Here is a 57671-nt window from a genome sequence, read left to right as displayed (position 1 = left end):
CTGCCGCGAGCACCGGGTCAGCAACGCCTTCCTGGTGCCGACCATGCTGCAGCGCATCGTCGATCATCTCGATGCGCAGGGCGGCGATGCGCAATTGCCGGCGCTGCGCGCGCTGGCCTACGGCGGCGGCAAGATGCCGCTGGCGACGATCCGGCGTGCGATGTGCCTGCTGCCACAGGTCGACTTCACCAATGCCTACGGCCTGACCGAAACCAGTTCGACGATCGCGGTACTCGGCCCCGACGATCATCGCGCTGCCGCGGCGAGTGATGATCCGCGAGTGCGCCGGCGGCTCGCCTCGGTCGGCAGGCCCGGCGCGGTCGAGATCGAAATCCGCGACGAGGCCGGCAAGGCGCTCGGCAGTGAGGAGGCGGGCCTGGTGTTCGTGCGCGGGCCGCAGGTGTCGGGAGAGTATCTGGCGCTCGGCAGCCAGCTCGATGCGGGCGGCTGGTTTCCGACCAAGGATCGCGGTTATCTCGACGCCGAGGGTTATCTGTTTCTCGACGGCCGCGCCGACGACGTGATCGTGCGCGGCGGCGAGAATATCTCGCCCGGTGAAATCGAAGACGTGCTGTTGAATCACGAAGCAGTTGCCGACGTCGCCGTGGTCGCGTTGCCGGACGATCAATGGGGTGAGGCGGTGGCCGCCGCGGTGGTGCTGAAGGACGGCGCGTCCGCCAGCGTGCTCGAGCTGCAGGAGCTGGTGAGGTCCAGGCTGCGCTCCTCGCGGGTGCCGCAGCACATCGTGTTCAAGGACCAGTTGCCGTACAACGAACTTGGCAAGATATTGCGCCGCGTAATCCGACAGGAGTTTGCCGATGCGGTGTAGCCCCGAGAAAAGCGCCGGGTGGCTCATGACCCGCGGTCGTGCCCCATGAGCTTCATCATCGACAAAACCATCGAGATCAAGGCGCCGGCCAGCATCGTCTGGGAAGTGATCACCGACCTCGCCGCGTATCCGCAGTGGAATCCGTTCTGCGTGGCCTGCAGCTCGACGCTGAAGCCGGGTGATCCGATCGACCTGACGGTCAAGCTGTTCGCAAGGCCGCAGAAGCAGCGCGAATGGATCAAGCAGCATGTGCCCGGCAAGCGGCTCGGGTACAGCATGAAACCGGTTCCGCTAGGCGCCTTGTCCAGCCACCGCTCGCACGAAGTGAAATCGATCGGCAACGATCGCACACGCTATGCTTCGCGCTTCGAACTGCGCGGCTGGATGGTGCCGCTGGTGCGCGGCCTGATGGGTGCCAAGCTGGAGGCGGGTTTTGCCGGGATGACGGACGGGATTCGACTACGCGCGGAGAGCCTGTGGGCGCGGCGCAGCAGCCGGGCGGCCTGATCGCCGCCGCGGAGGAAACCGCCCGGCGCTACGCCGAGCAGTGCTTGCGCGCACACGGCCTGCCGCGCGCGCCGCGGCCGATCGACCTGGCTGCCGAACATCCGGCCGCGGCGGCCGCGCGCTGCGGTCTGATGATGCTGACCGGAGATGCCGGCGGCGAACCCGAACTCTGCCCGGCGCCGATCGCCGCCTGCGCTGACGGTGTGCTCGCAGCCCTTGAGGCCATCGCGCCTGCCGGTGTCCTGAATGGCCTGCGCGGATCGCAGCTGCTGACCGAGCGCGCCGCGATCACCGGTGCGTTACGCAACGGCGCGATCTCTCCGAATGGCAGCTGCCGCCTGCTTCAAACCTGCGACGGCATGATCGCGCTGAACCTGCCGCGTGAGGACGACTGGAGCCTGCTGCCGGCCTGGCTCGAGGATCGGGTCGAGCCGGTCTGGGACGCGGTCTCCATCCGCGTCGCGGCGCGGCGAGTCGAGACGCTGGTGGAGCGGGGCAGGTTGCTAGGGCTGGCGGTGGCGGATGCGTCTTTGAGATCCGGGACCGGCCCGCTCCTTCCCCAGCTCTCGCCCGCAAGCGGAGGGGGGAGAGGTTCCTGGCTAGGGCAAGCACAGAAAAGGCCACTCGTCGTCGACCTGTCGTCGCTGTGGGCCGGCCCGCTGTGCACGCATCTGCTGCAGCTTTGCGGTGCCGAGGTGATCAAGGTCGAGAGCCTGCACCGGCCCGACGGCGCGCGCGACGGGTCGGCCGTGTTGTTCGACCTGATGCATGCCGGCAAGCGCAGCGTGGCACTTGATTTCAAGACCGACGCAGGCCGCGCGCAGTTGCGGGCGCTGCTGCAGCGCGCCGACATCGTCGTCGAGGCTTCGCGGCCGCGCGCGCTACGGCAACTCGGCATCGATGCCCCGGCGTTGCTCGCCGCCCGTCCGCAGCAAACCTGGATCAGCCTGACCGGATACGGCCGCACTGAGCCGCAGGCGCAGTGGATCGCCTACGGCGACGACGCGGGGGCCGCTGCCGGCCTGTCTTCGATGCTGCACGCCGCAACCGGCCGCTGGCTGATCTGCGGCGACGCGATCGCCGATCCGCTGGCGGGCCTGCACGCCGCGCTGGCCGCGTGGGCGGGCTGGCTGGGCGGCGGCGGCGGGCTGGTCGAGTTGCCGCTGGCGGACGTGGTGCACCACTGCGCCGGCTTTGAGCTGCGGCACACGCCGCACGAGCGCTGGCGTGCATGGATGCAGCACTTGAGCGCATCGCATCAGCCGGTGCTCGCGCCGAGGTCGCGTATACCGCAGGCGCACGCTGCTGCGCTGGGTGCCGACACCGCTGCGGTTTTGAGCGCACTGCAGATCGAGCCGGCCCCGGCATGCTGATCCGCAACGCCGAGATCGGCATCGCGCGCGCGCGGCTCGTCGATCTGCGGATTGCGGACGGGCGCATTGCCGCGATCGCCGCGCATCTGCAGCCACGGCCCGGCGAGACCGTGATCGATGCAGGCGGCGCTGCGCTGCTGCCGTCGCTGCACGATCATCATCTGCATCTTCAGTCGTTCGCAGCGGCGCAGGACTCACTGGCCTGCGGTCCGCCGCAGCTGCGCGACGCAGAGTCCCTGCAGCAGGCGCTGCATCGGCGCCACGCCGAGCTTGGAGCCGGCGAGTGGCTGCGCGGCGTCGGCTATCACGAGTCGGTGGCCGGCGATATCGACCGCGACTGGCTGGATCGCTGCGGCCCGGCGCGGCCGCTGCGCATTCAGCATCGCAGCGGCCGCCTGTGGATCATGAACTCTCCGGCATTGACCGCGCTGGGCGTGGATAACGGCGGCGATGTTCCGCTGGAGCGCGATGCGCGCGGCCGCTATACCGGGCGCCTGTACGACGCCGACGACTGGCTGCGCGCGCGCCGTCCGCGCACCCAGCCGAGCCTGTGGGCGATCAGCCGCCGGCTTGCGGCGCATGGCGTCACCGGGGTCACCGACACGACGCCCGACAACGGGCCGGAGACGCTGCAGCGATTCGAGTCGGCAATCGCGGAAGGCGGGCTGCTGCAGGACGTGCTGATGATGGGCGATGCACGCTTGGATCAACACATCGGCGGATCGGGCGCGGTGCGCCGCGGTGCACACAAGTTCCACCTGCACGACGCCGATCTGCCCGATTTCGACGCGCTCTGCGCGGCCATCCGCCGCAGCCATGTCGCCGGCCGCGGCACCGCCTTCCATTGCGTCTCGCGTACCGATCTGACTTTTGCTCTTGCTGCGCTCACCGAGGCGGGCGTTACGCCCAGTGATCGCATCGAACACGCCGGCGTGACGCCGCCGGACCTGCTCGGATGGATGCGCGAGCTGGGCGTCGCGGTGGTCAGCCAGCCGGGCTTCATCGCGGAACGCGGCGATGCCTACCTTACGGATGTCGATGTCGACGAGCGGATCTGGCTGTATCGCCTGCGCGCGTTTCTCGATGCCGGCGTGACACTCGCCGGCAGTACCGATGCGCCTTTCGGCGATGCCAATCCCTGGAAGGCCATGCAGGCCGCGGTGACGCGCCGCACCGAGCGCGGCGTCGTGCTCGGTGCGGAAGAATGCCTGTCGCCCGAGCAGGCCCTAGATCTGTTTCTGATGCCGGCGGATTTGTCGGAGCGCGTTGTCAGGCGCGTGCAAGCCGGTGCGGCGGCGGACCTATGCTTGCTGGACCGGCCCTGGCGCCAGGCGCGTGAATCGCTGCATACGGTGATGCCGCGGATGACGTTCAAGCGCGGCCTGCTGATCGCCGGCCTGGGATAGCAGATCCTTCGATCGCCTCACCACCGGTGCGCAATATTCCCAATATTCCTGTAGGAGCGGACCTTGTCCGCAATTGCGAGCCTGCAGCAACGATCGCCGCCCGAACCTCAGGCGCAGCCTACGCGCATCGGACGAAGCCGCAGCCAGCCGCATCGGAAAAACTCGTCGCATGAACAAAACCGCCTTCCTCACCGGCGCCAACATCGGCCAGTCCAACCTGCTGACCAAGCAACTCGCCGCCCGCGGCTGGCAGGTGTTCGCCGGCGTTTTGCCGGGCGCGCCGACCGACCTGGTCAGCGGGCCGAACATCACCGTCGTCGACCAGGACGTCTCCAGCACCGAGTCGGTGAACGCCAGCGCCGAGATCGTGCGCGAGGCGCTAGCCGGCCGCGGGCTGGACCTGCTGATGAACATCGCCGGCGTCGCCAATATCGCGGTGGGCGTGATCGAAGGCGCAGATCTCAAGCAGATGGAGCGGCTGTTCCAGATCAACCTGTTTGGCCAGGTGCGGGTGGTGCAGGCGTTCCTGCCGATGCTGCGCCAGCACGCGCCGGGCTCGCGCATCGCCAACTACAGCTCGGGCGCGATCCTGTCCAACCCGGTGTCGGCGGGTGCGTACAACATGACCAAGTACGCGATCCACGGGCTGACGATGACGCTGCGCCACGAGCTGGCGCCTTTCGGCATGCAGGTGACGTCGATCGTCCCGGGCGGTGTCTTGACCGCGATGTCCGCCAACGCGCATGCGAACACCCATGTGACCTGGAACCAGCAGCCGGAGGCGATCCGCAAGGTCTATGACCCGGTGCTGTCGCGCACCGTGCTCAAGGTGCTGCCAGACTTCCTGGAAGCCAAGGGCAGCACGCCGGAGGCCGCGGTGGAGCAGACGCTGAAGATCCTGGATCTGAAGCGTTGGCAGCCGATGCACTACGTTGGCAATGACGTCAAGCCGATGGGCCTGATGAAACGGCTGCTGTCCGAGGGGCAGCTCGAAAAGATCATGCGCAGGACTTTTCAGATCCCGCAGTACAAGGCCTGATTCCGGGCCCTGATTCTGGAAGGCGGGGCCGGTACTGGCCGCATCGGCATGTCTGCAGAAGTCCGATGCTGATAACCGTTTGCGCAGATTCCGGTGTCAGTAGTGCAGGTTTCTCGTATAAACCAGGCCTTTTCTGCCGCGACAGCTGCTCCGCAGGCCTGCGGCCGCCGGTAATAAATAGTTCTCGATTGCCCTTATAAGATAAGGGCTTGCGCCGCTTTGCCGGTTACGCAATGGGTCAGGGACTTTGACTAAGTTGTGTATCGGTTCGTGTTGAAAAAAATTCCAGCGGCAGAGCGATTTCCGGTGATTTCCGGAATAACGGCGGCGTATACTCGACCGAAGGTAGATCGAACCCGCCTAATGAAAGAATTTAAGGGTCTGAATGGCGCAGTCAATGCCATCGGGTCGATTCGGGGGAGAAAGCTCGGCAAGTCCGGAGGGTCCGGTCAGCCGATCCGCCGGGGATAAGCGCAGGGTCTGAAGGCTGTTGCAGGGTTACGGTCACCGAGTCGGTGGCCACAGGGAGCAGGGCGATGGGGCTGATCGGGATCGCGATTGTGGCGCTGCTGAGTAGTGCGTCGATCGGCTACCTGACGATCCGTCTGGCGCTCCGCTATAAGCTCGGCATCGACCAGTGCGAGGCCTCGCACAAAACCCATTTGCACATCGTGCCGCGGCTCGGCGCGATCCCGGTGGCCGGCGGGCTGGTCATCGCGCTGCGGGCCTTCACGCTGGACGGCGACGAATTCGATCTCGATGCGCTGTTCCTCGCGGTGACCCTGTTGCCGGCCCTGTGCATCGGCCTGCTGGAAGACTTCTTCCAGAATCTGGGCACCCTGGTTCGCCTGTTCACCACGATGCTGTCCGCCGCCCTCGGCTGGTGGCTGCTCGGTGCCAAGCTGACGTTCCTGGACATCGGCTTCCTCGATCCGATCCTGGCGACCTATGCGCTGGCCGGCTTCGGCGTGACCCTGTTCGCAGCCTCGGGCGTATCCCATGCGATCAACATCGTCGACGGCTGCAACGGCCTGAGCAGCTTCGTCAGCATGGTGATCCTGGCGGCGATCGCGGCTGTCGCGAACGTGGTCGGCGACACCTTCATCTTCTCGGTGTCGATTTTGAGCGCGGCGGCGGTGCTCGGATTCTTCGTCTGGAACTTCCCCTTCGGCCGGCTGTTTCTCGGCGATGGCGGCGCGTATTTCACCGGCCTGCTGGTGGCCGAGCTGTCGATCATGCTGGTGTGCCGCAACCCCGGTGTATCGCCCTGGTTCCCGATGCTGCTCGCGGTCTATCCGATCTGGGAGACGCTGTACTCGGCATTCCGGCGCATGTTCGTCAGAGGGCGTTCGCCCGGTTCGCCGGACCGGTTGCACATGCACAGCTTGGTGTATCACCGGCTGATCAAGAGCGCGGCCAATCGAAACAACCCAAGGCTTCAGTCGCTGCAGAGTTCCGTCGCGGCGATGTACATGTGGGCGTTTGCGCTGGTTGCAGCGGTACCGGCTTTGTTGTTCTGGGATCGCCCCGACTTGCTCAAGTTGATGTGCGGCGTGTTCGCGGTGGTCTATCTGGTGTTGTACCGGAACCTGGTGCACTTCCGGTCGCGCAGGTTGCTGCTGCTGCGTGGCCGTATCGCGCCCGTGCTGGCGAATACTCCCGGCTGAGCGTTTTCCGGTTTGCGTTGCCTACACGGCCGGCACTCCCTACTCTGCTTGCACGGAGCTCAATCGGAACTGAGCCAACTCCGGTAGAGCGCTGATCGCGATGATCGACAGCGAGTTGACGCCAGCCTTGAGTTCTACCGTACGCGGCAATGTCCAGGAAAACTTTTCTGCGGGCAGGTCTTCGGTTGCCGCCCTCTGGGTGAACCATTCGCTGCCACCGACGATCTTGCCGTTGAACAGTACGAGCGCGTCGACCTCCGCCTGCGCGCGGTAGAGCAGTTTCAGCGAGCGTAGAGCGTCCAAATCGGCATCGATCCGGTATCGCGCGAAGCATCGGCTGTTGACCTTCCTGTGATGAATCCAGGTGGCGGTCAATGTGCTCTTGGTGCGTGTCCCGTAGTGATCGTAGTAGTGCTTTGCCTTGATCTTGGTTTCGCCGGATTTGACGACATGAATCCGTAGTTTTCCCCCGCCGACAGCGGCGCCGACCGGACGCGGTCTCAAATCTTCCGCAAAGTGTGGCTCACCGACTTCGTAGCCCTGACCGGCTTGCGCGATTCGCTCCAGCCCTCCTTGATCGGCGCTGATCGCGGCATAGCTCAGCCAGCGGCTTGGCAGCGTATGCCAGAACTCGGGGCATATGACCCAGGCGTTGCCGACCAGGCCGGCTACATGACTGAAAGCTGATTTGGTGCAGATCAGCACGTCGGAACGTGCGAGTTGCAGAAAAGTCCATTGGGCGTCGTGATCCAGATAAAGTCCGGCCCCGCGCTTCAACTCCTCCGCAAAATCGGCTTCCTTGCCCTCCGAGTACAAGGACACCCGATATCGACGGCCAGCGGCGTCCAGGACCTGCTTGACCGTGCTGAGCATGGCCAGGACTTCGGCATCCGTGACGATGCGGTATTCGATGTTGCGCGTGACCAGGTCGCCGCGCCTGATGTGCACCGCGATATCGACGATGCCGGCCGGTCCTGCGGCCGCGGGTTTGTTCAGATATAGATGAAGCGGCTGGGTGAGGTAGTAGTAGTGATCGGCGAGCAGATCAGCGAAAAAATGCGCGGAATGCAGCTTGAACAGGATGGGTCTGGTCGATACCGGGTCGAGTTCCGGCATCAGCACAGCTTTCTTGTGCAGCTTTACGACTTCGCACTGCGCTTCGATCGCTGCCGCCTCGATGTGGCCCTTGCCTAGTTCAAACAACTGCTCCCAACGCTGCTCCCATTTTCCGCCGCCGCCGCCCGCATCCTGATGATCCAGCTTCTTGAAAGGCGAATGGGCGTAGGTAACGCCCAAGGCTCTGCTCAACAATTGCACGCTGAGATGCGCCAGAATCTGAGCTCCGGCGCCGTCCTTGCGATCTGCGCAGGTAAAAAACACCGTCCTTCGTCTGGATAGCCGGTAGATCTCGTTGACCAGCTGCATCGTTTGCGCGTTGTATCGCATTCCACGGTCCTTCAGTTTGGTTGCGCGCGTTCGTCTCGTGCATCCTTGATCGCGGGAGCGACGGGTCCGCGCAAGACCGACAACCGAGCGCTCAACCCGACATCACATCCCGGATCAGGGACAGGGTCGCCGGGATATCGAGAACGATATCGGCATTGTTCGCGTTCTTGACGGACTGTTTGTTCATCACGGCTTCGCCGACGACGAAAAAGTACTTGAAGTCGCGGTGGCTGCAGATTCGCAGGAACGCCGAACCGTGGACACCGCCCTCGGGGAATATCTCGACCAGGCGGGTGCCCGGCTCGGAAAACAGCAGATTGGTCAGCCCAGCGCCGTGCGCCGACACAATGATGCGGGCACTTCTGAACAATGATATCTGTGCCGACAGCGGTAGCTTGGCCGGCATCACGATATTGAAGCCCAGCTTCCGGAGTCCCGGCAATAACTCCTCTTCGTTGAGGATGCGGCGCATGCCCGAATCGTTACGGGAAATGTAGAGCAGTCCGCTGTTCCCGACGCTATCCGGAGTTCCGAGATCCGGCAGCAGGTCTTTTAAGAATTGCGCATAGTCGTTGACCAGCGCGCCAAGATGCTGGCCGCCGCCAAACGTAATGCCCGGTGAATTCGCCGACGACGACGCCAGCAGCGGCGTTGCGCTGTCGATGCTCTGCCAGGGGCAATTGAGGCGCGGCAGCAACAGGTCCAGGGTCTGCTTGTGGAATTGCGAACTGGGTATCGGGGTCAATAGTTTGACCTTGCCCCGGGCATAGTCCTCGCCCAGCAGGCTCGACCTGGAAGCAATGAAGATTTTCGAGACGCTATCCAGCCACCATCGGCAGTAGTTTTCTTTGCGCTGGGTTGCGAGCGGCAGCACGATGGCGTCGCTCGAATCGTCCCCGCCATAAAGGGTCTGGCCTTCCCGCTCACTGGAATAGGTTTCTATCAAGCGCTCGATGACGACCGATTCCCTGACGGGATTTCCCTGTCGGGTGAGGGTCACACCGGCCTGTGAATCGGTGAGTCCATCGAGCAGCTTGATGGCAAGAACCGGACCCGTAACGAATTCAGTTTCGATCGGATAATGACTGGGGAAAGAGCCGAGAATATGCTGGTGTCGCTTGACGCCCCGCTCCTCGAGCACTTCACAGGCCATGCCATCTTCGATCTGATGGATGCCCTTGCTCATATGCGGAGCGCGGTACAGGGAGATGGGCTTGGCCATCGTCGCGTATGCGATCAAAGCGGGCGGATCGGGCTGAGTGCTGAGCTGCAGTGGCGCTTCAGTGTTGTCGGTCGTGCTGGGTTCGGCCGGCTGTTTCAAGGCCTCCTTGGCTGCGAGTTGCTGCGCGTCGCGGTATCGGACCAGCAGCTCGATCGAAGCTGCATTGACCAGCTCCTCGGGACGGAACGGCTCGTAGCTCTGCGGCGGGCCGGAGCCAAACAGAGCTTCGGTGCTGGTGGGCGACAGCAGACGCGCCAACGCCCTGTTCGCTTCTTGATAAAGCGCCGCCACGCCATCGAGTACCGAAGCTTTTGCCAGGCGATACAGCTTGCGGTCGCTGGCGATACCGTATTCGGCCGCCACTTTCAGCAACAGCTCGCCGTCGAGTGCCGCGGTATCGGCCTGACTGTTCAAGATTCTCGCCAGCTCCAGATCGATAACACCCGGCGAGGAATTGATGCGGGTTCCCGGAGACTGCCAGCCATCCAGAGGCAGATTCAATGCGGCAAGAAAATCCGGGCAGATGTCTTCATTGGGGAATCGAGCGGGTTCATACGGGCGCAGGACCAAGCGTTCGCTACCGACAGCCTGCGCGAGCATGCTATAGATCGCCAGATAATCGAGAGCCGCCGCGCTCCTCGATTTTTGTATGAAGCGTGCCGCGGCGGCCGACATATTGTGATGCAGTACACGCTGCGCATACGCAGACAACAGCCAACTGCGCTGTTCGCGGATGTAGCCGATCAGTATCAGGCGGCGACCTGCGGTAGCCGTGGCTTGCTGGAGTGCCTGCCAACGGGGCGCTTCGGTCAAGGTCGGCCAAGCGTTCCATATAAGGAAGTTTTTCGCAGGCGGAGCCGACAGCAGCTCACTGACGGCATCCAAATGGGCGCTGGTCTTGGCGGGGCTACCGCGCAGGGCCCGGTCGATATGAGTCGCAATCTGTCGAGTGTCTTCGCTCGCAGGCAGCGAAGGATCGTCGACGAACCATCTCAGCTCACGCAGCGCGCTGCGGTTGTCCAGGCAGAATCGCCGCAATGCACCGGTGCCGGTTCTAGGCATGCCCAGATGCACGACCAAGCATTTATCGGTTGTATTGGTGATCAATTGCATCTCTGTCGACTGCCGGCGCATTCCGCTGAGCGGGCACTATTCTGTATCGGCCGGATCAATCTCTGAAGTGGCATCGAGCTTCATCGGCGGCATTGCGCGCTGTGAGTGTGCCCAGAGCTTCGCACTGATCTCGATGGCCTGGTCGAGGCTCAGGCTGGGAGCGCTCTCGGCTTCGTCCTCCGGCTTGTCGCGGAACAGCACGCCGTCTTCGCGGCCCAGGTAGTCCCTGGCAATCTCCGCATTGCTTTTTTCGAAGCGCGACAGGAACTGGATTGCGCTGGTGCTCGCCATGCGCAGGCGCGGACCGGTGGATAGGGTTTCGATCGCCGCGACCAATTGGCGGCGCACCGGGTTGACCGCATCGTCGATATAGCGTGGAAACCAGGGATTCATCTTGCGCAGGAATTCGGAGGTCTGGGCGTCCAGGCTCTGATTCTGGGTTTCCGGAATCTCCAAGCCGCCGAGGTCGGTGAGTCCGAGTATCGACACGAAATCGAACATCAGATCCTGTTTGATCATCTGCCCGCGTTCGAAAGGCCTGACGAGAATATTCTCCTTGCCGAACTCAGTGGCCCAGGGCAGCAGGAAGCGCCGATAGTCGTACAGCCGCATCTTGGCGTCGCCAGACAAATCCGACCAGTGGGTCAGCCGCCCGGCCTTGATCTGCTGCGAATAGCTGCTGAGGTAGAACAGATCCTGGCGTCGAAAGTAGATGATGATCTTGATCGCGTCAGTGCAGAACGGGCGCAACAGATGGTGCAGCCGGGCGACTTCCTCGGGCTGGCGAAGCTGCGACATGTTCTCGCCGCTCATCACCACGGTGCTGCCTGCGGGCCAGCTCCTGGCTTCGCTGGCAAATTTCTTTTCGAACTTCGCCCGGAACCGGAGGATACGCTCCGGTGACAGCAGCCCCATCATCCGCCGGGTGTGGTCGGTCTCGGATTCGTCCAGTGCGTAGGCGGTCAGCTTGCGGTGATTCTGGCCACCCGCAGCTTTCGGCACGATGACACCGCGCTCCGCGAGCTTTTCACGGTTCCGATCGAGAAATGCCTGGATCGTCGTCGTTCCGGTCTTGGGCATTCCGATGTGGAGAAACAAGGTCATCGTGTTGTCCGGATCAACTGCGTGGTTAGTGTGGGCCAGGGAGATCGCCGGCGCCCGACTGCAGCTGCTCCGTCATGCCCGCGATCACTCGAGTTTTTCAGCTGCCGGGCGAGGCCAGCTTCACGGTTGCATGCCAGGACGCGGGGACGGACTTGCCGAACTTCTCGAAGACGAAATCGTAGATGTGCCGGAAAGTGCCATATGCAGCGGTTAGCTTGTCAGCAGCCAGCGGAATCTTGGCGCCCGGATTGACGATCTGGTCGAACTTGGCTGGCAAGGGAGTCACGCCGATGAACGAAGTGATCTGGGCCGCCGTTTCGTCGGTGAACAGATTCTCGTAGAACACGTACTTGATCTGCTCGGGCTTGGCGACTTTTTCGAGTTCTTCGATGGTCCGCTTATAGTCCGAGCGGAAGAAGTAATCCTTGTCTTCGAGCAGATCCATAAAACGGCGATCGGGATCGAAGTTTTTCATCTTGCGCACCCCCATTCTGAGCGCCGACCAGTAGCGCTCGATCGGGTCGCGCATCAGGAAGATGAAGCGAACGCGCGGATGCATTTTCAGTATGGATTGATAACCCGATGCATCCAGCAGGGAATAGCCCGGCGTGATGTCGCAAAACACCGACTCCTCTTTCACCCGGTCATGGAAGAACCTCATGTAGGGGTACTTGGGATCGGCCTGCATCTGCAAGCGGTCGATCACCGCCAGCAATTTATCCATTGCCTTGACATTCACCCGGCTACCGTTCAGCTCCAGGCCGGCGCTGACCTCCTTGGCCAGGCGGATCATCCGTTTGCCGACATCGACTCGGGACGGAGTCGGACATACCGCGTCGAAGTAGTGCAACTCTTTCAGCCTGGAGACATAGACGTCGGGATGTTCCCCCAGGTATCGCGCCAGCCAGGTCGTGCCGGCCTTCTGCGCGCCGACTCCAACCAGGAAAAGTTTGCTGTCGAAGTCGCTCATCGGTTTGGCTCAGCCGCCCTTGCCGGCATCCGTCTGCGCGCTGCGCTTGGCTTTTCTGCGCTGGCGCTGCGCCTTGCGCTCCTCTCGCTGCGCATCTGCGGCCTGCTTGCTGACGGTCGCGAGTCCTTCGGTGGCTTCGATCTCTTCCTCGATCTTCGCAGAGGCTTTGTCTTGCTTGCCTCCAGCGTTGCCCGCCGTTTTGCGCGTACGGTGCTTGTCGCCTACGCGAGTAAACTGAGCCATCGCGTATTCGCTGCCGATTTTCGGATCGAGATGCTTGTTGGCATTCGGCTGCTGCTCCGCATCGAAGCCCAGCAGGTTATAGTCCTCTGCCACTTCCTTGACGAAGTAGTCGATGTCCTCGGCAAGGAACCAGTCTTTCCAGCTACCCGAGGATTTGGTCCGGACGATGTGAGTGTGCCGGTCGCCGACCTCGAAATCCGGATCGACTTCAAAGCCGAGGTAGCCGTTCAATTGATCGAAACGCCCCTCGACGAAATCTTCGTAGGACAGCATGAAATACTGGTCGCCGGACTGCCGCTTCATCTTGGCGGGCAGCAGCGCGTTGTTGCGAACGCTGGCCAGCAAGTTTTCGCGATTGGTGATCACGCCCACTTCGCGGATGATCTGGGCGACGCTCAGCGATTCCGGCTCCCGTTCCTTGCGCTGCAACAGGGCGATCACCTGGTCGATCTTGTCGCGCTCCGACGGCTCGATCAGCCGCGTCAGCATGAACACCAGGCGGCTGATCACGTTGTCGCGCGGGTCACGATAGATGATGATCTTCTTATCGAAAGCCTGCGACAGATCCATGCCCTTGCGGATGAACAGACCGAGCAGCACTTTGATCAATGGAACCCGGTCACTGCCAGATGCCAGATATTCTTCTATCCTTTGCGTCGTGGTCGGCTCGAACAACCCCTTGACGGCCGTGCCGTGCCGTTTGTTCAGCGTGTTCTGGATGGCATAGAACAGCGCCGTGGTGCCGCTTTTGGCGGCGCCGAGAATCATGATGCCCTTGGGCAGAGGCGCCGAAGGGGTGCCGGTCGCCGTTTGATTCACAGTCACTCTGATCTCTTTGGTGGGAATCGATGCATCGCAGCGGTATCAGCCAGACGGCCGGACCAGGCGAAACCGCTTGCGCAGTGGGGTGAACGGCGAGGAGATCTTAAACCTGAGCGGCCTTTTTCTCTTTCTTGACTTTGCCGGTTTTTTTGTTGGCCTCGCTCTTGAACGGCTTGAAGGCGATGAAGCTGCCAGCTTCGATTTCCCGCTTCTCCCCGGTCTTGGCGATGATTTTTTCGCCGGCACTCCGTGATTTCAGTATGAACGTGCCCATGCTTGGAATTTGTACCTTTGCGCCCTGCTCGACTGCCGTTTTGATCTCGCTAAATATACTGCCAAGGGCTTTCTTGAGTTCATCCGGCTTCGCGCCTGAAGAGGCGGCGGCCTTATTGATGATGTCATCGAGTTTCATGCGAATCTCCTAGAGTCCGAAGACGGATAAGTAAGCAATGGCACCACAGTCATCGGCCGGTCGGTAACGACGAGCCGGAAAATTGGGTGGCCCTTCTGATAAAAGCGTTGATCGCTGCCGCTAGGGCGCCGATCGCCTGAGCCCATGCCTAAGAGCATTGATAAGGGGCCAACGGATATTGTCACGCGGCCCGTTAACGGGCAAGGATCGGGGACTAACCAGCTTGTGCGGCGGCAGTCGATACCCTGCTGATCTGGACCGCTGGCGCGTTCGCGTCACCATCGGGCCGATCGCTTCCGAGGATGTCTGAGCCGGATTGCCAGCACGGCAAGAAGTAGGAGCCTAGTTGCAATGCAGGGATCTAGCTCCGGCGGAGACGGCGGCGGGCCTCTCGGCTTGTAGAAACACGATGATCTGATGCAATTGTGCGGCCGGAAAGTAGGTTTGACATCCAGAATGCCGCTCAACTAGAGTCCCGCATCATGGGCCACGGCTTGGTCGCAGCCGTTTTGGTCCTCTATAAGTCAGGAGCTTGAGTGCAGACCGCAATGACGAGACCGCGCCCAGATTTTATTGGTATTGGGCTACAGAAGGCAGGTACTCGCTGGCTTTACAACCAACTACAGGAGCACCCGGATTTTTGGATGCCGCCTATCAAGGAGCTGCATTTTTTTGACCGGGCGTTTCCGCATTCGTCCATGGTGGCCAAGATCCGGAAGGACGCCAAGAAGGCACGGGGAATGGTCAACAACGCCGGGACGATCGTCAAATCGACGAGGGCTGCCAAGATCAGCAGCTGGTCCCAGGAGTCCAAGCGCTTTGGCCGACTGTTGCAAAGTTTGACGATCTCCAGGGAACCCGATTTCGCGGTCTACTCGTCGCTTTTTTCGTTCGCCGGGCAAAAAATTACGGGTGACATCACCCCGGCATATAGCGAACTCGAGCCTTCTGTCGTCAACGCGATTGCAGCGCATCTGCCCGATGTCAAGATCATATTAATGCTCAGGGATCCGATCAGCCGGCTATGGTCGAACCTCAATGACGCTGTTGGCAATGGTCGGCTTGCCGTCACCGTAGTTAGTGAGCTTGCCGAACTCAAGCAGACTTTGAGATCTGGCTTTGCCGGCAGTTTGCTGTATCCCTCGGAAATCCATCGGCGATGGGCCGAACATATTCCAGCGCATCGGTTTCGATGGTTTTTCCTCGATGACGTCATCGCTGATCCACAGGCGACACGCGCCGCCATCCTGCGTTACCTGGGAGGAAATCCAGACGAGAGTAGTGGTGCACTTGCGTTGTCGCACAATTCCAAAGACGGGCGTCCGCGGGCCAAGCTCGAAGGGGACCTCCTGAAGTGTCTGATCGCGGAGTTCGAAGCCGAGCTACGCGCATGCGCCGAAATCTTCGGAGGCGCGGCTCTGGGATGGCTTCAGAAGTATGGTTTGAAATAAGTCGTTCCATGACTGACGAATTGCGCCGGAAGGAGCAAAAACGCAGACGCCGCGCCATGCGTGAGGCGCGAGCCCTGAACGGTGCGGCCGACCCAAGCGAGGTGCGAGATTCCGCCACCGGTACAGCCGACAGTGTCGGTCCGCCTGTCGCAGAGCTTGCCCGGGTCCAGGCGACGGCGGCGGCACCGACTCAGAGTCCGGTCTTCGCAGAGAAGCGAGCTGCGAGCACTGACGCGGCGGATCCTGTCGTGCTGACGATCGCTTATGGGCAATCAAACGCCGAGGCGGGCGGTTTGCGCAGGCATCTGCGGCGTCAAGCGGTGGAGATTGGGGGCGGAGCGAAGGAGCGCCGTCAAACAAGACGCAATGCCGGCTCACCCGACACGCAAAAGCAGGTGTTGGACGACCAGGTGTTGATCGATACCATCGCCGACCGGGACGACGCCGCGACGGGCAAACTCGGGCTGGGACGGGCTCTGATGGTGGGACGATCGGACGTCGTGGATGAGTGCCGCGCGTTGATGCTCAACACGGGATTGCTCGGTGTGCAGGGCCGGGAGCTCGATGGCGCTACTCTGACCGATTTCGTGCCGGCGCAAGAGAATGCCGACGTGGGCGAGTCGGGAGGCTGCGCTTACCTGCGGCACTCACTGATCGCCGCTGACCCGATCGGAGATTCGAGCGCTGCGCATCTATATCGTAGCTCCGGCCAAGCCGGCCAACTGCTCTGCAATATTGCCGAGGGGACGCAGGCGTTCCGCAATTTTCTAACAACGGTCGATCGGTCAATCGCCATCTGCAAGCGCTACGGCAAGCGGTTGTACCTGCCACATTTTCTGTGGGATCACGGAGAGGAGGATCGCAAGCGCGGCACCGATCCGATGCTGTACAGGGCGCAGATGATCGAGCTGCGTAATCGACTGGATGTGCTGATACGTGAACGTACCCAGCAAGCTGAGCCGGTGTGGATGCTTGCCACGATCCTGGTCGCGCCCGCCGTCAAGCGTAAGGCCAAGAGCAACGCACAGATCCCGCTTGCGCAAGTCGCTGCGTTGTCCGAGCCGGGTATCGCCCCGGTTTGTTCACCCTATTGGTTCCATGGCGACTACGGCTTTTTCGAAGGCCAGGCAGTGCATTGGGCGCCGTTGGCAAAAGCGCTTCTTCGGGAATTCGGTGCCAGAGCCGCACGTATCGTGCGTGAGGCGATGTTGCATGATCCCGCCGCGAAACTCGGCGACCCAATCCGGCGCCGGATGTACGACCCGGAGATAAGCGGCGGCGGTGGCGGCTGGTCGCTCCGAGAGCTACCTTTCGAAACCTGCCCACGCACCGACGAGCGTTCGGTCAAGCGGGTGGGCGACGAAGTTTCAGGAACGGTGGTGTTTGCGGAGCGTGGCCTGCAGATCGTTGTTGATGAACGCGGCGCGGCCCGGAATTTCGGCTTTGAATGGAGCGGCACCGGCGAGATTGTTTCGGTGGAAGTGGAAACCAGGGGGCAGCTGTCGCGCTGGAAGCTCAGGCTCTCCGCCGGATCACCTGGACGACTGACTTATGCGGTAGAGCCGCAGAAAGTCGTTGCGGCAAAAAACTGTCCCCAAACCTGGGGTAATGTTTTCGACGCATGCGCGGAGCCATCCCTCGCCGTCCCTGGCCTGACTTTGAGACAGGGCCTGCTGCCATTTTCGGTAGACGTTGACTGAAAATCTGCGTCCGTCGCGCATCACCGCAGTCGGCTTGGTCCGGGTAGATTCTTTGGCCGTTCCTGCCGACACTTCAGTGCCACGGTACTAGCTTCGTTGGGTGGCGAGGTAGTTCAGGAACTCTTCCAGATTAGTATAGCCGTCGCCGTTGCGGTCCTCCAGGTTCCGATCGGAAGGGTTTTTCGGGCTGAGATGGTGCGCGGTCTCCCAGGCGTCATCCATGCCGTCCTGATCAGCGTCGGGATACGCGGTTCCCGAGGCCAGGTTTGGATAGCCGCCCGCATCTTCAGGCACGGTCGATTTGCGGCCTCGTCCTTGGCGAACATCATCGACGACGCGCATATCGACGGCGTCTCTCTTCGGAATGGTTCTTCCGACCGAACGCAGAATTTTCTCCCCGAGTCCCTGGGTATTCTCGACACTAAGCTCGAAGGTTTTGTTGTTGACTGGGGACCTCGCCAATACCTGAGCCCTCTCTTCGGCGGGCATTATTCTCAGGAGGCCCTCTCCATCGGTCACTGTGTCGGCAGGTCGTCCAGAATCGTCGACATTCCCGTGAACATAGACGCGGAAGTCTCTTATCGCAGCGGCGGTTTTGGCCCTCTTCTGGCCCACCACAATTCTTCCGTCAAGCGGGCTGGGACTATTGATGCCCGGACCTGCCTTGTAGAGATTGTTCACGATATTGACGAACGAAGGACCATAAAACTTGTGGTTCCCGACGCTGGATCCTGAGGTCACGGCGGTAGCCAGAGAGGCCCAATTGAACGTGTAGTTGTTGACAAAATCGACGGTCTCGCCGCTGAGAATGCTGGGGCACTTGACGTGGCACTGCGAGAAAAGGTTGTGGTGGAGCGAGATATTGGTAACGCCGCCGCCGCCACCGCCGACAACCAGGGGGCCACCTAGCGGATGGGCTCCCTGAAAAAGGGGCTCGGTGAGAATCGACCACTGGATCGTGATGTTTTTTGTGTCCAGGGGGTCTTTTAAATCAATCACGCCGACGACGTCGTCCAGCGACCAGCTAAACGATGAGTGATCGACGATGACATTCTGTGCGTCCCTGATATCAAGGGATCGTCTCTTGCTCGGAACGGTAGCGCCCCCGCTTTTTCCTATGCGAGAACAAAACTGCCGGATGATGACGTCGTGTGTGTTGACCACCACTTTGTCGCCTCGAATGCAGACACCACCCCCGGGAGCGGTCTGACCCGCAATGGTCAGGAACGGGCTTTTGATCTCAATGGGAGACTCGAGCGCGATATATCCACTGACGCGGAACACGATCGTGCGCGGCCCCGCGCTTGTTGCCGCTGCCCGAAAAGAGCCCGATCCGCTGTCGTCCAGATTGGTGACGAACAAAACCGCACCACCGCGACCGCCTTTTGCATAGGCGCCATATCCTTCGGCACCGGGAAAAGATTTCTGCGTACCTTGCGGAGCGGGTGCGATGGCCGTGTAGGGCTCCGGCCCGGTTCTTTTTGCGGCGTGCGCAATTTGCGCAGAGCCTAGGAAGCCAATACAGACGAGATGTGCCCACGCTTTCATGAAGCATTCTCCTTGCCGCTCGATATTCCGGGTCGCGATGATTTCGCTCGCGCGGTCCGGGCATTTCTGCATTCCTTGTGGGCTTGCGCCCGGCGCCAACTGCCGAGCCGGTCGGAATTCAAGCTACGCTGACAGCTTGGTAGGTGGCAAGTCGCTTCTGAGCATGGTTTGGTTTGCCCGGTGTTGTGTTCGCCCGAAGAATTAACAGGAAAAGACAATGCCGAATGATCCCATCGTCGAAGAAACGCGCAAGAACGGGCAGGTATTTACCGCCCGTTACAACCATGACCTTGCAGCCGCTGCAATTGCTGGATCAGCTTGTCCCGGGTACCAGCCTGCGCGGTATCCGGCCCAAGGCCACCATCGAAGACGCACAGTCCCTGTGGCCGCCCGGTCAAGGCACGCATTACAGCACCTGAAGGTAGCGTTCGCGTTCCGTAGTGGTTGCGAATAGCTGTGCGATTCCCGAATCGAAAGTGATCAGCTTGACGCTGTTGCGCACGGCCAAGGTCAGCAACCAGGCATCCGTGATCTGACGGTGCCCGAGCAAGCCGCCCGTGCAGCAGCCCAGAACTTGCTCGAAACCAAAGTCCAGAGGCAGCAAGCGGTGCTGAGCGTGCGCGGTATTGCGCAGCAATAGTTCGGCGATTTCACCGACATTGATACTGAGCCCCGAAAAGCTCGGCTGCGAAATAATCCGAACGAATGCGCCCTGGGTCAAGGCACACGTCGCCCAGCCCTGGCGCGCATGCCGCTTGAACCAGTCGAGCGCCCGCCGGTGATGCTCATGCGCCGGCCAGCCAAGCGCGATGAGCATGTTGGCGTCCAGCAACGAACTCAAAAGGATGCATCCAACATTTCTTTGACCTCAAGGGCGGTTACTTTCGGGGCATCCGCCGGCAAATCGAATATCCATGCGCCGGCCTCCTTACGGATCGGCAAGCGCTCGGCGCTGCCGCGACGAATCAGTTCCGAAACCGCTTGCCCGAGCTTCAGTGCGCGGGCCCTGGCATACGTCTGGGCCGTGGCGAAGGCATCGTCTTCAAGCGTGATCGTCGTTCTTGCCATGTGATGCGCCATTTCGATTTTGATGCAATTTATGGCAAACTGCATCAGCGGTCAAGGGCGATTCTTCAATCCCTGTCTGACGCTTGGCTCGTCAATGGAGTTACGGTTACGGTGACACTGTACGGTTACGCGGGTGGTTACGGTGACACTGGGGTGGTTACGGTGACACTGTATGAAATCAGAACAACCGCGGCCAGGTGTCCTAGGTCTACGACGCCCCGGAGTCGCATCATCAAGGAGTTGCGTCCACGAAACTGCGAAGGGAGTTGCTCTTGCCTGGAGACCGCTACTCGTTATAGTGATGTTGATCTAGACCGTTGTCAGGGGGCGTGAAGATGCAGAAGTTGGACGAGGTAGTGGCGCGGTGCGTGGCGTCGGCGTATGCGATGAATATTTCGCTGGAGCAGCTGGCTCCACCTGAATTTTTGAGCGCCGAAAGGACGGCAGTCAAAGGCTTCAAGCACAAGTACATGAAGTTCGAGATCCCGTTTCAGCGGAAGGCGGCCGAGGTGGGGCTGCTGTCGCTGGATACCAGCGAGCCGCTCAACGTGCTGGACCTCGGTGCCGGTGGAGGCCACTTCTGCAGAATTCTGAACGAGCTGGGCCACAGCGCAACCGCGCTGACGCAGGCGCAGCCACCCATGTTCGTCAAGCTTTGCGATCTGCTGGGTGTAGACGTGATCGCCGCCAAGCTCGGTGCCAAATCACCTATACCGATCACCAAGCGCTATCAGCTGGTGACAGCCAGCCGAATCACGTTCAATCGCACTGCCAATCGCGTGTGGTCGAAGGCGGAGTGGACGGCTTTTCTGGACCATCTTGAGCAGGATATCTTGGTGCCCGGTGGGGGCTTGTTCCTCAGCTTCAACATCATCGGCAAGCAGATCGACGAAGCGGAAGAGCCCAGTGCGACGGCGCACCGTGAAATCGATGTGATCATGAAGGAGCGCGGGCTACGTGCGCTGACGTTCGGCATCTACGTCAGCAAAAACTGGCCGATCGATCTGAGCTACCTGCCCAGAGTGGATCGCTGATGGGCTTGAGCATGTGCTCCGCTCCCGCTGATTGCCGAAACATCCAGCTCCGCTCAAGGCGGAACAAGTGAGCCCCGCGCACGATAGCGAGGCACGTACCTCGAAGAACAGGCGCCGCAATATGCGCCTGTTCGAAAAGAGTGCTCATCCGGCGGCGGCGGCATTTCAGGAGCTTGGGCAGCTCCTGAACCGCGAGCAGTTTGCCGAGGCGAAGGATCTTGCAGGGCTGTTGATCCGACGTTTCGAGGCTGATGGCACCGTCATTCAGCACGTCGTCGACTATTTCGGTCAGGCCGGTCAAGACGAACAGCTGGTTCAAGCGCTGTCGGCGGAAAGAGCCTTGGTCCTGAGTAGTGTCTCTCTCACCGCCCAGCTCATGAGGCTCAGCGGACTGGCCCGGTGGCGCACCGAGTTTGCGCCAGAACTGGATGAGCGCTTGCAGGGTCGGCAGAGTACGGTGCACTTCTCGAATGCCGAGTATCTGAAGTTTTATCGCGACCTGCATCCGGAGCTGCGTTTCAGCCTGCTGAGGATGAAGTACGGGGCATGGCCAGAATGTCAAACCGCCGTCGATCTGTTTCGCATTGCGGAGCAACGCAATGAGGCCTGCCGTGTGGATGCCCGAACGATGGATTTTCTGTTCGAGCGGAATCGACATCAGCACCTCGGGAAAGACGAGTGGCAGAAACAGCTGCGAACAGCGCAGTTGATCGACCATTTCATCAGTGACCAAAGCGATCTCGCTGTGTTATCGACCCTGCAGGAAATGGAATCGGGACAAAGTGAGCTTTCCCGTCTGGTGCTTGAGGATCTACTCTCGCTCATGGATCATGACGAATCCCGCCGGATCTTCGACGAGGTGCTGGCGCTCGCGCCCGCACTGTTGTGCAGCTTTCATGGCTCTTTCCTGCGGCTGATGCAGGGGGCTTACAAGACGCTGATGGTCGATCAATACACGGTGGCCAAGAACAAGAGGTCGATGAAGTCAGAAGGTGGCGGCGGCATCATCGATACGGCATCCAATCGTCAGACCGTCGCCTTCGTCGCAATCAAGGCGCTGCTGCAGAAAAAGACGGTACTCATCGTAGCGGATGGCCCCAACAGTGCCGATATCGACGTGTCGGTACTGGGCGCCCCGAACAAGATTTCGGCAGGTCCAGCGTTTATTGCGTACGAGTCACGGTGCAAGACCATCTGGTACACCGTAGTCCGCAGCGAAACCGGCTTTCGTCCTGTTTTTGAGCTAGGCCCGATCAAGGAGCCCGGTGAGCCCGACAAGCAGTTCACCGCACGCTGGAAGGCGTTCTACGAGGGGCGGCTGGAGGCTCATTTCACCGGCCATCCAAGTGGTATAGTGCTTCGGCATCCATGGTCGGATGTCTGGAAGCTTGCGGCTATGGCCTGAGCTTGCCCATGCGGCGCAATTGCGGGAACCTCAGGGTTCTCCCGAAACATCCCCAAAATATCATTTATCACTCGAACCTGGAAAGTATACGGACAATGAACAGCTCAGTGTTGGTGCCTCAAGACGTGCAGAGCGTTCTGGAAGACGTGGTCGACCATCCGATCGCCGACTTCTCGGCCACGACCAACGCTACTGTCGTAGAAGGTTGGGATAGCCTGAATAACGTGAGATTCCTGCTGCGTCTGGAGCAGGAATTCAATGTCAGTTTCCCGGTCGACAGGATCGGCAAACTGAAAAACATCGGCGATCTGGTCGATTTGATCAACGAGTTGCGGACCAAATAGCCTGAGCGCTAGGCGGCGTCACCGCGGCCGTTTCCGAGCTGGCAGAATGACATCGGGTGCACAGTATCTATGAATACAGAAAAGGGTCTGACGGCCTTGGTGGCTGCAGTTTCCGAAAGACGGCCGCCTCATGCGCAGTTCATCCAGGACGCTTTCCGCTTTCTGGAGCCCGGCGAGCGGGCGGAGGCCGACGCATACATCAGCCACATTGCTGCTGACCGCTCGCTCGAATTTCTTGCCGAGTCCTACGAGACGATTCTGGACGATACGGTCAAGGCGCAGTTTTTCTTCATGCGAGAGGGCCGCTATCAGTTCTCCCGGTTCGAAGAAGTCGCGGATTCGGTCTATTTCAACAACGAGTACATGCAGCGGTACATGGTGGGTCTCGCGGTCACGAATTATCTTTGGCCCAACCATGTCCAGATCCACCGCTTTTTCACTGAGACTTTCCCATACGACAAGCAAGGCTCCTATCTGGAAGTCGGGCCGGGCCATGGGCTGTTTCTGCTGCAGGCCATGAGAAAAAGTCGGCTGAGCGAGTTCGTCGGGCTGGACATCAGCGCAGCGAGCCTGGCGCTCACGGACGAGGCCGTTCGCGCCATTCTGCCGCAAGCCCGCGACCGCCTTCGGCTGATTCAGGCCGACTTCCTGGCTGAGAGCGCGGACGACAGCAAGCATGACGTAGTGGTGATGGGCGAGGTTCTGGAACACGTTGAGCAGCCGAAAGCGTTTCTGACCCGTCTTCGATCGCGAGCCGCTGATGGCGCACATGTATTCGTGACCACCTGCATCAATGCGCCCGCGATCGACCATATCACGCTGTTTTCCAATGAAGCAGAAGTGGAAAAACTGATCACCCAGTCTGGGTTTTCGATCCAGCGCCAATTGGCTGTGCCCTATTTCGGCAAGACCTTGCAGCAAAGTGTGGCGGCGCGTCTGCCGATCAATGTGGCCTATGTGCTGACGCCGTGAATCCGTCGCGTTACGGTTTGGTGTTCCACCACTTTGGACTTGCTGCTCGGGATGAGCGACCGGCGCGGGTGTTTCTGCAGGGGCTAGGCTACGAAGTCGGCGAGCTCATCGTGGATCCCGAGCAGAACGTGCGGCTCGCCATGTGCCGGGGCAGTGGCCTGCCCAGCCTGGAGCTGATCGTGCCGGCCGACGACGGCCTGGGGCCGCTCAGTTCGGTACTGCGCAGGCAGGACGCCTGCATCTATCACTCCTGCTTCACGACGCACGACGCCGACGCGTCCCTGGCCGCCATGGCAGCAGACTCGCTGAAGCACATGACGGTCAGCCCCCCAAAGCCAGCGGTGCTGTTCGGCGGGCGGGCTGTCTCGTTTCACCTGGTGGGCGGGTTTGGGCTTATTGAACTGATTCACTTGCCGGCTCCGGTCCCGGCAAATCGTTCGTAGGCCAGGCTCGTAGGGCGGGTCATGACCCGCCGTTTTGATTTTGTGTACCGGTGGAGCGAAAGCGGCGGGTCATGACCCGCCCTACGAGGGCTTGATGCTTACTGCCCGCGCGGCAAACTCAGTTCGAACGGCAGTTGCTTTGTCTGGTATCCACTGTTTTCGAGCCACCAGATTTCTTCCGTTTCAGTGGAGGCGGGATCTTTCTGGAAGCCGAGACGCTGGTAGTGCAGCGCCACGATCTGATTGCGGGAGGTCGGGCGGAACACCCCCTTTAGCCGCGTGATTCCGCTGGCAAGGGCCTGCTCGACCATATGCTGTAGCACCTGTTCTTCGACTCGCCGATTGAGCACGCGGCAACTCATCAGCCAGGTATCGATCTCCCAGTCACGTTCCAGCCGGCGGCATATCACCACGGAGATCATGCCGTTGTCGCCGAATGAATCGACCAGCCTGATCTGAAGCGTGAATGTATCGGGGTCGAGCTCCACTGTCTCGACGTCCACATCCGAATAGCGGCGCGTCGTCAGATTGAACTGGTTGGACTTGTTGATCAGCTGGGCGATGCGCGAGCGGCCTGCCTTGTCGAACGGGGTGAGCGTCATCCGCATGCCTAAGGACGCGAGATACGAGTTGAGGTCCCCCACGGTCTCCATCTGCAGGCTGCGCTTGGCGTTGTCGCGGTACATCCGAGCCCGTTGCTGATCTTCGGTTCCGAAAGAAACCGTCTCGAAGTAACCGGCGCTCATGACGATCGACACATAGTCGCCTGCGTTGGAACCGACTTCCGGGACTGAAACCGAGGGAAGGCGGCGCCGCACGATATCGCGCTCTAGCGGGTTGTCGTCCAGGAACACGAACGAATCGAGTCCCAGTTCCAGCAGCTTGGAAATGTGCAGGATGTTGCTGGCCTTGTCCTCCCAATTCGCAGAGAACACGGCGAAGTCATCCAGCTTGAGTAGCATTTCGCTGTGATGCTCGAAAGGCTTTCTGGCGACGTCGTCCGAATTCTTGGAGGCAACGGCGAGCACGACGCCACAGGCCCTCAGGCGCTTGGCCATGCGCTGTATATCGAGATGGGCCTCTCCAGCTGCAGACCCCTGGCCCACCACGATCCCCTCGACGCCGTCATCGCCGATGACGCCGCCCCATAGCGTATTGTCGAGATCGAGGACGAGCACGCGCTTGGACTTTCCGCGAGCAGCTGCAAGCGTCGCCGCAATCCGGTGGCCATAGTACGGAACCACATTCTGCGAGCACGGCAGTTTGGCCAGGTACCACATGGAATGGTTGTTCCACCGCGAAACGCCGATGATCGAGGCAATCTGCGCCACGTCGAAAAGATGGTTGCCGGTCCCCGCCAGGATTTCGCACAGGCGCCGATTGAAAGTATCGACTTGCCAGCTTGCCGTCCCCGCCAGGCCACGGTCAAAGCTGGAGTTCCAGCACTCCGCCTGCGGCACCAGGTTTTGAACGACACAGGGCGAACGGGTTCGTGAACGGATTCCGTCGACGATTCCTCGGACGAAAGCCAGTTTATCTTCGACATCCTGCTCGGCTTGATCAGGGCAGCCTAGAGAATCGAGACGGAATCCGAGCTGCCGATAGTCCAGGGCGAGGAAGGTGAAATCGACACCGGCATTACGTTCATCGTCGAAGAAATTGCCGAACGCCAGATCGGCAAGTTGATTGAACTCGGTGGCGACGATATCGATCAGCAGGCCGAATCGGAGACCCGCCAGTATCAACTCGTCGGCCAGGAACTCCGCCGTAGTCTGCGAGGCAAGGCATACCCGAATACAGGCAAACCCGCTCTCGTTTGTGGTCGCGCCCTTTCGGCCTGCGAGTGTGCGGCAGAGCTTGCGTGTATCGCTGGCGGTCAAGCGACATTGCGCCAGCATCGCCAGGGTTTCCAGGGGGGCAGATTGCAGCGCAGACGCATCGGCCAGCAGCGACCTAGCCTCATCAGACTTTTCCGTGAGCCAGGGAAGTCCGAGAATATCCAGAGTCATGTTCACCCCGTCCTGACTATTTCTATTTTAGGCTGACACCATTCATCCGCGTGCCGTTCTGAGCAAACGGTATCGGAATCGCTTTTACTTGCCTGGTACGAAATCTCTTCGGTCTCATCTGGCAGTTGCTGCATCGCCTCGGCGCGCATCAGGCCGGATTTCCTCGCAGCTTGGCTTGCATTTTTCGCTGCTTCTTTTTGAATCGTAGCGCCTGGTCGTTGTTCACCGCCGTCACGCTTGGCGGCGCGACTTTCAGCTCCGCCGCCGATTGGATCATCGTTGGCAACAACTCGATCAGTCTCTGCAGCAGAGCGTTTGCTTGGAAACCAGCAGGCTCGGCGTCGTCGCCTGAAGGCAGCGGATCCTGGAACAAGGCCGAGTCCTCGCCGCCCAGGAACTCTTTCGCGACTTTCTGGTTGTCCGCGTCGAATCGTTGCATGAAGGCGACGACTTCAGCCGAATCCAGGTAACGCAGCGGCGCAAACAAGGCTCGTGGCGGGCTGTGCTTGATGATGTTCCGCCGAACCCGTTCAGCGACCTCCTTGTCCGGCAGGCTGCGGTTGATGATCCGCAGCAATTCGGTTGTCACCATGTCGGGCGCGGTGTTTACCGAGCGATTGTCGAAGGAAAGGTCGCCGACGGCGGAGGCACCGATTGTTTCCAGAAAATCGTTGCAGATGTCGCTGCCGATCCGGGATTTTTCATAGATGCGGACGATGACCGAAACCGGCAGGCCGCAATCGCGCCACGAAGCGAGCACGTCATGGAACAAAAAGCCGGCTTTGCCGCTGTCAACGGCGCTGTCCACCCACTCCTGGAACGTCAGTGGGGTACCGGTCTTCACCGCCTGCACATAGAGCGACTGCGCCAGCAGATCCTGCCGACGCAGATAGACGATGACGTTGAGGTCCCAGTCGCTGAATGGCGCCAGCAGTCGATTCACATTGGTGGTGGAAAGCGCACCCCAGAAATATTCCGTCGAGATCACCAGCGTATGCGGCGACTGCTGGGCGACTTCCTCCTTGATTCGGTTGATCGCGGTTGCCAGTACTTCATCCCGGGCTGCGGTGCCCAACCGCTTGACGCGTAGCGGATGGATTGCCGCGCCAATCAGATGATGTGCCGACTTCAGCATGCCACCTTCTGGGTACAACACGCCCTGTTTGGCCAGCGTCTCGCGGTTGCGCAGCATGAAGTGCTGTATGGCCGACGTCCCGGTCTTCGGTGCACCAATATGGACGAACAGTTTCTTCATATGCCTTCGCGGGTTGGCGGAGACGCGGCGCGCATCGCGTATAGCCGGCTGCCGCCGACTTTGTGTTCGATTCTAAGCGAATACGAGTTCACTGGATGCCGCCCGTACTATCGTGAGGATTGCCCCGGGGTGAAAGCTATACTTCCTGTAGAGGGCGCAGCGTCGAGAATGGTGGCTGCCGATCCGTCGAATGCGGTGACTATGATGAACATCATTTTCGTGCTGGGGATGGGGCGCAGCGGTACATCTGCGATGACGCGCGTGCTGTCGCTATGTGGTGCCGCGCTGCCTGAGCGGATACTGCGCCCCAGCAAGGCTAATCCGATGGGGTACTTCGAGCCCGAAGTGTCGCTGAAGCGCAATGATGCCTTTCTGCGCAGCATCGGCTCGGCCTATCACGATCCCAGCCTGCGCGTGGTCGAGGAGGCGACCCAGCCGAGTCGTCGGCGCCAGATGTTCGAGGCGCACATCCGGGCCTTCCTGGGGGAGTTGCCGAAAGCCGATATTGCGGTGATCAAGGACCCGCGGATATCTGGTCTGTCCGAAATCTGGTTCGATGTCGCCACGCATCTCGGTCACAGGATCAGTATCGTTCAGATCTTCCGCCACCCGGATGAAGTTGCCGCTTCGCTGGCTCAGCGCTATGCCCTGTCCGGCGAGTATTCGCAGGCCTTGTGGCTCAAGTACAACCTACTGCCGGAACGTGCAAGTCGGCATCAGCCACGAGTTTTCGTGTCATACAACCAGTTGCTGGGTGACTGGGAGCAGGTGATCCGGCGCTGCGAAGCTCAGCTCGGCGTCGCGATGAAGATCGACGACGCGGCGCGCGCGGCTGTTGCCGATTTCCTGCGCAGCGAGTTGCGTCATCAAGTGTCGTCGGCGATGTCGTCACCAGCCGACGGCAGCCCCGCACGCTGGCTACGGCGGACCTATTCCGGGTTACAGGCAGCGTCGTTGACCGGGACCCTCGACGTCGATGGGTTCGATCGGATCTATGAAGAATATTCGACGGCGGAGCGTTGGTTCCGCGCGCCGTTGCTGGAGTACCAGCACCGTTTCCCGCAGCTGCAGCCAGACGTCGCGGCAGCATCGGCGGTCGAGATTTCGCCGCCGACGAAGCCCGAACCGGATTAGGAAAGCGCCGATGGCGCGCTGCGCCGCGAAACTGGATGCCGGGCGCGCAGGTCGGGAATCTGGGCTGGCCAGATCTTCCAGTCCAGGCCGCCTAACTCGGTGACTAGAGCATTGAAGCGCTCGCGATTGCGCGTCTGGCGCTGCTCGTAGCGTTTGGCTGGGCCGCGTGAACCGCCGTTGGCCAGCAGCGTGCGGATTTCGGCCGCGAGTTGCGGGCTGGGCAGGTCGAACTGCAATACCGGGGCTAGTTGTTTTTCAGCCGCCTCGGGCCGGCCCAACGCTATCCAGCAATGTACGGCCAGCGCGCGCGCGCGCGGATTGCGGCGGTCATAGCGGAACACGAGTTTCAATGTGTCCAGTGTCGCCTGCCACTGCTGCATCCCGGCGCTGGCCATCGCCTGTGCCAGCAGGAGCGCGCCGGATCGTCTGACGCGGGTCGTGTGCTGGTCGCAATAGAGCAAGACACCGGCGGCTTCCCCGCATTTCGTCGCGGCTTCCAATTTCAGGGCGAGAAAAACGGGCGAATCAGGGCTGCCGTTTGACGCAGCCGTTGCCTCACTGAGAGCCAGTGGCCAGTTGTTTTCGGCTCGTGCGAGTAGCGCGCGGAAATAGCTGACCTGATAGGGATGCTTCTCCAGTGGCTCGAGTACGCTCAGCCAGTTGCGCGCAAATATGGGTAGTTCCAGCTCGCAAGCCGCCGCCATCCCCCGACGCAGGATGTCGCGGCGCAGTACGGGGTCGTTCATGCGGCCGCTGTTGCTCATCACCAGCGCCGCGAGCATCGCTGTATAGGTCGAGGCCGCCGCGTGACGGCGTTGCTCCAGGGCTTCGGAGAACCCATGCCAAAATAGTGACGAACCGGCGCGCAGACTGCGGTACTGGCGACTGAATCTATTCTTGTCGAAGTTGCCCGACAACAGCGCATCGGTCACCTGGGTCAGAATGCCCAACTCCTCAAGTGCGCGTGCCGTGTTGTGACCTGCAAACGGTATCGCGATCCTCTCCAGCGGCCGCAGCTGTTCGATCAGATCGATGTGCCGGGTATCGGGCTCGTAGTGGGGATCGAAGACTGCTTTGATCTCCGCGTCGTGATCGACACATGCCGCCATGTCGTCGTAATCGAAGCTGAGCTTGGCGGCGTAGTTGCGCCAGCGCTTTTCGAACGGGACCCGCTTTCCGTCGATCGAGAATTGTGGTGAGAACAGGATCAGCCGCTTCGGTTTGAGTCGACCCGACACCATCAGTGCCGCGTAGGCGCCCATGCTGGATCCGTACAGCGTCAGGCCGCGATTCTGGATCAGGCCGAGACGTTCCACTTCGTCTATGGCCTGGCGCAGCTCCGCCGTTTGCCACCAGTGATTGTCTTTGCTGATGAAATGGACCGCGGAGATTTGCCGTTTGATCAGATAATTTTCGCCGAAGCCCTTGGCGACCGGTGGAGCTGCCGCGCGGCCGGTGAAGGTGATCACCAGCTGATCGAGCGAGCGGTCGAACAGGCGGCCGACGACACGAAGGTCTTTGCCCTCGAAGATATTCATCAAAGCGAGTTTGCACCCATGTTCAGAACAACTCGCGCTTGACGGCGCGGCAAACGATTTGCTTGGTGGTCAGATCGCTGTCGGAGTACGCGGACAGCTTGGCGCGCAGAGCCGGAGTCAGCCGCTCTTTGACGCTGCTGCGCTCCGGTATTTCGATCCACTGCGAGACTTCGAAATAGGCGTTGGTGATTTTGCGCAGTTCGGTCAGCGTCAGCCGGTTGAAAGCGCCGAGTCGGTGCCCCTCAGGCGCCGGAAAATCGATATGGCCCCAGTCCACCATCGTCGCCTGTCCGGTGTCTGAGGGGTCGTACTTGGACGGAGTGCGCGGGTGAGTCAGATGTCCGCTCCAGCTATAGAAGTTCTCGTGCATGAACCAGATTTCGCCGTTTGGGCGCAGCGACCGGTGAATTTGCGAGAACAGGGTCTGGACCGACGGCGTGGTGTGCGTGACGGCCTGCATCAGGGCCAGATCGAACGCTTCGCGGAATACGATTTCCTCGGTCTGCATGTAGCTCAGGCCGGGAATCAGGCGCATCACATCGACCATCGAAAAGCCGGTATCGACGTTTTTCTTCTCGAGATGACTGCGGAATTTCTTGCGCGTCGGCGTCAGCTGCTTGTCGATCCCCGTGTAGCTGGTCGTGCCCAGCGCACGAAACACCGGGCCGTACAGCGTCGATCCGCAGTCGATATGCAAAAGATCACGGCGTACTGACAGGTTCCTGATCTCGGCCGGCCAGCTTTCGTAGCCGAGATCCACGGCGGTCTGCATCACTTTCATCATCGACTGAAGATGGCGATCCTTGGGCGCGCCATTGTTGAGCACATAGTTGAACAGCAGCGATTCGGCGGTGGCGGCCTTCCTGACTTCGACCGCCTGCGCGACGATGGCTCCGAGCGTCGCGGTGAGTGCTGCTGCATCAGCGGGTTTTGTTGCGGGCGCGGTTGCATCGGCAGTTTCAATCGTCATGCTGTCATCCTGTGTAGGGTTGAGGTGCATTGCAGCTCGTCAAGGTTTTTTAGTACCACTCACGACACTAGCTTTGCAGCATGTCGGCGATGATGGCCTTGTAGGCCATCAGCATTTCGTTGTAGCCGGTCAGCATCCAGAACGAGCGCGCCGCCGCCGCCGACATGCGCTCGCGGACTTCGGGCTCGTCGACCAGACGCGTCAGCGCGGCTTTCCAGGCCGGCATGTCGCCGAACTCGTACAGCAATCCGGTTTCACCGTCACGGATCTGCTCCTTGACGCCGAACACCGGCGTCGACAGCGCCGGCAGCCCGAAATAGAGACCTTCCACGATGCTGCGCGGATAAGCTTCCGATGACGAATTCATCAGAAATATGTCGGCGGCGCGATAGAACAGTGTGACCCGGTCCGTCGCCTCGATGGTGCTGACCTGCGCCCGTACGTCGTCCGGCAGCGCCTGGAAACTGCGTTTGAAGTCGCTGAGCTGGGAATTCTCGACCGCGCCGAGAAACACCAGCTGAACCTTGTCGCGGAATTCCGCCGGCAGCTCGGCGAACGCTTCCATGATTTCGCGCTGCCCCTTGCGCGTGTTGATCGTGCCCACGCACAAGGCAATGACCTTGTCCGCCGGCAATCCGAGCTGTTCCCGCGCCTGCAGCTTGTCGAGGGCCGCATCTTCGGCGAAGCGTGCTGGCGAGATGCCGTTATGAATCACGTGAACGCGCCCGCCGAAAGGCTGGTCGGCCCAGATGTCGTGACTGGACCGGGCGACAAACACCACGTGCTCCGCGGCGCACAAGCCGGTTATCGCCGCACGTTTTGCGTCGCCGCTGAAATGTGAGAAGCGTTCGTCGGCGCTATAGGATTCGCGCACGATCACCGTCGCCGGGATGCCGAGGCGACGCGCGATGCTCGCAAACGGTGCCGACTTGACGGTGTTGCAAATCACCGCCTCGATCTCGTTGGTCTTCAGGAAGCTGGTGAATGCCGCGGTCAGGTTGGCGTATTGCGTATTCAATACTTTGACTGTATGCCGGGCATGCAGATCGAAGACTTCGACTGGTATCCCGGCGCTGCGGTACTGCGCCAGCAAGGGGCCATTGGCGGCGGAAAAAACGAAGGGCGTGATATCGCTGCCGGCGAGCCCGGTAACCAGTTCGAGCAGACTCCAGGGCGCGCCTTCGCCGACCGCCAGGTTGTGCGACACGAACGCGATCCGGCGCGGCCGCACGGAGAATACGGCGCGCGGATAGGTGTAGTCGTTGAACACATCGGTGTAGATGGTCGCGATCGCTTTCTCGCCGTACTGGCTGTTGAGATGGCGCTGTACGCGACGGACAAACAGATCGCGGAACTCGCTGGAAGCGAGCTTGGCGATCGATCGGTCCAGATCGCGTTCGGACTTGATCACTGCGAAATCGTGCCCGGTCTCGGCCAGGATATCGGCACACGACGGTGACTGGTGTACCAGCGTCGGTACGCCGTGCATCATTGCGGCGACGAAGCGGTTGGGGCTCTTGGCCTGCTCGGCCTGGTCGTGCGCGAGCACGCAGACCCCGACCCTGGAGAAAGCGTCGGTCATCGCCTCGATCGACCAGTCGACGCAGTGCTCCAGATATTCTGGATATTTTTTGAAGAAACTCTTGCGCGAAACAATCAGCGGCTGGTAGCCGTGAATGCTGCACAGCCGGTCGATCATCCACTTGCTGCTTTCGAAATTGCCGCGATCCGGGTTGCCGAACCACAGTACGAGCTTGTTGTCGGCCGACGCGCAGGGTAGCGGTGTGGTGCCGTAGTCGACCGGCTCAACGACATGCTTGACCGGTTTGAGCGGCAACCGCGATGCGATGTCGGCTTTCAGTTCGCGCGACGGCGTGAGCAGCAGGTCGGCGCGCTCAGCCAATTCGTGGAACCGCGCCAGCGAATCGACCGGCGGATCCAGATGCTTGAACAGCCGCGGATTCTCATAGTACTTGTCGCAGACATCGTAGATCACGAACTGCTGCGTATTGGCGTTGAGCTGCTTCATGATCTCGTCGCTGCAGGACTGGATCACGATGACGATATCGGCCGCCGGATCGTAGCCGAGCCCGACTTCGACCTGCCCGGCCCGGCTCAGGAACTCAGACGGATACTTGGCACGCAGACGCGACGAGCCAAAATTGGCGGCCGGCTCCCAGAAAGGTACGAACGAGATTTTCTTGCGCGCTGTCGTCGCCGGCGTCCGGGTGCTGCGTGCACCGCCGATCACATTGGCGTAATCGCGGGCAACGAGCGACAGATCATGATGCCGTTCCGCGAAACTACGGCCATCGCCGCCGATCCGCCGCCTCAGCCTGGGATCGCGCTGCAGCGTTGCCAGCGCTTCTGCGAACATCAGTTCGTTACGCTCGCGGATCAGCGCGTGCTTGCCGTCGACCAGGAACTCGCCGTGGTAGCCGGCGTGAACCGTGGTCACCACTGGAATCCCCAGCGCAAGCGCCTCCATGATGACGTTGGACGTGCCTTCGCGGCCCGGAGCCACCGGGCAGACCAGTACATCGATCTTGGAATAGAAATCCGGGATCATCCGCTCGTGCGGAATCTGCTCCTTGCCTCTGGACGTCTGCACGACCGGTGCGCCCAGTCGCGCGGCCGCTGCCAGCGCGATGTCGAGCCCCTTGATCTCGGCTTCGGCCGAGGATTTCAGGCTTGCGGCGAAACCCACTGTGAAGGTCCGTCCCTCGTTCGCGGTCAGCTTCGACGGATGCCATTCTTTCAGATCGAGCGCATTGGGGATCAGGTGCACATTGCGGTGTGCTTTCAGCGCACGCTGATAGAGTTCGCCATTGAGAGCGATGATCGCATCGAATTTCTGGAACGCTTCGCGCATCGCCTCGACGTTGTCGCCGTAAAGCCGATCCAGCGGTCGCGGGCCGCCGATGCGCAGTATCGATTTTTTCGCCGGAGCCGGATAACGATCGGCGACAATCGCGTCGAAGTAGATCGCGACATCGGTGCGCTCGGTTGCCGATATCATGTGGCGGTAGGACATCAGGCGGGCGGACAGGCGCTTGGCGTTGTTGCCATAAGCCCAGCCGATATTGTCGGGCGGCCCGATTACCCAGTTGACGGTTTTCTTGTTCGCGGCGGCCTGCAGTGACGTGGTCGTGGCCGGCGGTTGCGCGGCTGGCCCCTGTTCCAGACGGGCCAGCGCCTGGATGACGGCCGTGGTCAATCTTTCGGTCTGCCGGGTAGACAGCTCGACCGAGCGCCGCAGCGCCTCGATGGCGCGCAACAGGGCGTCGGGAGCTGAGCCTGGGCTGGCGTCGGACTCCTTTGTCCGTACCGCCGGTTTCAAGTACTGCGAATCAGCCATACCCACCCCATCCCCACACTGTGGAAAATGCCTGGTCGAGCCGAGCGGCACCGTACGCCCGGACGGCCACCTTGACCAGCATCAGTTGAATTGCGTCGAAACAAGAAGGCCCCGTGTGCGGATACTAACGGTTCCGGACAGCGCAACAACTCCGACCGAAGCATAAAGCACGCCCTTCGTGCTGCCCGCTATTTAATTTGCATTTATTGTGGATACTTATTGTGTGATCGAATCGAAAAGCGTCAACTCGCTCAGAACCGTCCTGGTAATTGTGAAACGTGCCGCTGTGGTCAATGCGGCGATCTTCATCTGGCCCTGTTGGGCAGGCGATAGCCCGACGAAGTGGCCAACCGCTTCCAGGATCTGCTGGTCCGACCGGGTATCGACCGCGTAGCCGTTGACCCGGTCCACCGCGTATTCGCCGCTGCCGCCGAGGCTGGGCACCACCGGAATGCAGGCGCAGGCCATGCTCTCCATGCCGGTGCGCCCAAAAGCCTGGTAGTCGGATAGATCGAGAAACAGGCTGGCATTGCGCATCACTTCGGGCACTTGGGTGCGCAGCAGGCTGCCATGATTACGGATCAGCGGCGAAAGCTTAATGCCCATCTCTTGCAGTTTGGTGTCGCTGCTGCCAAACACCTGCAGGCCGACCTGGTCGCCATAGCGCTGTGCCAGAGCCTCCATGATCCTCAGGGTACGTAGCGGCGCGCGACGCGGCGTCTGTGGCCTCAGCATCGCCAATACGCTAAGACCGCCACGGTCGCCCGAAAGTCCGCCCGAAAGTCCGCCCGAAAGTCCGGGATAGTAGATGTCGTGGTCCAGGCTGGGTTCAACCTTGGCGACGCGGACGCCGTGGTTCTCGTAGACGATGTTGCACAGCCAGCGGGTCTTCGCGAATAGCGTGCAGCCCGGCAGCCGGGTGTACGACTGGCGCGCCTCATCCCATTCCGGTGAACCGGGCGGGTAGAACAAGGGCTCGTAGTCCTGGATGTAGTAAGCGATGCGCGGGCGGGCAGCGCGATCGACAAGCTCCAGCGCGTCGGCAATATGCCGCACCGAGCCATTCGTGGTCGCGCAGACCAGGTCGCAATCGGCAATCAGCGACGCCAGTGCTGCGGCGTCCGCGTAAATCGGAATCGGTACGCCCTGGGTGCCGAGCTCCGGATAATTGACGACGAAACGCGTGTGGTATTCCGCCGGAACCGCGATCGACACCGGCACGCCGAAGCGGCGCAGTCCGATCGATTCCTGCACTACGGAATGGGCGCCGCCGCCGCCGCCGGCGGCTGGCAATACGAATACCAGTTTCGGTGTGAGCATCTCAGGCGCGCTCGGGGTGAGCCGGCATCGGCAGGCCAGATAAGCGTTCGACCAGCGCGGAACGCAGCTCGACCAGCGCGGGCAGGTCCATCAGCTTCTGTTGCTCTCGCTTCAGATCGACGTCCGGGTGCTTCCGCATCAGCTGTTCCTGCCCTTGCTTGGAGAGCAGGTCGCGGCGCTCGTTGCCGAAGCTCGCCGACTTCACATGGTAGACGTAGACGTGGTCGGCGATCGCCAACTGATAGCCCGCCTTGACTGCTCGCAGGCACAGGTCGTTTTCCTCGCCATAACCAACAGGAAACGCGATCTCGTCGAGATAGCCGAGGCGCTCGAGCGCGTCGCGCTCGATCATCGTGCAGAAGCCATTGAGCAGTGGCACGCGCGGGAAGGCGCGAGCCGATTCGCGTCTGACCAGCGCGGCGACATCGTCCGCGGACCAGCCGTCGGGCAGCGCATTGATCTTGAACTTGCCGCGGCTGTCGAACAGCTCGGGCACGGATTGCCAGGAGGCGGCGTTGGACAGCGCGCCGACGAGTTTGATGGCCGGATCGGACAGGGCACACTCGACCAGGCCTTCCAGCCAGCCGGGCGTCGCCAGCGTGTCGCTGTTGAGCAGCAGCACCCACTGCGCCGCGCTCTGGGCCAGACCAATATTCGAGGTTCGCGTGTAGCCGAGATTGGCGTCGTTGCGGATCACCTTGACCCAGGGTCGGCCGCGCGCATAACGCAGCAATTGCTGTTCGGTTTCTGCGTCGGAGGCGTCGTCGACCAGTGTCAACAGGTGAGGCACGCCGGTATTGCGCTCGATCGAACGCAGGCAGTTCAGCACGTCCTGCGGCGCGTTGTAGACCGGAATCACGATCTCGACGGACGGGAAATTCAGGTGCGGCAGTGACCAGCGCACGCCGCTGGCAGCTGCACCGGTTTCGACATCGCCGGTTTCGGCGGCGCCGGCGGCCAGCGTGATCGGCTCGCCGCGGCCCCATGCCGCCAGGCCCTTGATCAGGTCGAGCTGATTGATGATGTTGGGGTCCTCAAGGCCGATATAGCCGGCTTCGCGGCTGTCGCTGATCTTTTCTCGGCCATGGCCAGCCTCGCGGACCGCGGCGACGCTACTTTGTTGCGTGCCGAGGAATACGTCGGCCAGCACGCAGTCGATCTCGCCGGCGAACTCGAACGCCAGCAACACCGTGCCCTGGTCGGCGGTCGCGAGATCGAAGCGGGTCGATAACGCCGACCAGTCGATGTTCAGACGCGGCAGCTTGAACTGGTGGTAGCGGCCGGCCTGGCTCGGGATCACGCGTCGCGCAATCGTGCACAGAATCTCGTCGTGGCTCGCGACCGGAACGCCGGGCGAGCCTGGCCGCCGGCTGCGCTGGATCAGGGCGATACGTTCGATGGGAGCTGCTGCTGCGGTGTCCCGATGCGGCTTGCGCGCGGCGTAGAACCGCAGGATTTCCGGGGCCCCCATGCGCAGGCTCAGCGGATCGAGCGGGGTTTCCATCCGGATTACGGATCGCGATTCGCCGAGCATGCCGAGCCCGTACAGTTCGCGAGGCGGCTGATTGCGGCTGCCATCCTGCAGCGCAATTTTCTCCAGCACGATGGTCAGCGCTGCCGGCGTCGAATCGCTGCGCAGGAACCAGCGGTCTGCCGTTTCCAGACGCCGCCCGGGGTTTTCGAATTCGAGGCCGTGGCTCCAGTCGCGAAAGCTGCCGTTGGTGACTGCGTTCGGGTCGGGCCGGACACCGTCGGCCACGTCGTCCGGCACCGGCGACATGGCCGGCTTCCATTCGAAACCCTCGAGGCCGAGTCCGGCCGCGGCGAAGTGGACGACGCCGACATCGTCCAGGACGTCGATCTTCAATCGTGCCTTCAATAGTGCCGAGCGCGAGGTGGCGGCCCTCGCCGGCAGTGACAGCCGGGTGGCCTGGTGGCTCCATCGGGGCAGTAGCTGCAGCGGCGCGCGAACCTCGGCGCGGGAGCCGTCGATGTCTTCGATCTCGAGCACCAGCTCGGCCCGAGCCGGTTTGTCGGCGCGCGCCACCAGCACGAAATCCAGCGGCTGGGCCGATGGCAGTGAGTCGATGCCTAGCGTTTGCGACAACAGCGTGACCGGTGCCGGTGCTGCCGCAAGCTCGTCGCCGGGCTGGGCCAGATCGAGTCGCAGCGCGAGCGGTCCGAACCAGGGCAGCTCGGCGTCGGCCAGATCGAGCAGGCAATGCTCGGGCAGACAGCGCAGCAGCCGGGTTTGCGTAAGCTGCCAGGACGCGGGGCACTTGCCCTGCCATTGCTGGAACAAGGCGTTGGCCAGCAGGTTCTTCGGGGCCTCCTGCACCGTGTGACGAGGCCGGCCGAGCTGATAGCCGAGATCGCGCAAGCGTGCCTCGAAGCTCAGCGCTGCTGCGGCCTCCTGCTGCTGCGCCGATAAGGGCACACGAAACTGCCGCAGCACGATGCCGTGACGACCTGGCGCGGACGTCCAGGTCACGTCATCGACCGGCGCCGAATCCAGCAGCAGGTCGATCGCCGTATCCACCGGCAGGAACGGCGGCATAGGGATCGTGCCCACCAGGGCGCCGTCGAGCAGCCGCAGGTTTTCGAGCGCAATGGCGCGGTGTACCGCGGCGCTGGCAGGGAATGCCACCGTGGTACCGGCGATACGGCACTCCAGCGTGGCTGACAGCAAATCGGGTCGCCCTAGTTTGGCCAGGTCGAAACCGAATCCGCAGCCGTCTGCCAACTCGTTGATCGGTGCGGCGCCCGAGGCCGTGGCCTGGGCGATGCGGACCCCGTCGAGCATCAGGTCGATGATCAACGGAGCGGGATCGGCGCCGAGGCTGCGGCAGTAGCCGCGCAGCACCGCGCCTTCCTCGACGCCGGTGACCGCGCCGTCGTAGCCCGCTCTCCATTCGGGGTTGAGCAGCACGGTGTCCCATGAGCCGACCAGCAGGTGGCCGGTGTCCTTGATCCGGGCACTGATCGCGTGATGGCGACCGTCGAAGGCGGCCTCGGGCAGGGCGACAACGAAGCCGTGGAAGCCGTTGCCGATCAGCGCCTGCTTGAGGTCGGCGCGTGGCCGGTCCGCCAGGGTTTCGACGACCGCGACGCCGTCGACCAGCAACTCGACGATGACCGGCCGCTCGGGCGCCTGGAAATCGATCGCCCAGCCGTCGGCCACGAAGTCACGCAGGGCGTCGAGGTGCCCGCGATACCGGACCGGTGGCGGCTTGCGACGGAGAATGCGATTCAGCCACGACGACAAAGCCGATCCCCTCCGCCTGTCATGCTTCATGTATTAGCCTTGATTGTGGCCTGCACACCCGTGTTCGGGCAACGAAGCCGGGGAGCCGGTCTGGCCGACCGGCTATAATCCGCGACGGCTTGCCTGCGCAGACGCCGAGCTTCCGCCGAGACTGTTTGACGTCTCCGCAAGTGTCCCGGTTACACCACGCGATGGCATGGGCCATCTTTTTGAATCCCAGGCTGCCTGCCGACGAAGATTCTCGGTGACGCGGCTTAGGCAGACGCAGCTGAACCGATAATGAGGAACGGAAGGTGCTGACAAACCAAGGGGCAGGTTCGCCGGCCCGGCGTGGAATCCTGCTGGCGGGCGGCACCGGCACGCGGCTGCACCCGATGACCATCGCCACCAGCAAGCAGCTGCTGCCGGTCTATGACAAGCCGATGATCTACTACCCGCTATGCGTGCTGCTGCTGGCCGGCATTCGCGACATTTTGGTGATCTGCACGCCCCGCGACCGGCCACTGTTCGAAACCCTGCTCGGCAATGGCAAGCAGTTCGGCGTCAACATCGAATACGCGATCCAGCGCAAGCCCAAGGGCATCGGCCAGGCCTTCCGGATCGCCGAGGATTTCATTCAGGGCGGGCCGTCAGCGCTGGTGCTGGGCGACAATCTGTTCTTCGGTCATGGATTGCCGGACCTGCTGGCCACCGCCTGCGAGCGCCAGCATGGCGCCTCGGTTTTCGCCTACCGCGTGCGCGACCCCGAGCGTTATGGCGTCGTCGAGTTCGGCGAAGGCGGCCGCGCGATCAGCCTGGAGGAAAAACCCAAGCAGCCGCGTTCGGATTTCGCCGTCACCGGCCTGTATTTCTACGATGCCCAGGTCGTCGAGATTGCCAAGAACCTGAAGCCATCCAAGCGCGGCGAACTCGAAATCACCGACATCAACCAGGTGTATCTGGAGCGCGAGCAGCTGTTCGTCGAGCACATGGGCCGTGGCTTTGCCTGGCTGGATACCGGCACGCCGGAGGCCCTGCTGGACGCGTCCAACTTTATCCAGGTGGTGCAGGAGCGCCAGGGACAGCAGATCTGCTGTCCCGAAGAAGTGGCTTTCAACATGGGCTACATCAGCCGTGACGATCTGCTGGAGACCGCGCACCAGCTCGGCAAGACGCGCTACGGGCGCTACCTGCGCGAAATCGCCGGCTAGCGGCCTATGAACATTGTCCAGACCCCATTGCCCGGTGTCGTCGTGCTTGAGCCCCAGGTGTTCGGCGACGCGCGCGGATTTTTCGTCGAGACGTTCCGCGAATCCTGGCTGCGCGACGCCGGCATCGACCAGCCGTTCGTGCAGGACAACCAGTCCCGATCCCGGCAGGGCGTGCTGCGCGGCCTGCACTACCAGCTGCATAATCCCCAGGGCAAGCTGGTGCGCGCCGCGCGCGGCCGCGTCTACGACGTGGCGGTGGATATCCGCGCCGGATCGCCGACTTTCGGCCAGTGGTTCGGCATCGAGCTGGACGATGTCTCGCACCGCATGCTGTACATCCCGCCCAAGTTCGCGCATGGCTTCGTCGTGCTCTCCGCCGAAGCCGACTTCGCCTACAAGTGCACCCAGTATTACGACGCACCCTCGGACAACGGTATCGCCTGGAACGACCCGGAGCTGGCGATCCGCTGGCCGCTGGCCGGCATCACGCCGCTGGTGTCCGGCAAGGATGGCCTGTTGCCGTCGCTGAAGTACCAGGCGCCCGAGCGCTTGCCGCAGTTCACCCCATGAAAATCCTGCTGACCGGCGGTACCGGCCAGGTCGGGCGCGAAATCATCCGCCGCGCCGGTCGCCGGCCGTTGTTCGAAGTCGTCGCGCCGGGGCGCGATCAGCTCGAGCTGACTCAGCGCGCCAGCGTCGAGCGCGCCGTGCAGCAGTATGCGCCGGACCTGGTGATCAATGCCGGCGCTTATACCGCGGTCGATCGCGCCGAAGACGAGCCGGTGCTGGCGCATACCATCAATGGAGAGGCGCCCGGCTGGCTCGGCAGCGCCTGCGCGGCCGCCAGCGTGCCGGTGATCCATTTCTCCACGGATTATGTGTACGCCGGCGACAAGTCCGGCGCCTATCTTGAGACCGATCCGACCGCGCCGCTGGGTGTGTACGGCGCGAGCAAGCTCCAAGGCGAGCGCGCGCTGCTGGCGTCGGGCGCGGACAGCCTGATCCTGCGCGTCAGCTGGGTGTTCGCCGGCCACGGCGGCAATTTCGTCAAGACGATGCTGAGACTGGGTGCCGAGCGCGACGAACTGCGCGTGGTTGCCGATCAGCGCGGCGGGCCGACCTATGCCGGACACATCGCCGAGGCCGCGCTCGATCTCGCCGCCCGCTATGAATCGCCGCGCCGCCTGCCCTGGGGCATTTACCACTACGCCGGCGCGCCGCTGACCAGCTGGCACGAATTCGCGCAGACCATCCTGCAGCGCGCCTTCGAAAAACAACTGATCCGCCGCGTCCCGACCGTGCAGGCGATCAGCACCCGCGACTACCCGACGCGCTCGCCGCGGCCGGGCAATTCCGAGATGGATTGCAGCCGCGCCGAGTCGCTGCTGGGCCTGCAGCGCCCCGACTGGCGCCTGGGGCTCGAGGAGACGCTCGAAGAGCTGCGGGTATGAGCGCGCCGACACGGTGCTTGCACGAAGCGCAAGGGCTGCAGGAGGCGCGCGTCTGCTCACGGCGACGCCTGCGCTGTCGTCTCGGCGATAAGGTGTACCAGTGAGCGCGGGCCCGCGATGATCGTCGCCGGCCCGCTGTCGCCCCCCAGCAGGCTCCGGCGCATCCGCAACCGCGCGTACCGGCTGTCGCGGCTGCTGCTGAACACCTTGCTGCAACTGCACTGGCTGTGGCCCTGGGCCGGTCAGAGCCGCGACCCCACGCCAGTGGTTTTGCGCGCCGCAGCTCAGCTGCAGCCCGAAGCACCGGACCAGTGGCTGGCCCTTGGTGGTGACCCGCAGTTCGAGGTCGCCAACCTGCGTGCCTGCCCGAAAGGCTGGGTCAGGCTGTCCGGGCAATGCAGCGCCGGGCCGGCCGGCGGCCTGCCTCGGCTCTACGTCGACAGCGGTCGCGGCTATCGCGAACAGCGCTCCATCGCGATGACCTATGGCCCGGATCGCCGCAGCTTCTCGGCGGAATTGCGGCTGCCTTTGCGCACGCTGCAGTTGCGGCTGGACCCGACCACTCGCGCCGGACGCTTCCGCATCGAAGGCCTGAGCGTCAAGCGGCTGCCCGCGGATCAGCAGTTGTCGCGCCTGTCGCTCGCGATCCTGCGCCGTCTGGCCTGGCCGCTGCGGCCGCTGCTGAACCGGCTGCTGCCGCGGCTGGGCCTTAGCCTGCAGAACCTGCGCTACCGCGCCTGGATTCGGCGCACCGAGCCGGCCGGCAGCACTCATCGCGGTGCCGTGGCCGCGCATATCCAGCGGCTCGCCGATCGGCCGCTGATCTCGATCGTGATGCCGGTCTACAACACGCCGCTGCGCTTCCTGCAGCAGGCCGTGGCCTCGGTGCAGGCCCAGCTTTATCCACACTGGCAACTGTGCATCGCCGACGATGCCTCGCCCGATCCGCGGGTGCGCGACTGGCTGAGCACGGCGGCTGCGAGCGACCCGCGGATTCGCCTCGTGTTCTGCGAGCAGAACGGCGGTATCGTCGCGGCCAGCAATGCGGCTCTGGACCTGGCCGCTGGCGAGTACCTCGGTTTTCTGGATCACGACGACCGGCTGTCCGAGCTGGCGCTGTACTACGTGGCGCTCGAGATCAACCGCGACCCGCGTCCCGAGGTGATCTACACCGACGAGGACAAGATCGACGAGCGCGGCCGCCGCTTCATGCCGCACCTGAAGCCGGACTGGAACCCCGAACTGCTGTTGTCCAACAACTACATCGCGCACCTGGCGATCTACCGGCGCAGGCTGGTCGAGGACGTCGGCCGGCTCAGGGCGGGCACCGACGGCAGCCAGGACTACGACCTGATACTGCGCTGCACCGCGCGCTGCCGGCCCGAGCAAGTCCGGCACATTCCGGTCGTGCTCTATCACTGGCGTGCGATCCATGGCTCGACCGCACGCGCGGCCTCGGCCAAGACCTATACGCAGACCGCCGGCTACCGCGCGCTCAGCCACCATCTGCACGACGTGCCGGGGGCCAGGATCGAGGACGGGCGTTATCCGAACATGTACCGGGTACGCTTTCCGCTCGGCGATCCGCCGCCGCGCGTATCGATCATCATCCCGACCCGGGACGGCTTTGATCACCTGTCGCAATGTCTGCGTTCGCTGCGCGAGCTGACCGCGTATCCCAACTTCGAGGTATTGATCGTCGACAACCAGAGCCGCGATCCGGCGACTTTGCGGCTGTTCGACGAGCAGGCGCAGATGCCCGATACGCGGGTGCTGCCATTCGATGCGCCGTTCAACTATGCGGCGATCAACAACATGGCGGCCGGCCAGGCCAGCGGCGAATTGTTGCTGCTGCTGAACGACGACATCGAGATCACCGATCCGGACTGGCTCGCCGAGATGGTCTCCTGGGTCCTGCGTCCCGGTATCGCGGTCGTCGGCGCCAAGCTGTTGTACCCGGACCAAACGGTTCAGCACGCCGGCGTGGTGCTCGGTGCCGGCGGTGTCGCCGGCCACGGCCATCTTGGCTCCGCGGCCGAAAGTCCGGGTTATATGGGCCGCCTGTGGCAGCCGCAGAGGGTGTCGGCCGTCACGGCTGCCTGCCTGTTGGTCCGGCGCGAGGTGTTCGAGGCCCTGGGTGGACTGGACGCGCAAAATCTGCCGGTCGCGTTCAACGACGTCGATCTTTGCCTGCGCGTGGCTGAGACGGGCCGGCACATTGTATGGACGCCGCATGCCTGCCTGATTCACCATGAGTCCAAGTCGCGCGGGCTGGACGACACGCCTCAGAAGCGTGAGCGCTTCGAACGCGAGATCGCGTACATGCACGAGCGCTGGGGCCCGCAGTTGTGGAACGATCCTTTTTACCATCCCGGCTTCTCGATGAAGCTGGCAGATTATTCGTTGTCTGCCGAGCCCGCGCCGTATTGGCCCTGGCCTGGCGGCGATCAACGGTATGCATAGGTATATGACGAGCTTGAACACCGGCCATCGCAGTGCGATCGACCGCCTGACCGAGTACTGCCGTGGCGAGTAGCTGGGGGCGTGTCCGCGCGTCCGGCGATCTGGTGGTCTCGCGGGTCATCGCCGAGCCCAAGCCGCAAGGCTGGTCATTCGGGTTCGACGCTCCAGCACCGAGGACCCTGATCCCGGCCGGGGAAAGCCTCGAATTGCGCGGCTGGATCATCGATCGCAACAAGTCGGTGACCGACATCCGGGTAGTCCGCGAGCGCGATGGACGCGATCTTGGGCAGCTGGAAGTCGGCCAGGCTCGTGAGGGGGTCGCTGCGGTTGACCCCAAGCTCCGGCATGCCGGCAATGGCGGCTTCGGCGGCGTCCTATCGCTGAACGAAGCGGGCCGGTACCGTGTCGAGGTATGGGTCGCCGGAGGCGCCCGGGTTCCGATCTTCAGCTTTGTGCTGCGCGATCCGGCTGCCCAGCCGACCAAGCTGCTGTTCATGCATATCGCCAAGACCGCGGGCACCTCGGTGAACCGGTTTCTTTCGGAAAGCGTCGGTGCTGCCCGCTGCGCGTTTCACCTCGAGGTCGATCCCCGCTGGCGCACCCAGGGTGGCCGGGCAGAGCTGGCGAAGAGTTCGGTGATCTCCGGCCACATCACCTATCCAGTGCTGAGTAGCCGGCTCGACTGCGACGACTATCTGAAAGTGACGCTGCTGCGGAATCCGCTAGACCATGTGCTTTCGCATCTGGCTTTCATCCGGCATCTGGCCGAGCCTTCACAGCGATCACGGCTAGCCGGGCATTCGCCCGCGATACGGGCGTTCGCCGCCAAGCTCGCGGCGACTGATTTTGCTGATCGCAAGGCGGTCAAGGCATTGGTCGCAGGGCTGGGCGCCGAAGAAATCGTCCTGGTCGATAACGTGCAGGTGCGCTACCTGAGTTCGGTTGCGTCCGCGGAGCGCGTCCGTCAAAGTCATTTGCAGTCGGCGCGACAGTCCCTGATCCACTTTGATCACGTGGGGCTTACCGAGCAGATGGAGCCTTTCCTGGCGGGCATTGCAAGCAGAATGAACTGGCCGTTGCCACGTTACGTCCCCCAGGAAAACCGCAATCCGGAACGTTACGGCATCGATGCTGACAACCCGGAACTTCGCGCCGCGCTGAAGCCGCTCGTCATTTACGATCAGCTGCTGTATCGCTACGCGCGGAAAGTCTTTATCGATGGCAACGACGGGCCGGCGCAGCGTTTGCGAAAGAAGGCGCAGGCTGCGAAAAGTACCGCTGCGGCGTCCGCGCCCCAGGCCAAGCCGGTCGTGCGGACGGCATGAACTGGCAGATCGTTCCCGGAGTGACGCTGGCACCGGATGATCGGTCCACGGTCATCGTATGGGGGCGACACGAGCACGCGGTCGCCGTGCTGATGGCACTGCTGCGTGAGCTGGGCTGGCCTGCGCATGGTGTCGCATTTCCCGGCTGGAACGATGTTGCGCTGACTTCTGCCCTGGCAGAGGGAGATGCCGGCGGGCAGCAGGCGATCATCGACCAGCGCTATCACCAGGGCCCGCGCTGGCAGCTGCGCGCTCCGGTCAAGGGCGAGGCGTTCAGCGATGTGCTGCCGCGCCTGAAGGGCGTGCGCTATCTGCTGGTGCTCGACGCTCCCGGTGTTGCCGTCGAAGCCGGGGCCGGAAGCGATGTGCTTCCCGCCTGGCTCGCGGACGATGCTTCGGCCAGCGCCGCCAGAATGCTGATCGGCTCCGAGGAAGTGCTTGAGTGCAGCGATGCGATGATCGACGCGCTCGCCGGCTTCGTCGGGCAGGCGGACGTCAAACGACGGATCTGTGCGCGCAGCTGGCAGCGGCTGTATCGCGCCTTTCCGGATCTGCCGCTAGGCATCTTCAAGACCAATGGCACGATTGATCGCGTCGTTCCCCGTGGTGGTGGCGGCTGGGCCTACATCGAGGGTGTCGACGCCCCGGTCGATATCGAAATCCGGGTGGGCAGGCGTACCCAGGTGGTGACCGCGGACCAGATGCGTCCCGACATCAAGGCACGCGGTTTTCATCCGAGCGGAGCCTGCGGATTCGGCTTCTCGTTCAAGAACCAGCTGGAAATCGGCGAAAAGGTTCATACGCGCGTCATCGGCGACAGTCGCGAGCTGATCAACAGTCCGGCGGAAGTCCAATCCCCGGACGCCGGCGGCACCAAACAGCCGCCGCCAGCGGTCTTGCTCGGCGAGACGAGCAAGACCGCTGAAGAAGAGCCGATCGAGCTGCTCGAGTTGCCGCGAATCAAGCCACGGCCGCCCGTCAAGGTCTTCCAGAGTTCGCTGTGGGCGTTCCTGATGCGCGAGATCCGCGCTCGTTTCGGCACCCAGCGCGGTGGTTACCTGTGGGGTTTCGTCGAGCCGGCGTTTCAGGTCGTCGTGCTGACGCTACTGATCCGAGGCATCAAGGGGCGCCTCAATGGCACGATCTACGGCGAAGACTTCGTGTTTTTCTTTGCTCTGGGAGTCATCCCGTACCAGATGTTTACTCACGCCATGTCGGGCAGCGGGATCATGGCGGGCAGCGGGCTGTTCAACTTTCGCCAGATTCAGCCGATCGACGTCGGCTTGGTGCGAGGCTTCATCGAATTCATGATGTATGGCGTCGTTTTTGCGCTGATGCTCGCCATCGCGAACTGGCTTGGGTTCCCCTACACCGTCGACAAGCCGCTGGAGCTGCTCTACTGCATTTTCCTGCTCTACTGGTTTGCGTTCTCGATCGGGCTGTTTTTCGATGTGATGACTAGCATTGTCCGCCAGACAAAAATGATACAGCAGGTTTTCGTCCGCATGATGTACCTGACCTCGGGCGTGATTTTTTCGATCGATGCACTGCCCAGGGTGATGCAGCCTTATCTGCTGTGGAATCCCCTGCTGCATATCATCGATCAGATCCGGGCTACCTGCATGAAGAGCTATCCGGCTCGGGGTGATCTCAACTACGCCGCCGAATGCGTGATCCTGCTGCTGTTTATTTCGCTGGCGTTCTATCGGCGAAATCGGTATCGGCTCTTTTAGGTTCCCCGAATGATCGTCGTCGACGGCATCACCAAATCCTATCCGCTGCTGGGCTTCCGTCGGCACTACGTTTTCCGCGATCTGCACATGACCATCCCGGATAAGCGCAGTGTCGGCATCGTCGGCCGAAACGGGTCTGGCAAGACCACGTTCCTGCGCTTGATCGGAGGCGTCGATCAGCCCGACCGCGGCCGCGTCACGATCACCAACGAAGGCACCATATCGCCGCCGCTGGGCGTGTCCACCGGCACCGCCGGCAACATCACCGGGCGAGCGAATGCCAAGTTCGTGTGCCGCATCCATGGCGACGACGACTACACGATGCGCCTGCGGCTGGAATGGATCGAGCGTTTCGCCGAAATAGGCGAGTTCTTCGACCTGCCGCTGAGTTTTTATTCGGGCGGCATGCGGTCGCGCCTGACCTTTGGCATCGCGATGGCGTTCGACTACGACTACTACCTGATCGACGAGCTGAGTTCGGCCGGTGACCAGGTATTCCGCAGCAAGGCCTCACGTACGTTCAGGGCCAAGCGGGGGAAGGCGGCTGTCATCATGATCAGTCATAATCTGCGTTCCCTCCAGGAAGAATGTGACTCCGGGATTTACGTACGCAAGGGTGAGGCGCTCTGGTTTGACGATATCCGCGATGCGCTGAAGCTGTATGCCGAGGAAGAGGGAGTGGATGTGCCATTGGTGGGGGAAAAGAAAAAGTGAACGGGCAAGTGCTCGGGCGCGTTTCGGCCGCGCTGAATGCCGGACTTGAACGTTTCGGATTGGCGCAGCCTGCGGATAGTCAGGGCGCGCGCAAGGCGTCGTTCCTGATCTCCTGGCTTTACATCGGCAGCATGGTCGTCCCGCTGATCCTGTACTCGACGTATATCGGTCTGATCCGCTCGCCGGGCTACATCAGCGAAGCCGAAATCGTGGTCCAGAGCGATGCGTCCCTGGGCTCGGCCACACTGGACCTCGGCCTGTTTTCCGCTTCCTCCGGTGCCGTCGCCGATGCCCTGCTGATCCAGGAATACATTCAGTCACTGACGCTGCTGTTGCTGCTGGACGACGAGCTCAAACTCAGGCAGCACTATTCCGATGCCAGCAAAGATCCCATTTCCAGACTCGATTCCGACGCGTCTCGCGAAGCCTTCCTGAAGTTCTACAACAAGCGCGTGCAGGTCCGAGTCGATGGGAGTTCCTACATCATCCATCTGACTGTCGAGGCGTATTCGCGTGAGTTCGCCCAGGCGATGGCGGAGCGGATCGTCAAAGAGGCCGACCACTTCGTCAACCAGATCAGTCAGAAGATCGCGCGCGAGCAGATGACCTTCGTCGAGCACGAGCTCGAGAAATCCAACGCGCGGCTACACACGGCCACCGCCCAGCTGATCGAATTGCAGAAGAAGAACGAGCTGCTGAGCCCGGAGACGGAGAGCGCGACGCTGTCCGGCATCATCGCGAGTCTTCAGGCGCAACTGGCCGGGCGTCGCGCCCAGCTCAGCGCCTCTCTGGGCTACATCAACGAGACCGCGGCGGAGATCGTTTCGCAGCGCACGGCGATCGCCGCACTCGAGAAGCAAATCGTGTCCGAACGCGCAAAACAGGTCGGCGGTGACGATAAGGGCCTCAGCGACCTGTATCTCGACTATCAGGCCGCACAGACCGCAGTGACCGTGGCGAGCGATTCCTACCAAGTCGGATTGCGCGCACTGGAGGCCTCCCGCCTGGCGGCCTCACATAATGCCAAGCATCTGGTCCAGGTCTCCAAAGCCAGCTTGCCCGACGAGGCCCTAGTGCCGGCGCGGCTCTATTCGATCGTCACCGCGTTTTTCTTGCTGCACCTGGTTTTCTTTATTCTCACGCTGATCGCCGCTGCGATCCGGGACCACAGGGATGCTTGAGCTCAGACGGACAGCGCACCTCAGCCGCGCCATCGGCCTTATCATCGCGCTGCTCTGCACCCCTCTATGGGCGCAGACCATGCCCGGCGCGGCGGCGGCCTATCAGCAGCAACAACAGCAGGCGGCGGGGCAGACTCCGGCCGACCCTGCCGCGGCTGGCGTCGCCGCGCCGATGGTGGCGGTCCCGCCAATCACCAGCACCTCCCAGGCGATACTGGCGACCCCGATCCCCCAAGTGCCCTTGGCGGCGCGCGCTGCGCCGCCGATCGTCGATTCGCAAATCGTCCAAACCGCGTTGACCTCGAGCACCCCGGTTTTCGGGCAGACCCTGTTCCAGGGTGCTTTCGCCCAGGAATCGTTTCAGAGCTTCAATCCCGATTACCAGATCTCGATCGACGACCTCGTCGACGTGCGGCTTTGGGGCGGCCTTACCCTCGCGACCCGGCTGCTGGTCGACACCCAGGGCAACATCTTCGTTCCTGGTGTCGGCCCCATCCACGTCGCCAACGTGCGCAATGGCGACTTGAACCGCGTCGTCGAAGGCGCGGTCAAGCGGGTTTACAAGCAGAACGTTGGCACTTATGTATCGTTGGCTGCGGCTCAGCCAGTCAAGGTTTTCGTCAGCGGGTTTGTGCGGCGGCCTGGCTTGTATGGCGCGAATTCTTCCGACTCGATTCTGCATTTCCTCGATGTGGCCGGTGGCGTAGATCCGCTGTCCGGCAGCTATCTCGATATCCGCGTGCTGCGCAGCGGTACCGAAATCGCCAAGGTGAACCTTTACGACTTCATGCTCGCGGGTAAGCTGCCGCTGATGCAGTTGCGAGACGGCGACTCGATCTTCGTTGGTCCCTTGGGTCCGACGGTAACGATCAGCGGACTGGTCGCGACGCCGGCCCGTTACGAGATGAACGCGCCAACCCCGCTGAAAACCGTGCTGACCATGGCCGGCGCCAACGCCACCGCGACCCACGTGCGCCTGACCCACAACACCGGCGACTCGCGTCGTGCAGAGTACCTGCCGCTGACCAGCGATCTCAGCGGCGTCGTCGTGCAGCCTGGCGACGAGGTCGAGCTCATCGCCGACCGCCTGATCGGCGAAATCATCGTGCAGGTGGAGGGCGAGCATCTGGGGCGCGGCCAATACGTGCTGCCGTACAACGCCACGCTGAAAGACTTGCTGGACACCATGCAGTTTAGCCCGCAGTCGCTGCGCGAAGGCCTGCAGCTGTATCGCCTGAGCATCGCCGCGCGCCAGAAGCAGGTGCTCAACGACATGCTCGACAAACTCGACGCCGCGGTTTATTCGGCGCGATCGGCGACGGCGGACGAAGCGCAGCTGCGCACCCAGGAGGCGGCGCTGATCAACCAGTTCATCACGCGCGCCCGCAGCGTGCAGCCCAAGGGCCAGCTGATTCTGACCGCGACGGCCGACCCGGCGCGCATTCCGCTCGAAGACGGCGATGTCATCCGCATCCCGCGCTCCAATCCGATCATCGCGGTGCATGGCGAGGTCTACTTCCCCAGCAACTTCGTCGAGGACGACAAGCTGCGCGTCAAGGACTACATCGGCATGGCCGGCGGCCCGACCCAGATCGGCGACGTCGACAAAGTGCTGGTGATGAAACCCAACGGCGAGATCCGCATGACCAGCATCGGCAGCCGCGAGAAAGTCGAATCCGGCGATGAGATCCTGATTCTGCCCAAGGTCGAGCGCAAGACCTTCCAGTTCTCCAAGGACATCGTCGAAATCCTGTATCAGACCGCCATTGCCGCCGGCGTCGTGCTCAGGCTCTGAGTTCGCCGATGCCGACTCTGTGCCGACAACGGGGCGGGTTGTGACTGCACCGGCGGACGGTCATCCGCGCTGCTCGGACCCGCTTCCTCTGGACGAAGCACTACAGGGGGCCGGTCTGCGCCGCGTGATGGGCGAACATTCTCCGGTGGCTCCGCTATGGAGCCTGTCCATCGTCAGCCATGGCCACCTGGTGAGCGTTCGCCGCCTGCTGGCGGACCTGGCGCGGTTTTATCAGCCCGGGCGCTTCGAGGTGGTCATCACCATCAACGACAGCGAGCTGGATCCCGCCGACGATCTGACGCGCATCTGGCCCGGCCCGCTGCTGATCACGCGCAACGATCGACCCCGGGGCTTTGCCGCCAATCACAACAGCGCGGCGCAGATGTGCCGCGGCGATCTGCTGGCGATACTCGACTCCGATCTGAGTTTTGGCGCCGATCCGTTCCAGGTTCTGGAACAGCATCTTTTGTCCCCGGGCTCGCGGCTGATCGCCAGTCCCACGATCGTCAACGTGCGCGGCGAAGTCGAAGACAACGCGCGCGGCCTGATCACGCCCGCCGCGCTGGTACGCCGTCATGTTTTCGGCGGCCGCCACCGTCGGCGCGTGGTGAATGATCGCCAGCCTGCCGATTGGATCGCCGGGCTGTTCATCGCCATCACCCGCCAGGATTTTGCACAGTTGCAGGGTTTCGACGAGCGTTATTTCATGTATTGCGAGGATGCCGATCTGAGCATCCGCGCGCGCAATCTCGGTTTCGAGGTCGCGGCGATCCGCACCGCGCCGGTGATTCACGAGGCGCGGCGCATGAGCGCGCGCAAGTTGCGGTATTTCCTCTGGCATGCGACCAGCCTGCTGAAGCACTGGACCTCCTCCGCTTTCTGGAAATATCTGCTGGCCACCAAGAAATCCCGGCCAGGGAATCCGAACCAAGGTTTATGAAACAGACCCTGCTCATCACCGGCGGCGCCGGCTTCATCGGCTCGGCACTGATCCGCGAGCTGATGGCGACGAGCGCGTATTCGATCGTCAACCTCGACAAGCTCACCTATGCCGCGAGCATCGAGGCGCTCGAGAGCGCGCCGCAGGACCCGCGCTATCGCTTCGAGCACGTCGACATCTGCGACGCCGCCGAACTGCAGCGCGTGTTCGCAAGGCACCGGCCCAGCGGCGTGATCCATCTGGCCGCCGAGTCGCATGTCGACCGCTCCATCGACGGGCCGGCCGAGTTCGTAGATACCAACGTCGTCGGCACGTTCCGCCTGCTACAGGCGACGCTCGCGTATTGGGAGACGCTAGAGGGCCCGGCAAAAAGCGCTTTCCGTTTTCATCACGTCTCGACGGACGAGGTTTACGGCACGCTGGGCGCCGCCGGCTACTTCACTGAGACCACGCCTTACGCGCCGAACTCGCCGTACGCCGCGAGCAAGGCCGCGTCGGACCACCTGGCGCGCGCCTGGCATCACACCTACGGCTTGCCGGTGCTGATCACCAACTGCTCGAACAACTACGGCCCCTATCAGTTCCTCGAGAAATTGATCCCGCTGATGATCGTCAACGCGATCGACGGCAAGCCGCTGCCGGTCTACGGCGACGGCAGCAACGTGCGCGACTGGCTCTACGTCACCGACCACGCGCAGGCGCTGATCAAGGTGTACACGGACGGGGTGCCCGGTGAGCAGTACAACATCGGCGGCCACAACGAAAAGCGCAACCTCGACCTGGTCGAGTATCTATGCGATCTGCTCGACGAAATGCTGCCGGATTCGCCGCACAGGCCGCATCGGCAGCTGATGCACTTCGTACAGGACCGCCGCGGCCACGACCAGCGCTACGCGATCGACGCCGCCAAGATCCAGCGCGAACTGGGCTGGGCTCCGCGTGAAACCTTTGAAACCGGCATCCGCAAGACGGTTGCCTGGTATCTGCAGAACATCGACTGGTGCCGCGAGATCCAGCGCAAGCGCTATTCCGGCGAGCGCCTGGGGCTGGGCAACAAAGGCTGACCCTGATACTTCCCCTCTCCCGATTGCGGGAGAGACCTCCGCCGGCTTGCACCTGCCGGCTTGAATCCCGGAACCGGCCAGCCCCTTCCCCCGCTTGCGGGGGAAGGTTGGGATGGGGGCGAGACGACAGCGCCGCGCCTTCCGCCCCCACCCGGCCCTCCCCAAGCGGGGGAGGGAGAGGTTCCTGGGTCCCGCGAAGCGGGGGGTGAGGGCTGAGGCTTTCCCGTTATAGCGGCTGGTCGCGGGTAACAGCAGCGCGCGCCGCTACGGCACAATCCCATGCGCCTGATATAGCGCCTTGTCATGCGCATCCAGCGGCCCCTGCGGCAGGCCTGGCTTCTTGAGCCCGGCGGCCCAGGCTGACAGCTCGCCCTGAAGCTCCTGCACCACCTCGGGATGAGCGGCGCTGACGTCCGCCTCCTCCGGCGCACCCGCACTCATGTCGTAAAGCAACTGCTGCTGGCTGCCGAGCAGGATCAGCTTCCACTGCTCCGACAGCACCGCCGCCTGCGAGCCCCAGCGCCAGAACAGCCGCGAGTGCGGCAGCGTCGTGAGCTGGCCGTTGAAGTAGGGCAGCAGGTCCACGCCCTCGAGCTCCGCCGGCTTGGCGATACCCGCTGCCGCGAGCAGCGTCGTCGCCACATCGAGCGTGCTGATCGGTGATTTGAAAACTCGGTTCGCCGGAATCTTGCCCGGCCACGCCGCCGCAAACGGCACGCGGATGCCGCCATCGGTGAGCATGCCTTTCTCGCCGATCAGCGGATCGTTCAAGGACCCGTCCCAGTCCGCGCCCAGCGGAGCGCCGTTGTCGCCGATGAACACCACCAGCGTCTGCTCGCTGAGCTGGTCCTTGGCCAGTTCCGCGCGGATCTTGCCGACGCCGTCGTCGATCGCCGACAGCATCGACAGCCCGATCTTGCGCGTCGCGTCGCTGACGTGCGCGAAGCGCTGCTGATAAACCTGCGGCGCCTCCAGCGGAACATGCGGAGCGTAGTAGGGCACGTACAGGAAAAACGGCTTGTCGTGATGGCGGCGGATGAACGATAGCGCCCACTGCGTCGCCAGATCGATCCGATAAGTCTCGTCATGGACGCCCGCAGGCGCATGGTCCAGCGCATGCCCGGCGGCGTCGTGGGACGCGATGAAATCGTTAATGTAGCCTTCAAAGTATTCGTCGAAGCCCTGGTTGGCCGCGTAGAAAAGCGCAGGGTCGGTGCCGGCGGGCACGTTCTGGGTGTTGTTCTGATCCAGGCCCAGATGCCATTTGCCGACCATCGCGGTGACGTAGCCGGCGGCCTTGAGTCGTTCGGCGATGGTTACCTGCTCGGGCCGCAGCGGGCCCGAGGCGTTGTCATCCAGGCCGAAACGGTTTTGATGGATGCCGGTCAGCATGCCGGCGCGCGACGGCGCGCATTGCGGCGCGGTCACGTAGGCGCTGGTCGCCAGCACACCGTCCATTGCGAGCTTGTCAATATTGGGCGTCAGCACGTCGTCGCGCACGCCCTGGATACCCAGATCGGCGAAGCCGTGGTCGTCGGAATAAAACACCACGAAGCTCGGCGGCCGCGTCGTCGTGCCACCACCACCGCCACCGCAGCCGGCCAAGCAGGCCCAGGCCAGCAGAACAAACCATCGAAGCGTGCTCATGCTGGGAGGCCCGGCAAAATTTTGTCTCCGAAGTATGCCGGCAATTCAGCCACGCGTTCGATTCTGCTGGTCACGTTTCGCCGCGCGTTTCTGCTTGCGGAACCGCGGCGGCCCGTCCTTGAGTATCCAGCGGGTCGGGATCGACAACGGGTTCCAGATCAACCGCCGCGCAAGCTCCAGGACCGACACCGCGCGCGTGCTCTGCACCGCTTTGCGATCCCGCCAGAACGGGCCCGATTTCAACCAGCCGTCGCGCCAGCCGCGCAGATACGCGCCCCGGGCGTCGCGGCTCCGGGTGGCGATACTCTTGACCACCACCAGAAGGCTGTGGCCGAGCAGCGCGAACGGCAGCACCCAGCCGGGTGCGTTCTTGACGCTCATCCAGATCAGGTTGCGATAGCCGTGATAAATCGCGAACTCGTTGTGCTTGCTGCGGCTGCAGGCGCCGGAGGCGTGATAGACGATCGCCTTGCTCACCTGCCAGCTCATCCAGCCGCGCAGGTTGGCGCGGTAGCAAAAATCCATGTCCTCGCAGTAGCAGAAGAACCGCTCGTCGAAGCCGCCGAGCGCCTCGTAATCCGATCTGCGCACCATCAGCGCCGCGCCGCAGACACCGAACGGCGAGCGCGGCGCCACCGCCTCGGGTGTGCGCCGCCGCAGATAGCCGCGGCGCCAGGCGACACCGTAGGCCGACAGATCGTCGCCGTTGCCGTCGAGCAGCCGCGGATTGGCCGCATTGACCTGGCGGCTGCCGAAGATCCGGAAATCGTTGCGCTGGCGCGCCTCGCGCAGCAGGTGCTCGAGCCAGCGGCGGTGCGGCGGCGCATCGGGATTGAGCAGCACGACCCACTCGCTGCGTGTCTGGGCCACGCCAAAATTGTTGGCTGCCGCAAAGCCCGTGTTGCGCCCGGCGCGTATCAGGCGAACCCGGTGATACGCCATGCAGGCGTCCTCCGAGCCGTCCTCGGAGCCGTTGTCGACCACCACGATCTCGAAGTTGCGGAAGGTCTGCAGCGACAGTCGCTTCAGTGTGCGCCCCAGCCAGGCTCCGGAGTTGTAGTTGACGACCACGACCGTAACCCGCTTCACGGTTTCCCGGGCGGCGAGGTCTGAATACGCGGCTGATTCCCCCATTTTTGAAGTCTGGCAGTGCCCGGGGGACGTAACAAGCCAGTTACGGCTTGAAACTTGAAAAAAATCAGGATGGTGACGGGCCGGGCTCAGGATCGCCAGGTGCGCCACTCACCCCTGTAAACCTCAAATCGCGAACGACTCCCGCTGGGCGCCGGCCGCTTCGGCCTCGGCCAGCCATTTGGGTGTCCGGCCACGGCCGGACCAGGTTTCGCCGGCCGGGCTACGGAACTTGGCGGCTACCTTGCTGCCGCTGCTGGCGCCTTTCTTGGAGACGCGGGCTGCGCTTTTCTCGGTGCCGCGCAGATCGGCGAGGCTGATGCCGTGCTTCTGCATCTTGTCTTTGATATCCGCAATAACGCTGTCGAGTTCTGCCTTGCGGATTTCTTCGGCTTGCTTGGTGAGCGATTCAATCTGCTTGAGCAGGTCGTTATACGTGGTCATTATCTTTTTCCGTAGTGATCGAGCCCCTTTTTGGGGCTTTTGATTGGGCTCTCAAAAAGAGAGCGGGAAGATAATAACGTAATAATCCGGTAATGCTGAATATAATCTCAGGTTTATTTGCGGGTCTCGGGCACGGGCTCGGCGGCTGGCGATAACGGCGCCGCGACCGATTTGCGGGAGCGCCGCGCCATCAATACCAGTGCCTGAGCCGGCCCGCCCTGCAGGCTTGCGGATTCCTCGCTGCGCTCGGTCGCCAGAGCCGGCAGCAGGCCGGCATTGGCGCTGTTGAAGGAATCCATCGGCACGCCGGCGAGGGCCGGGGTGGTGCTGGCGATCAGGATCAGGGTGGCAACGATTTTCATGATGGCTATCCGGCTGACATTAGTCCTCTCCCGCAAGCGGAAGAGGGGAACAGCAAACCCTTAAAACCTGAACCCCAGCCCCGCTGCCACACAAAACCGCGGGCTCGAGTTATGGTCGCTCAATAAATCCACATACCCCAAAGTCACCGTCAACGGCAGCCATTGAGCCATCGGCGCAACCGAAACCGCCGCATTGGTATCAAAACCATTGTATTCAGTGATCACCGACAGCCAGTGCGTCAAATAAAAACTCGCCGAACCGAATATATCGTTGTCGTTGCCGTTTTTATTGCTGACATTGTGGCCGGCGCCGGCGCTGAGCATCAAAACATGCTCACCCACGAAAACAGCGCGGGTAATCGCCAGATAATGCCCGGCGGGATTATTCGCATCGAACACGCTCCCGCCCCATTGGCCGACCGCGCTGGCGCCCGCCGCAATCGCGGTATACCCGCCCAGATTGCGATGCAGCTTGATCGAAAAGCTGCCTTCGTCCCCAAAACCGCCGGAGCCGAGACTCGAGTCGCTTAGCGAGGACAGCACCACCGCGACGTCCAGCCCCGCCGACTCGTCCGGATCGCCCAGGCCGGCGGCGACCGACAGCGAGGCGTCGCCCTTCTGCCGCTCCGTCACCATGCCGATGCCGACCGAGCCCCAGCTGGCGCCGAACGCCACCGGCGACTCGAACGACGCTGCCGCATAACCGACCGGCACCGGCCCCATCGCCAGCGAGGTGGCGCCATCGCCGGCCGCGGCCGGGCCGCAAATCAATGCGGCGCTGGCCCCGACAGCGCGCCATGTCCAGCTTTTCATTGTCTGACCTTGAGTGGGGTTCGCAATGGTCTGCAAAAAGCAGCCCCATTCCAGCAACGTGAAGAGCATTCCTACGTCAGCACACTAACGGTCCGCCGGCCTCGGTTTTGGGACGCAAGGCTCAAAACATGACGCCGTCGGCACCCATCCGGCGCGATATCCCTTATTCTTCGCGACAGCCGCACATAACAAAAAGATGACAGTCATGGAGAGCTTCTTTTATTTCGACACCTTCAACCGCCGCCGCATCCGGCCCCGGTATGTATGGGCGTTCAACGGTTTCGTGGCGGGCTGTGTTTTCACCACCGGGCTGCTGATCCTGATCTAGTGCCTAATTGCATTATACATCGATAGTATTATGATAACCCCCATTGCGGCGTTGGGGGGGATGAGATGGCTCGGGTGGCGGTGACACTGTCGTTCACGGCGGAAGTGGAGGCTGAGTTGGAGC

General features: G+C 62.3%; 48 protein-coding genes (1 of these 48 running past the window's edge). 27 read left to right on the top strand and 21 right to left on the bottom strand.

Annotated features, from left to right (window positions below; genetic code table 11):
• The 6 genes from JWQ90_RS25460 to JWQ90_RS25435 all read left to right on the top strand — a co-directional run.
• Positions 1–829 carry the 3' portion of a class I adenylate-forming enzyme family protein gene (locus tag JWQ90_RS25460; RefSeq protein WP_299697877.1) on the top strand. The gene continues 668 nt to the left of window position 1, outside the view, so the window shows 829 of its 1497 coding nt (coding positions 669–1497); its start codon lies off the left edge, out of view; its stop codon occupies positions 827–829.
• 45 nt (positions 830–874) lie between these two features.
• Positions 875–1336 carry an SRPBCC domain-containing protein gene (locus JWQ90_RS25455; protein WP_299697876.1) on the top strand — a complete coding sequence of 154 codons (462 nt, stop codon included), beginning with the start codon at positions 875–877 and terminating at the stop codon, positions 1334–1336.
• Complete coding sequence (locus JWQ90_RS25450) at positions 1306–2709, top strand: CoA transferase (RefSeq protein ID WP_299697875.1); 1404 nt, start codon at positions 1306–1308, stop codon at positions 2707–2709. The genes JWQ90_RS25455 and JWQ90_RS25450 overlap by 31 nt, the downstream gene beginning before the upstream one ends.
• On the top strand, positions 2703–4115 hold the full coding sequence (locus tag JWQ90_RS25445; protein WP_299697874.1) for an amidohydrolase family protein: 1413 nt from the start codon (positions 2703–2705) through the stop codon (positions 4113–4115). The genes JWQ90_RS25450 and JWQ90_RS25445 overlap by 7 nt, the downstream gene beginning before the upstream one ends.
• Before the next feature lie 169 nt (positions 4116–4284).
• Positions 4285–5154, top strand: a complete 870-nt coding sequence (locus JWQ90_RS25440) for an SDR family NAD(P)-dependent oxidoreductase (protein ID WP_299697873.1) — start codon at positions 4285–4287, stop codon at positions 5152–5154.
• A 536-nt stretch (positions 5155–5690) separates the two neighbouring features.
• Positions 5691–6821 (top strand): glycosyltransferase, encoded by a 1131-nt coding sequence (locus JWQ90_RS25435; RefSeq protein ID WP_299697872.1) that lies wholly within the window; start codon positions 5691–5693, stop codon positions 6819–6821.
• Between the two features lie 39 nt (positions 6822–6860).
• Here the strand turns inward: JWQ90_RS25435 and JWQ90_RS25430 are convergent, their stop codons facing one another.
• The 6 genes from JWQ90_RS25430 to JWQ90_RS25405 form a co-directional block, all read right to left on the bottom strand.
• Positions 6861–8246, bottom strand: coding sequence for a hypothetical protein (locus JWQ90_RS25430; protein ID WP_299697871.1), 1386 nt, complete (start codon positions 8244–8246; stop codon positions 6861–6863).
• 112 nt (positions 8247–8358) lie between these two features.
• The gene (locus tag JWQ90_RS25425) at positions 8359–10596 is read right to left on the bottom strand and encodes a glycosyltransferase family 61 protein (RefSeq protein ID WP_299697870.1); all 2238 of its coding nucleotides are present in this window, start codon (positions 10594–10596) and stop codon (positions 8359–8361) included.
• 42 nt (positions 10597–10638) lie between these two features.
• Entirely contained in the window at positions 10639–11706 is a 1068-nt protein-coding gene (locus JWQ90_RS25420) for a hypothetical protein (RefSeq protein WP_299697869.1), read from the bottom strand.
• Positions 11707–11803: 97 nt separating this feature from the next.
• A complete protein-coding gene (locus tag JWQ90_RS25415) occupies positions 11804–12676 on the bottom strand; it encodes a sulfotransferase (RefSeq protein ID WP_299697868.1) in 873 nt (290 codons plus the stop codon).
• A gap of 9 nt (positions 12677–12685) precedes the next feature.
• Entirely contained in the window at positions 12686–13687 is a 1002-nt protein-coding gene (locus tag JWQ90_RS25410; RefSeq protein ID WP_299697867.1) for a hypothetical protein, read from the bottom strand.
• Between the two features lie 157 nt (positions 13688–13844).
• The gene (locus tag JWQ90_RS25405; protein WP_299697866.1) at positions 13845–14153 is read right to left on the bottom strand and encodes an HU family DNA-binding protein; all 309 of its coding nucleotides are present in this window, start codon (positions 14151–14153) and stop codon (positions 13845–13847) included.
• Positions 14154–14689: 536 nt separating this feature from the next.
• Between JWQ90_RS25405 and JWQ90_RS25400 the strand changes: the two genes are divergently transcribed.
• Both JWQ90_RS25400 and JWQ90_RS25395 read left to right on the top strand, forming a co-directional pair.
• Entirely contained in the window at positions 14690–15604 is a 915-nt protein-coding gene (locus JWQ90_RS25400; RefSeq protein WP_299697865.1) for a sulfotransferase, read from the top strand.
• An 8-nt stretch (positions 15605–15612) separates the two neighbouring features.
• A complete protein-coding gene (locus tag JWQ90_RS25395) occupies positions 15613–17304 on the top strand; it encodes a hypothetical protein (RefSeq protein ID WP_299697864.1) in 1692 nt (563 codons plus the stop codon).
• 87 nt (positions 17305–17391) lie between these two features.
• Here JWQ90_RS25395 and JWQ90_RS25390 read toward each other — a convergent pair whose 3' ends face one another.
• Complete coding sequence (locus tag JWQ90_RS25390; RefSeq protein WP_299697863.1) at positions 17392–18852, bottom strand: hypothetical protein; 1461 nt, start codon at positions 18850–18852, stop codon at positions 17392–17394.
• Positions 18853–19136: 284 nt separating this feature from the next.
• On the opposite strand from JWQ90_RS25390, the gene JWQ90_RS25385 reads away from it, so the two are divergent.
• Positions 19137–19271 carry a hypothetical protein gene (locus JWQ90_RS25385; protein ID WP_299697862.1) on the top strand — a complete coding sequence of 45 codons (135 nt, stop codon included), beginning with the start codon at positions 19137–19139 and terminating at the stop codon, positions 19269–19271.
• Here JWQ90_RS25385 and JWQ90_RS25380 read toward each other — a convergent pair.
• Together JWQ90_RS25380 and JWQ90_RS25375 are read right to left on the bottom strand one after the other, a co-directional pair.
• Positions 19259–19684: a TA system VapC family ribonuclease toxin gene (locus tag JWQ90_RS25380; protein WP_299697891.1), complete on the bottom strand. Its 426-nt coding sequence runs from the start codon at positions 19682–19684 to the stop codon at positions 19259–19261. The genes JWQ90_RS25385 and JWQ90_RS25380 overlap by 13 nt on opposite strands.
• 5 nt (positions 19685–19689) lie before the next feature.
• Positions 19690–19965, bottom strand: coding sequence for a hypothetical protein (locus JWQ90_RS25375; RefSeq protein ID WP_299697861.1), 276 nt, complete (start codon positions 19963–19965; stop codon positions 19690–19692).
• Positions 19966–20306: 341 nt separating this feature from the next.
• On the opposite strand from JWQ90_RS25375, the gene JWQ90_RS25370 reads away from it, so the two are divergent.
• From JWQ90_RS25370 to JWQ90_RS25350, 5 genes are all read left to right on the top strand, one after another.
• A complete protein-coding gene (locus JWQ90_RS25370; protein ID WP_299697860.1) occupies positions 20307–20954 on the top strand; it encodes a hypothetical protein in 648 nt (215 codons plus the stop codon).
• Positions 20955–21075: 121 nt separating this feature from the next.
• Positions 21076–22359 (top strand): hypothetical protein, encoded by a 1284-nt coding sequence (locus tag JWQ90_RS25365; protein ID WP_299697859.1) that lies wholly within the window; start codon positions 21076–21078, stop codon positions 22357–22359.
• A gap of 95 nt (positions 22360–22454) precedes the next feature.
• The gene (locus tag JWQ90_RS25360; protein WP_299697858.1) at positions 22455–22703 is read left to right on the top strand and encodes an acyl carrier protein; all 249 of its coding nucleotides are present in this window, start codon (positions 22455–22457) and stop codon (positions 22701–22703) included.
• Positions 22704–22772: 69 nt separating this feature from the next.
• The gene (locus tag JWQ90_RS25355; RefSeq protein WP_299697857.1) at positions 22773–23675 is read left to right on the top strand and encodes a class I SAM-dependent methyltransferase; all 903 of its coding nucleotides are present in this window, start codon (positions 22773–22775) and stop codon (positions 23673–23675) included.
• Entirely contained in the window at positions 23672–24118 is a 447-nt protein-coding gene (locus JWQ90_RS25350; RefSeq protein ID WP_299697856.1) for a VOC family protein, read from the top strand. Before JWQ90_RS25355 ends, JWQ90_RS25350 begins: the two co-directional genes overlap by 4 nt.
• Before the next feature lie 98 nt (positions 24119–24216).
• On the opposite strand, the gene JWQ90_RS25345 is transcribed toward JWQ90_RS25350, so the two are convergent.
• Together JWQ90_RS25345 and JWQ90_RS25340 are read right to left on the bottom strand one after the other, a co-directional pair.
• The gene (locus JWQ90_RS25345; RefSeq protein ID WP_299697855.1) at positions 24217–26127 is read right to left on the bottom strand and encodes an HAD family hydrolase; all 1911 of its coding nucleotides are present in this window, start codon (positions 26125–26127) and stop codon (positions 24217–24219) included.
• 148 nt (positions 26128–26275) lie between these two features.
• Positions 26276–27382: a hypothetical protein gene (locus tag JWQ90_RS25340; RefSeq protein WP_299697854.1), complete on the bottom strand. Its 1107-nt coding sequence runs from the start codon at positions 27380–27382 to the stop codon at positions 26276–26278.
• Positions 27383–27550: 168 nt separating this feature from the next.
• Here JWQ90_RS25340 and JWQ90_RS25335 point away from each other — a divergent pair, with 168 nt between their 5' ends.
• Complete coding sequence (locus JWQ90_RS25335) at positions 27551–28516, top strand: sulfotransferase (protein WP_299697853.1); 966 nt, start codon at positions 27551–27553, stop codon at positions 28514–28516.
• Here JWQ90_RS25335 and JWQ90_RS25330 read toward each other — a convergent pair.
• From JWQ90_RS25330 to JWQ90_RS25310, 5 genes are all read right to left on the bottom strand, one after another.
• Positions 28513–30054, bottom strand: a complete 1542-nt coding sequence (locus JWQ90_RS25330) for a tetratricopeptide repeat protein (protein ID WP_299697852.1) — start codon at positions 30052–30054, stop codon at positions 28513–28515. The two genes, JWQ90_RS25335 and JWQ90_RS25330, sit on opposite strands and share 4 nt — an antisense overlap.
• A gap of 22 nt (positions 30055–30076) precedes the next feature.
• Positions 30077–31024, bottom strand: coding sequence for a methyltransferase domain-containing protein (locus tag JWQ90_RS25325; RefSeq protein ID WP_299697851.1), 948 nt, complete (start codon positions 31022–31024; stop codon positions 30077–30079).
• A gap of 67 nt (positions 31025–31091) precedes the next feature.
• Positions 31092–34382, bottom strand: coding sequence for a glycosyltransferase family 4 protein (locus JWQ90_RS25320; RefSeq protein ID WP_299697850.1), 3291 nt, complete (start codon positions 34380–34382; stop codon positions 31092–31094).
• Between the two features lie 216 nt (positions 34383–34598).
• Positions 34599–35702 (bottom strand): glycosyltransferase, encoded by a 1104-nt coding sequence (locus JWQ90_RS25315; RefSeq protein WP_299697849.1) that lies wholly within the window; start codon positions 35700–35702, stop codon positions 34599–34601.
• A 1-nt stretch (position 35703) separates the two neighbouring features.
• The gene (locus JWQ90_RS25310; protein ID WP_299697848.1) at positions 35704–38967 is read right to left on the bottom strand and encodes a glycosyltransferase family 2 protein; all 3264 of its coding nucleotides are present in this window, start codon (positions 38965–38967) and stop codon (positions 35704–35706) included.
• Between the two features lie 293 nt (positions 38968–39260).
• Between JWQ90_RS25310 and rfbA the strand changes: the two genes are divergently transcribed.
• The 11 genes from rfbA (at position 39261) to rfbB (ending at position 52823) form a co-directional block, all read left to right on the top strand.
• Complete coding sequence (gene rfbA / locus JWQ90_RS25305; RefSeq protein ID WP_366919594.1) at positions 39261–40157, top strand: glucose-1-phosphate thymidylyltransferase RfbA; 897 nt, start codon at positions 39261–39263, stop codon at positions 40155–40157.
• Between the two features lie 6 nt (positions 40158–40163).
• The gene (gene rfbC / locus JWQ90_RS25300; RefSeq protein WP_299697847.1) at positions 40164–40727 is read left to right on the top strand and encodes a dTDP-4-dehydrorhamnose 3,5-epimerase; all 564 of its coding nucleotides are present in this window, start codon (positions 40164–40166) and stop codon (positions 40725–40727) included.
• Positions 40724–41608 (top strand): dTDP-4-dehydrorhamnose reductase, encoded by an 885-nt coding sequence (gene rfbD / locus JWQ90_RS25295; protein WP_299697846.1) that lies wholly within the window; start codon positions 40724–40726, stop codon positions 41606–41608. The genes rfbC and rfbD overlap by 4 nt, the downstream gene beginning before the upstream one ends.
• A gap of 117 nt (positions 41609–41725) precedes the next feature.
• Entirely contained in the window at positions 41726–44071 is a 2346-nt protein-coding gene (locus JWQ90_RS25290) for a glycosyltransferase family 2 protein (protein WP_299697845.1), read from the top strand.
• Positions 44072–44175: 104 nt separating this feature from the next.
• Positions 44176–45396 (top strand): hypothetical protein, encoded by a 1221-nt coding sequence (locus JWQ90_RS25285; RefSeq protein WP_299697844.1) that lies wholly within the window; start codon positions 44176–44178, stop codon positions 45394–45396.
• A complete protein-coding gene (locus tag JWQ90_RS25280) occupies positions 45393–47129 on the top strand; it encodes an ABC transporter permease (protein ID WP_299697843.1) in 1737 nt (578 codons plus the stop codon). Before JWQ90_RS25285 ends, JWQ90_RS25280 begins: the two co-directional genes overlap by 4 nt.
• 9 nt (positions 47130–47138) lie before the next feature.
• Complete coding sequence (locus JWQ90_RS25275; RefSeq protein WP_299697842.1) at positions 47139–47843, top strand: ATP-binding cassette domain-containing protein; 705 nt, start codon at positions 47139–47141, stop codon at positions 47841–47843.
• Complete coding sequence (locus JWQ90_RS25270) at positions 47840–49024, top strand: hypothetical protein (protein ID WP_299697841.1); 1185 nt, start codon at positions 47840–47842, stop codon at positions 49022–49024. The genes JWQ90_RS25275 and JWQ90_RS25270 overlap by 4 nt, the downstream gene beginning before the upstream one ends.
• 79 nt (positions 49025–49103) lie before the next feature.
• The gene (locus JWQ90_RS25265) at positions 49104–50819 is read left to right on the top strand and encodes a polysaccharide biosynthesis/export family protein (RefSeq protein WP_299697840.1); all 1716 of its coding nucleotides are present in this window, start codon (positions 49104–49106) and stop codon (positions 50817–50819) included.
• Positions 50820–50859: 40 nt separating this feature from the next.
• Complete coding sequence (locus tag JWQ90_RS25260; protein WP_299697839.1) at positions 50860–51759, top strand: glycosyltransferase; 900 nt, start codon at positions 50860–50862, stop codon at positions 51757–51759.
• Positions 51756–52823: a dTDP-glucose 4,6-dehydratase gene (rfbB, locus tag JWQ90_RS25255; protein ID WP_299697838.1), complete on the top strand. Its 1068-nt coding sequence runs from the start codon at positions 51756–51758 to the stop codon at positions 52821–52823. The genes JWQ90_RS25260 and rfbB overlap by 4 nt, the downstream gene beginning before the upstream one ends.
• A 264-nt stretch (positions 52824–53087) precedes the next feature.
• Here rfbB and JWQ90_RS25250 read toward each other — a convergent pair whose 3' ends face one another.
• The 5 genes from JWQ90_RS25250 to JWQ90_RS25230 all read right to left on the bottom strand — a co-directional run bounded on the left by JWQ90_RS25250 (position 53088) and on the right by JWQ90_RS25230 (position 57289).
• Entirely contained in the window at positions 53088–54470 is a 1383-nt protein-coding gene (locus JWQ90_RS25250) for a sulfatase-like hydrolase/transferase (RefSeq protein ID WP_299697837.1), read from the bottom strand.
• A 45-nt stretch (positions 54471–54515) separates the two neighbouring features.
• The gene (locus tag JWQ90_RS25245; protein WP_299697836.1) at positions 54516–55604 is read right to left on the bottom strand and encodes a glycosyltransferase family 2 protein; all 1089 of its coding nucleotides are present in this window, start codon (positions 55602–55604) and stop codon (positions 54516–54518) included.
• A gap of 123 nt (positions 55605–55727) precedes the next feature.
• Entirely contained in the window at positions 55728–56045 is a 318-nt protein-coding gene (locus JWQ90_RS25240) for an H-NS histone family protein (RefSeq protein ID WP_299697835.1), read from the bottom strand.
• A gap of 113 nt (positions 56046–56158) precedes the next feature.
• Entirely contained in the window at positions 56159–56407 is a 249-nt protein-coding gene (locus JWQ90_RS25235) for a hypothetical protein (RefSeq protein WP_299697834.1), read from the bottom strand.
• Positions 56408–56467: 60 nt separating this feature from the next.
• Positions 56468–57289: a hypothetical protein gene (locus JWQ90_RS25230; protein WP_299697833.1), complete on the bottom strand. Its 822-nt coding sequence runs from the start codon at positions 57287–57289 to the stop codon at positions 56468–56470.
• A 136-nt stretch (positions 57290–57425) separates the two neighbouring features.
• Here JWQ90_RS25230 and JWQ90_RS25225 point away from each other — a divergent pair, with 136 nt between their 5' ends.
• Positions 57426–57548, top strand: coding sequence for a hypothetical protein (locus JWQ90_RS25225; RefSeq protein WP_299697832.1), 123 nt, complete (start codon positions 57426–57428; stop codon positions 57546–57548).
• Positions 57549–57671: the final 123 nt, after the last annotated feature.

Source organism: Hydrocarboniphaga sp., assembly GCF_028291725.1.
Lineage (GTDB): Bacteria > Pseudomonadota > Gammaproteobacteria > Nevskiales > Nevskiaceae > Hydrocarboniphaga.
The sequence above is the reverse complement of the archived record's forward strand: the minus strand, read 5'-3'. Positions and strand labels throughout refer to the sequence as shown.

Coding starts and splice junctions, on each gene's coding strand:
- JWQ90_RS25240 (WP_299697835.1), bottom strand. CDS start 56,045: ATGACCACGTATAACGACCTGCTCAAGCAGATTGAATCGCTCACCAAG.
- JWQ90_RS25365 (WP_299697859.1), top strand. CDS start 21,076: ATGCGCCTGTTCGAAAAGAGTGCTCATCCGGCGGCGGCGGCATTTCAG.
- JWQ90_RS25230 (WP_299697833.1), bottom strand. CDS start 57,289: ATGCTCTTCACGTTGCTGGAATGGGGCTGCTTTTTGCAGACCATTGCG.
- JWQ90_RS25280 (WP_299697843.1), top strand. CDS start 45,393: ATGAACTGGCAGATCGTTCCCGGAGTGACGCTGGCACCGGATGATCGG.
- JWQ90_RS25360 (WP_299697858.1), top strand. CDS start 22,455: ATGAACAGCTCAGTGTTGGTGCCTCAAGACGTGCAGAGCGTTCTGGAA.
- JWQ90_RS25375 (WP_299697861.1), bottom strand. CDS start 19,965: ATGCAGTTTGCCATAAATTGCATCAAAATCGAAATGGCGCATCACATG.
- rfbC (WP_299697847.1), top strand. CDS start 40,164: ATGAACATTGTCCAGACCCCATTGCCCGGTGTCGTCGTGCTTGAGCCC.
- JWQ90_RS25275 (WP_299697842.1), top strand. CDS start 47,139: ATGATCGTCGTCGACGGCATCACCAAATCCTATCCGCTGCTGGGCTTC.
- JWQ90_RS25320 (WP_299697850.1), bottom strand. CDS start 34,382: ATGGCTGATTCGCAGTACTTGAAACCGGCGGTACGGACAAAGGAGTCC.
- JWQ90_RS25430 (WP_299697871.1), bottom strand. CDS start 8,246: ATGCAGCTGGTCAACGAGATCTACCGGCTATCCAGACGAAGGACGGTG.
- JWQ90_RS25405 (WP_299697866.1), bottom strand. CDS start 14,153: ATGAAACTCGATGACATCATCAATAAGGCCGCCGCCTCTTCAGGCGCG.
- JWQ90_RS25235 (WP_299697834.1), bottom strand. CDS start 56,407: ATGAAAATCGTTGCCACCCTGATCCTGATCGCCAGCACCACCCCGGCC.
- JWQ90_RS25250 (WP_299697837.1), bottom strand. CDS start 54,470: ATGAGCACGCTTCGATGGTTTGTTCTGCTGGCCTGGGCCTGCTTGGCC.
- JWQ90_RS25455 (WP_299697876.1), top strand. CDS start 875: ATGAGCTTCATCATCGACAAAACCATCGAGATCAAGGCGCCGGCCAGC.
- JWQ90_RS25370 (WP_299697860.1), top strand. CDS start 20,307: ATGAATATTTCGCTGGAGCAGCTGGCTCCACCTGAATTTTTGAGCGCC.
- JWQ90_RS25445 (WP_299697874.1), top strand. CDS start 2,703: ATGCTGATCCGCAACGCCGAGATCGGCATCGCGCGCGCGCGGCTCGTC.
- JWQ90_RS25330 (WP_299697852.1), bottom strand. CDS start 30,054: ATGAATATCTTCGAGGGCAAAGACCTTCGTGTCGTCGGCCGCCTGTTC.
- rfbD (WP_299697846.1), top strand. CDS start 40,724: ATGAAAATCCTGCTGACCGGCGGTACCGGCCAGGTCGGGCGCGAAATC.
- JWQ90_RS25225 (WP_299697832.1), top strand. CDS start 57,426: ATGGAGAGCTTCTTTTATTTCGACACCTTCAACCGCCGCCGCATCCGG.
- JWQ90_RS25355 (WP_299697857.1), top strand. CDS start 22,773: ATGAATACAGAAAAGGGTCTGACGGCCTTGGTGGCTGCAGTTTCCGAA.
- JWQ90_RS25435 (WP_299697872.1), top strand. CDS start 5,691: ATGGGGCTGATCGGGATCGCGATTGTGGCGCTGCTGAGTAGTGCGTCG.
- JWQ90_RS25385 (WP_299697862.1), top strand. CDS start 19,137: ATGACCTTGCAGCCGCTGCAATTGCTGGATCAGCTTGTCCCGGGTACC.
- rfbB (WP_299697838.1), top strand. CDS start 51,756: ATGAAACAGACCCTGCTCATCACCGGCGGCGCCGGCTTCATCGGCTCG.
- JWQ90_RS25415 (WP_299697868.1), bottom strand. CDS start 12,676: ATGAGCGACTTCGACAGCAAACTTTTCCTGGTTGGAGTCGGCGCGCAG.
- JWQ90_RS25345 (WP_299697855.1), bottom strand. CDS start 26,127: ATGACTCTGGATATTCTCGGACTTCCCTGGCTCACGGAAAAGTCTGAT.
- JWQ90_RS25325 (WP_299697851.1), bottom strand. CDS start 31,024: ATGACGATTGAAACTGCCGATGCAACCGCGCCCGCAACAAAACCCGCT.
- JWQ90_RS25265 (WP_299697840.1), top strand. CDS start 49,104: ATGCCCGGCGCGGCGGCGGCCTATCAGCAGCAACAACAGCAGGCGGCG.
- JWQ90_RS25335 (WP_299697853.1), top strand. CDS start 27,551: ATGGTGGCTGCCGATCCGTCGAATGCGGTGACTATGATGAACATCATT.
- JWQ90_RS25340 (WP_299697854.1), bottom strand. CDS start 27,382: ATGAAGAAACTGTTCGTCCATATTGGTGCACCGAAGACCGGGACGTCG.
- JWQ90_RS25420 (WP_299697869.1), bottom strand. CDS start 11,706: ATGACCTTGTTTCTCCACATCGGAATGCCCAAGACCGGAACGACGACG.
- JWQ90_RS25315 (WP_299697849.1), bottom strand. CDS start 35,702: ATGCTCACACCGAAACTGGTATTCGTATTGCCAGCCGCCGGCGGCGGC.
- JWQ90_RS25390 (WP_299697863.1), bottom strand. CDS start 18,852: ATGAAAGCGTGGGCACATCTCGTCTGTATTGGCTTCCTAGGCTCTGCG.
- JWQ90_RS25440 (WP_299697873.1), top strand. CDS start 4,285: ATGAACAAAACCGCCTTCCTCACCGGCGCCAACATCGGCCAGTCCAAC.
- JWQ90_RS25410 (WP_299697867.1), bottom strand. CDS start 13,687: ATGATTCTCGGCGCCGCCAAAAGCGGCACCACGGCGCTGTTCTATGCC.
- JWQ90_RS25395 (WP_299697864.1), top strand. CDS start 15,613: ATGACTGACGAATTGCGCCGGAAGGAGCAAAAACGCAGACGCCGCGCC.
- JWQ90_RS25245 (WP_299697836.1), bottom strand. CDS start 55,604: ATGGGGGAATCAGCCGCGTATTCAGACCTCGCCGCCCGGGAAACCGTG.
- JWQ90_RS25290 (WP_299697845.1), top strand. CDS start 41,726: ATGATCGTCGCCGGCCCGCTGTCGCCCCCCAGCAGGCTCCGGCGCATC.